Raw genomic sequence first — 54,021 nt, forward strand, 5'->3', positions numbered from 1 at the left:
TGGATCGGCGTACGCCTACCTTGTGGGAGCGGCCTTGCGTCGCGAAAGGGCCGCAAAGCGGCCCCGGGGATGTTGGATCAGAACGCCGGAACCACAGCGCCTTTGTACTTCTCGATGATGAACTGCTTCACCGCAGGCGAGTGCAGTGCAGCCGCCAGTTTCTTCATGTCGTCCGAGTCCTTGTTGTCCGGGCGGGCAACCAGGATGTTCACGTAAGGCGAGTCGCTGCCCTCGATGGCCAGCGCGTCTTTTTCCGGGTTCAGCTTGGCTTCCAGCGCGTAGTTGGTGTTGATCAGGGCAGCATCTACCTGGGTCAGCACGCGCGGGATGGTGGCGGCTTCCAGCTCACGGAACTTCACGTTTTTCGGGTTTTCGGCCACATCCTTCACGGTCGACAGGATGTTCTTGTTGTCCTTGAGCTTGATCACGCCAGCCTTGTCCAGCAGCAGCAAGGCGCGGCCGCCGTTGGTGGCGTCGTTGGGGATGACCACGGTGGCGCCGGAGGACAGCTCGTCCAGTTTCTTGATCTTGGTCGAATACACGCCCAGTGGCTCGATGTGCACGCCGGCCACGCTCACCAGGCTGGTGCCCTTGGCCTTGTTGAATTCATCCAGGTAAGGCTGGTGCTGGAAGAAGTTGGCGTCCAGGCGCTTTTCCGCCACCTGCACGTTCGGCTGGATGTAGTCGGTGAATTCCTTGACCTTCAGCTCTACGCCTTCTTTCGCCAGCTGTGGTTTGACGAAGTTGAGGATCTCGGCGTGCGGCACCGGGGTGGCGGCGACGGTAAGGGTATCGGCCTGGGCCGAGAAGGCCGCGACAGCGGCAGCGACAGCAAGCAGCTTCTTCATTGATCACTCCTTGTGAGGGCCGCGACGGCCCCCGAACGGGTCGGCCAGGCCGACCCCATTGGGGTTATTTACGGGAAAAATGCACGACCAGTTTGTCGCCCACGCTCTGCAGGACTTGAACCAGTACCAGCAGCAGTACCACGGTCACTACCATCACATCGGTCTGGAAACGCTGGTAACCGAAGCGGATAGCCAGGTCACCAAGGCCCCCGGCACCCACCACACCGGCCATGGCAGTGTAAGAAACCAGGGTGATGGCGGTTACCGTTATGGCCGCGAAGATGCCCGGACGGGCCTCCGGCAGCAGCGCACTGGTGATGATCTGGCGGGTGGTGGCGCCCATCGACTGGGTGGCTTCGATGATGCCGCGGTCCACTTCACGCAAGGCGGTTTCAACCAGGCGCGCAAAGAACGGCGTGGCACCCACCACCAGCGGCGGGATGGCGCCTGCAACGCCCAGCGAGGTACCGGTGATCAGCACGGTGAACGGGATCATCACGATCAGCAAAATGATGAATGGCAGCGAGCGCAGGATGTTGACCACCAGCGACAGCAGCGCATAGACGCCCTTCTGTTCGAACATCTGCTTTGGCCCGCAGAGGAACAGCAGCACGCCCAGTGGCAGGCCCAGCAGCACGGTGAAGAACAGCGAGCCGAACAGCATGATCATGGTATCGACGGTGGCCAGCCAGATTTCGGCCCAGTCGACGTTGGCAAAGAAATTCAGGGCGTCCATCAACGCAGTACCTCCATATGTACGTCAGCTGCCTTGAAGCGGGCGAACGCCGCTTCCATGTCTCCGCCGATCAGGGCGAGAGTGAGCTGGCCATAGGGGACATCCTTGATGCGGTCGATACGCCCGGCGAGGATGCTGTAGTCCACACCGGTTTCGCGGGCCACGGTGCCCAGCAGCGGCGCGTAGGTGGCGTCGCCCTGGAAGGTCAGGCGTACGATGCGGCCTGGCACGTGGGCAAAGTCGTCGCGCTGCTCGCCTTCGTCGACCTGCTCGTCTTCCTGGACGAAGCGCTTGGTGGTGGGGTGCTGCGGGTGCAGAAACACCTCAGCCACCGAGCCTTGCTCGACGATCTGACCGGCGTCCATCACTGCCACGCGGTCGCAGACACGGCGGATCACGTCCATCTCGTGAGTGATCAGCACGATGGTCAGCTTCAGTTCACGGTTGATCTCGGCCAGCAGTTGCAGGACCGAGGCCGTGGTTTGCGGGTCGAGGGCACTGGTGGCCTCGTCGCATAGCAGGATCTTCGGGTTGGTGGACAGGGCGCGGGCGATGCCGACGCGCTGCTTCTGGCCGCCGGACAGCTGCGCCGGGTACTTTTTGGCGTGGTCCGACAGGCCAACGCGAGCCAGTAGCTCGGTGACGCGCTTGTCGATTTCGCTGCGCGACAGCTCACCGGCCAGGGCCAGTGGCAGGGCGACGTTGTCGGCGACGGTCTTGGAGGCCAGCAGGTTGAAGTGCTGGAAAATCATCCCGACCTGCTGGCGGAAGCCGCGCAACTGGCTGGCATTGAACGCGGTGACGTCTTCGCCGTCGACGATGATCGTGCCGCCGGAAGGTTCTTCCAGGCGGTTGATCAGGCGCAGCATGGTGCTTTTGCCAGCGCCGGAATGGCCGATCAGGCCGAACACCTGGCCATCTTCGATGGTCAGGCTGGTCGGATTCAGTGCGGGGATTTCCCTACCGGCAACGCGGTAGGTTTTATGTACCTGTTGGAACTCGATCACGTAGCGAACCTTGTGGGGCGCATTGAAATTTGGGTCAGCGGTTAGCTGGGGTCGCGCATTTTAGCCTTTTCCCATAGCTGTTCTTAGCATTTATTTCGTCATGCACCAATCCATCGGGCATATCGCGACAACCGGTAATCCTGATTGAACGCTCGGCAACGCCCTCCAGTCACTACTTGGACAAGCCCTGAACGGGCACGCCTTAAGACTGATGAGGAGAGCCGATCATGCCCAGCAAGAAAACGGATGCGCCCAAGCACAGCGAGGCCGCCGGTACCCAGACCCCTGACAGGGCCAACACCAATGCCAAGCTGCAGAGCCTGGAGGCCGACCGCAGCGATGCGACCGGGCAGGCGCTGCGGACCAACCAAGGCGTGCGCATTGCTGACAACCAGAACTCCCTCAAGGCGGGTGATCGCGGACCTTCGCTGCTTGAAGACTTCATCATGCGCGAGAAAATCACCCACTTCGACCATGAGCGTATCCCCGAGCGCATCGTGCACGCCCGCGGTACCGGGGCACACGGGTTCTTCCAGAGCTATGGCAACCACGCCGAGCTGACCAAGGCCGGCTTCCTGCAAGATCCGGAAAAGATCACCCCGGTTTTTGTCCGCTTCTCGACGGTTCAGGGCCCACGCGGTTCGGGCGATACGGTGCGAGATGTGCGGGGCTTTGCTGTCAAGTTCTATACAGATGAAGGCAATTTCGACTTGGTCGGCAACAACATGCCGGTGTTCTTCATCCAGGATGCCATCAAGTTCCCCGACTTTGTCCACGCGGTGAAGCCAGAGCCCCACAACGAGATACCGACCGGCGGTTCGGCTCATGACACTTTCTGGGATTTCGTCTCGCTGGTGCCGGAGTCGGCTCATATGGTCATGTGGGCCATGTCTGACCGCGCCATCCCGCGCAGCCTTCGAATGATGGAAGGCTTTGGCGTGCATACCTTCCGCCTGATCAATGCCGAGGGCGTGGCCAGCTTCGTCAAGTTTCATTGGAAACCACGCCAGGGCGTGCATTCCCTGCTGTGGGACGAAGCCCAGAAACTGGCGGGCAAGGACACCGACTTCCAGCGCCGTGACCTATGGGAAGCCATCGAAACCGGTGACTACCCGGAATGGGAGCTGGGCGTGCAGATTGTGCCTGAGGCTGACGAACACAAATTCGACTTCGACCTGTTGGACCCGACCAAGATCATCCCGGAGGAACTGGTACCCGTCACGCCGCTGGGCAAGATGGTGCTCAACCGCAACCCGGACAATTTCTTTGCCGAGGTCGAACAGGTGGCGTTCTGCCCAGGCCATATCGTGCCAGGTATCGACTTTACCAACGACCCGCTGCTGCAGGGCCGGCTGTTCTCGTATACCGATACCCAGATCAGCCGCCTGGGTGGGCCGAACTTCCACCAGATCCCGATCAACCGGCCGGTAGCGCCGAACCATAACAACCAGCGTGATGCGCTGCACCAGCACGTCGTGCACAAGGGCCGGGCTTCCTATGAGCCCAACTCGATTGACGGCGGCTGGCCGAAGGAAACCCCGCCTGCGGCGCAAGACGGCGGCTTCGAGAGCTATCAGGAGCGTATCGATGCGCACAAGATTCGCCAGCGCAGTGAGTCGTTCGGCGATCACTTCTCGCAGGCTCGGCTGTTCTTCCAGAGCATGAGCCCGACCGAGCAACAGCACATCATCAAGGCTTACAGCTTCGAGTTGGGCAAAGTGGAGCGTGAACATATCCGCGCCCGGGAAGTGAATGAAATTCTCGCCAACATCGACCTGAAGCTGGCAGCGGCAGTTGCGGCCAACCTGGGCCTTCCTGCGCCGAAAGCGGGTACGGTGAAGGTGAAGGGTAGCCAGCTGGCGCAATCGCCTGCGTTGAGCCAGATGAACCACCCAGGTTCGGTGGGTATCAAGGGGCGCAAGATTGCTGTGCTGGTGGCAGATGGCGTGGACGCTGCCAGCGTGGACAAACTGGTCAAGGCCCTGGAAGCGCACAGTGCCCGGCCGATGCTTTTGGGGCCGACCTCGGCGCCGGTGAAGGCGGCGGATGGCAAGCAACTGCCGGTAGCGGCGTCGATGGAGGGGATGCCTTCGATCATGTTCGACGGGATTGTCGTGCCAGCGGGCAAGGCCTCTACGGATGCGCTGGCGGCTAGCGGATTGGCCAAGCACTTCGTGCTGGAGGGTTACAAGCACCTGAAGGCGCTGGTGCTGACCAAGGAATTGGCGAAAGCGTTGGGGCTCAAGGAGGACAAGGGGCTGTTGCTCGGGGATGAGCAGAAGGCAGTGGATGCCTTTGTCAAAGCGGTAGAAGGCCACCGGGTGTGGGAGCGGGAGGCGGCGGCTGAAGCTGTTCCTGCCTGATAACGCCGCTTCGCGGGTAAACCCGCTCCTGCATCGGCCGTGTAGGAGCGGGTTTACCGGCGAAGCTTTTACTGCTGATGCGGGACCAGCACCACCTGCGCCGGCAGCGAGCGCTGGATCTGATGCTTCTGCTTCAGCTCAAACCCACTGTCAATCTTGCGCACGCGCTTTTCCAGCAAAGTCTTCAGCCAAGGCGCATCCTCGGTGCGCGGTACCTGGAATACCACCTCACACTGGTAACTCACCACATCGGCGGCAATGTCGTCCAGTTGGCGGCGCAGCGCACGGCTGTCAGTGGTCTTCAAGGCCACCACGGTACTTGGCGCTGTCGGGTCGATGATGCGTGCCTCGGGCTTGGCCTCGGCGGCTTTCAGCGCCGCTTCAGCCTTTTCCAGCTCGGCCTTGCGGGCCTGGGTCACGGCATCCCCGCCGGTCACCGCTGGCGCCTGCGGCATCAGGGCCCGGGCACGGGCCAGCGCGGTAGCTGCCGCGTTCACATCGCCCTTCTGCAGGACGATCTGGCTACGTTGCAGGTAAGCTTCGGCCAGTTGGCGCTGGTATTGCTCCAGGCGTGCATCATCCGGCGACTGGGCCTGCAGTGCTGCAAGCTGGTCTTCGGCGGTAGCCAGCTCGTTGCTGGCGATGTTCTGTTGCAACTGCTGCCAGGCATCTGCTTGAGCAGGTGCGGTGGCCTGTTCGACCGGCGCATTGGAACAGGCAGCCAGGATCAGGGAAAACGCGGCAACAAGCAGATAACGGGAGGCGAACGGCTTCATTCCTGCGACTCTCTATTTGCGCAAAAAGCGAGCAAGTCTACACCCAGGTGCGCACGCTCGAAAATAGGCCTTACAGACCCTTTACGGGCCGAAGGTTGCAAGGCGTGCCTGCACACGCCTTGCTTTTCAGCGTTTTGGCAGGGCCAGGCTCAGCAAGAATAGCACTGCGGCGCAGACCACGATCGAGGGCCCGGCGGGGGTGTCTTTGAACCAGGACATGGCCAGGCCGCCGCACACCGCGGTGACACCCAGCAGGCTGGCACCCAGGGCCATCTGCTCTGGTGAGCGGGCGTGGCGCTGTGCCGCAGCGGCAGGAATGATCAGCAGTGAGGTAATCAGCAACACGCCAACGATTTTCATGGCAACCGCAATCACCACCGCGATCAGCAGCATCAGCGCCATGCGCAAGCCGGCCACGGGCAGGCCTTCAACCATGGCCAGTTCTTCGTGCACGGTAACCGCCAGCAGCGGCCGCCACAGCGCAGCGAGCAGCAGCAGGACCAGTGCACTGCCACCGAGGATCCAGGCCAGGTCGGTGGTGCTGATGGCCAGCAGATCGCCGAACAGGTAAGCCATCAGGTCGATGCGCACATCGTGCATGAAGCTCAGCACCACCAGGCCCAGCGACAAGGTGCTGGGGGCCAGGATACCCAGGAGGGTGTCTGAGGCCAGCGGCTGGCGTTGCTGCAATGTCACCAGCAGGATCGCCAGCAACAGGCAGCCCACGGTTACCGCCAGTGCTGGGCTGACATCCAGGGCAAAGCCCAAGGCCACACCGAGCAGCGCGGCGTGAGACAGGGTGTCGCCAAAATAGGCCATGCGCCGCCATACCACGAAAGAGCCCAGTGGGCCTGCAACCAGTGCCAGGGACAAGCCGGCAAGCAAGGCGTAGAGAAGAAAATCAGCCATGCTTGCAGTGCTCTCCGTGAACATGGGTGCCAGGGGCGACCACCGAGCCATGCAGGTCATGGCTGTGGTCGTGATGGTGGTGGTAGATGGCCAGGCTCGGTGCGGTCTTGCCGAACAGCTCGACGAACGCCGGGTCACCGCTGACTTGCTCAGGGTGGCCCGAGCAGCACACGTGGCGGTTCAGGCACACCACCTGGTCGGTGGCGCTCATGACCAGGTGCAGGTCGTGGGATACCATCAGCACGCCGCAGCCGTGGCGGTCGCGCAGGCGGGTGATGAGGTTGTAAAGCTCGGTCTGGCCGACCACGTCCACACCTTGTACCGGTTCGTCGAGCACCAGCAACTGGGGTTCGCGCAGCAAGGCGCGGGCCAGCAGCACGCGTTGCATTTCGCCGCCGGAAATAGTCTGGATCGGGCTGTCGATGACCTGCTCGGCGCCCACTTCCTGCAGCGCCGACAAGGCTGCCGCGCGGTCTACGCCGGGCACCAGGCGCAGGAAGCGCAGCACCGACAGCGGCAGTGTGGCATCAACTTGAATCTTCTGCGGCATGTAGCCAATGCGCAGCTTGGGCTTGCGCCATACCTTGCCGCGATGTGGCTTGAGCAGGCCAAGTACGGCGCGCACCAGGGTCGTCTTGCCCGCCCCGTTGGGGCCAATCAGGGTGACGATCTGGCCTGGGGCGACCGACAGGTCGATGCTGTCGAGCACCGCCTCGCCGCCAAAGGTGACGCCGACCTGGTCCAGGCGAATCAGGGCGTCGCTCATGCCGCGCTCCGGCAGTTACCGCACAGGCCGACCACTTCCACGGTCTGGGTCTCGACCGTGAAACCCACGCCTTTGGCGCTGTTGATGATGGCCTCGCTGATGCTGCTCTGCTCGAGCTCGATGGCCACATGGCAAGCCCGGCAGATCAGGAACTGGCCTTGGTGCACGTGCTCGGGGTGGCTGCAGCCGATGAAGGCGTTCAGCGATGCGATGCGATGTACCAGGCCGTTTTCCAGCAGGAAGTCCAGCGCGCGGTACACCGTGGGCGGCGCGGCGCGGCGGCCGTCCTGCTCACTGAGCACAGCGAGGATGTCGTAGGCGCCCAGTGGCTTGTGGCTCTGCCACACCAGCTCCAGCACACGGCGGCGCAGGGCTGTCAGGCGCAGGCCCTGGCGGGTGCACAAGGTGTCGGCTTCAGCCAGTGCGCTGTGTACGCAATGGGAGTGGTCGTGAGGACGGTTGGCCAGCGGTGTGATGGACATGGGCAGCGACGGTTCTGGACAGAGACGTTATTATGTTACCTGTTTCTGAAGATTCGAGTATCCACCGTGTCCCGATTCCTGGCTCTGTTTGTCGCTTTCATCGCATTATCCGCGCAGGCCGACGTGCGTGTGCTCACCAGCATCAAGCCCCTGCAGCAGATTGCCGCTGCCGTGCAGGAGGGTGTTGGCAGCCCTGACGTGCTGCTGCCGCCCGGCGCTTCACCCCACCACTATGCGCTGCGTCCCTCCGACGTGCGGCGGGTAGGCGATGCCGACCTGCTGTACTGGATCGGCCCGGACATGGAGAACTTCCTTGCGCGTGTGCTGGGAAGCCGCAGCAAGGCCACAGTGGCTGTGCAGTCGTTGCCGGGCATGAAGCTGCGCCACTTTGGCGAGGACAGCCATTCCCATGAGGAAGCAGACCACGACGATCATGACCACGATCACCGCCCAGGCAGCCTGGATGCGCATTTGTGGCTATCGTCGGTCAATGCGCGAGTAATCGCGGCAAAAATGGCAGCTGACCTGGCCCAGGTCGACCCGGCCAATGCGGCTCGCTATCAGAGCAACCTGAAGGCCTTCGATGAACGCCTGGATGCGTTGGATGGGCGTATCAAGGCGCGCGTGACCGGTATTGCCGGCAAGCCGTACTTCGTCTTCCACGAAGCCTTCGACTATTTTGAAGCTGAATATGGCTTTAAGCACGCGGGCGTGTTCAGCGTGGCATCCGAGGTGCAGCCTGGGGCGCAACATGTGGCGGCCATGCGCAAGCGTCTTCAGGAAGTGGGCAAGACCTGCGTGTTCAGCGAGCCGCCACTGCGGCCGCGATTGGCCGAGACCCTGACTGCCGGGTTGCCGGTACGCCTTGCCGAGCTGGATGCCTTGGGTGGCACCGATCCGGTGGATGGCAAAGGGTATGAGCGCTTGCTGGAGAAGCTGGGCGGTGACCTGGCAGGCTGCCTGGAGCAGTTGTAAGCCTGTACCGGCCCCTTCGCGGGCACGCCCGCTCCCACAGGGATAAACTCAAACCTTGAGTTTGTCATTGTACCTGTGGGAGCGGGCGTGCCCGCGAAGAAGCAGACGCGGTCTACAGCGCGAACGGCAGGTGCAAAGCCACCTGCTGGCGCTGCGCCAGACGCACTTCGAACTCGCTCGGATCGTGGATCATCACATCCATCCCGGCGAACGACTCGGCCGCAATCAGGCGCGACAGCCAGAAACGCACGCAGCCTACCCGCAACATTTCCGGCCACAGCTCGGCTTCGGCTGCAGTGAACGGCCGTAGCGCCGCATAAGCTGCCAGCAGCGCCTGGGCGCGTGGTACATCCACCGCGCCCTGCTCATCCAGGCACCAGTCGTTCACGGTGATGGCGATGTCATACAGCATCGGCCCGGAGCAGGCATTGTAGAAGTCGATCACACCGGTCAGGTGGGTGCCTTCGAACATCACGTTGTCGCGGAACAGGTCGGCATGCAGGTTGGCCCGCGGCAAGGCCAGGATCTGCGCCTTGTGTGCGCTGATTTCGTCCAGCGCTGGCTGCAGCAATGCGGCTTGCTCCGCAGTCAGGCGTGGCAGTAGCTCGGCACCCGAGGCCAGCATCCAGTCCAGGCCGCGGTCGGTGCGGCGCTCGATGATGTGCTCGCGGGTGGCCAGGTGAATGTGTGCCAGTAGTTCGCCGACCTGGGCGCAGTGCTGGTTGTTGGGTGCCTTGATGTGTTTGCCCGACAGCCTGGGCTGCAGCAATGCCGGCTTGCCGCACAGCTCGCGCAGGCCGTTGCCGTCGCGATCACGAATGGCATAGGGCACCGGCATGTCGGCACCGTGCAGGGTATCGAGCAGCTCGATGAAGAACGGCATGTCCTCGCTGGGCCCGCGCTCGATCAGCGTCAGGACGAACTCCCCCTGTTCGAGGCTGACGAAGAAATTGCTGTTCTCGGTACCGGCGGCAATGCCCTGGAAGTCGAGCAGACGGCCCAGCTCGTACGGCGCCAGAAAGGTTTCCAGCTCAGGCCGGGTCACGGGGGTGAAGACTGACATGATGAAAAATTGCCCATACGGGCACTTCCGCCGGGAAGTGCCGGGTTGATGTGAACGGTGCGCGTCAGCTTACCACTCGAAGATCTTCCAGGACGGAATCAGCATGTCCGGCTGGTCGGATCGAATGAAATTGGCATCAGTGCCATCAGCGCGTACCAGAAAATAAGGCTTGCCGTTTTTCGGCGTGATCTTGATCGCATACAGGAAGCCGTTCTGCCGGTATTCCTGGATGGTTTTATCGCCTTCCGTGCGAATGGTCACCTCGGGATCGGCCGAGGGGGCGTCGTCCGCCGCCAGGGTGACGACAGGCATGGTTGCCAACAGGCCGAGCAGTAACAGGCGATTGAGTGTGCGCATGATAACCTAGTCCCTTTGTCGTCAATGATTCTGGCTATTCTAGCGCCGGACCCGTCGAAAAGGTTGATTCTGCTCATGAGCCAAGCGCCCCTCGTCCTGGTGGACGGTTCCTCCTACCTTTATCGCGCCTTCCACGCGCTGCCACCGCTGACCACCTCCAAGGGCATGCCGACCGGCGCGGTGAAGGGTGTGCTGAACATGCTCAAGAGCCTGCGCAAGCAATACCCCGACAGCCTCTTCGCCGTGGTGTTCGACGCCAAGGGCGGCACTTTCCGCGATGCCATGTTCGCCGAGTACAAGGCCAACCGCCCCAGCATGCCGGACGACCTGCGGGTACAGATCGAGCCGCTGCACGCCAGCGTCAAGGCGCTGGGCTACCCGCTGCTGTGCGTGGAGGGCGTCGAGGCTGACGACGTGATCGGCACCCTGGCGCGCAGCAGCGCCGCCCTGGGTCGCCCGGTGATCATCTCGACCGGTGACAAGGACATGGCGCAGCTGGTGGACGGGCACATTACCTTGGTCAACACCATGACCGGAAGCGTGCTGGACGTGGCTGGCGTGCACGAGAAATTCGGCGTCGGCCCGGAACACATCATCGACTTCCTGGCCCTGATGGGTGACAAGGTCGACAACATCCCCGGCGTGCCGGGTGTGGGCGAAAAAACGGCGGTGGGGCTGCTGACCGGCATCGGCGGCGGTCTCAGCGACCTTTACGCCAACCTGGACAAGGTGCCAGCGCTGGCCATTCGCGGCGCCAAGACCTTGCCGGCCAAGCTGGAGGAGCACCGCGACGCGGCATTCCTGTCCTACGAGCTGGCCACCATCAAAGTTGACGTACCGCTGGATGTGGAGGTCGAAGCGCTGGTGTGCGGTGAACCTGACCGCGAGGCGTTGCTGGCGTTGTACACCGAGATGGAGTTCAAGAGCTGGGTCGCCGAAGTGCAGCGCGATGCGGCCAAGGCTGGTGATGATGTCGCCCCGGCCGTGGAGCCTGCGGCCAAGGTCGAGCCCAAATACGAAACCATTCTCGACCAGGCCCGTTTCGACGCCTGGCTGGAGAAGCTGCGCAAGGCACCGCTGTTTGCCTTCGACACCGAGACCACCGGCCTGGACGCCCAGCAGGCGCAGTTGGTCGGCCTGTCCTTCGCAGTCGAGCCGCATGAAGCGGCCTATGTGCCGCTGGCCCACGATTACGAAGGCGCGCCGACCCAGCTGGACCGCGAGGCCGTGCTGCTGGCGCTGAAGCCACTGCTGGAGGACCCGGCCAAGGCCAAGGTCGGGCAGAACGCCAAGTACGACATCAACATCCTCGCCAATGGCTCCCCTGCCATCGAGATGCGCGGCGTGGCCTACGACACCATGCTCGAATCGTACGTGCTGAACTCCACCGCCACCCGTCATGACATGGACAGCCTGGCGCAGAAGTACCTCGACCACACCACGATCGCCTTCGAGGACATCGCCGGCAAGGGTGCCAAGCAGCTTACCTTCAACCAGATCAACCTGGACAAGGCCGGCCCCTACGCCGCCGAAGACGCCGACATCACCCTGCGCCTGCACCATGCATTGCAGGCCCGCCTGGCACAGACGCCGAGCGTGCAACCGGTGCTGATGGATATCGAGATGCCGCTGGTGCCGGTGCTGGCCAGGATCGAGCGCCAGGGTGCGTTGGTCGATGCCGAGCTGTTGAAAGTACAGAGCGGTGAGCTGGGCGTGAAGATGGCTGAGCTGGAGCTGCGTGCCTACGAGCTCGCCGGTGAGACGTTCAACCTCGGCTCGCCCAAGCAGCTGGGCACGATCCTTTACGACAAGCTGGGCATGCCGGTGTTGAGCAAGACCGCCAAGGGCCAGCCATCCACCGCCGAAGCAGTGCTCGACGAACTGGCCTTGCAAGGCTACCCGCTGCCAGAGGTGCTGATGCAGTACCGCAGCCTGAGCAAGCTCAAGAGCACCTACACCGACAAGTTACCGGGGCAGATCAACCCGCGCACCGGGCGTATCCACACGTCCTACCAGCAGGCCGTGGCGGCCACCGGCCGGTTGTCGTCGAGCGACCCGAACTTGCAGAACATCCCGATCCGCACCGCTGAAGGGCGGCGTATCCGCCAGGCGTTCATCGCCAGTCCGGGCTACAAGCTTCTGGCGGCGGACTATTCACAGATCGAGCTGCGCATCATGGCCCACCTGGCCAAGGACGAAGGCTTGCTGCATGCCTTCCGCAATGACCTGGACGTGCACCGCGCCACAGCAGCCGAAGTGTTCGGTGTGGCCCTGGAAGACGTGACCACCGACCAGCGCCGCAGCGCCAAGGCCATCAACTTCGGCTTGATCTACGGCATGAGCGCCTTTGGCCTGGCCAAGCAGATCGGCGTCGACCGCAAGCAGTCACAGGACTACATCGACCGCTACTTTGCCCGCTACCCAGGCGTGCTGGCCTATATGGAGCGCACTCGCGCCCAGGCGGCCGAGCAAGGCTTTGTCGAAACCCTGTTTGGCCGCCGGCTGTACTTGCCAGACATCAATGCCAAGAACCCTGCCCTGCGCAAGGGCGCCGAGCGCACGGCGATCAACGCCCCGATGCAGGGTACTGCTGCCGACATCATCAAGCGGGCCATGGTCAAGGTAGATAACTGGTTGAGCGAGAGCGGGCTGGATGCCCGGGTGATCCTGCAGGTGCACGACGAACTGGTGCTTGAAGTACGCGAGGACCTGGTGCAGCAGGTGAAAGATGAAATTCGCCAGCACATGAGCCAGGCCGCGCAGCTGGATGTGCCGCTGCTTGTCGAAGCAGGCGTTGGTGCGAATTGGGACGAAGCTCACTGATTGAGCAGGTAAAACTGTGTAGGATCTGCGACGTAGTGACGCGGATCCGAGCACCGCTCAGTGCCGGGGGTGCTTAAGTTTCATGAAACTATCGCAAATAGTTTTATGGGCTTCGGAACTAAACCGGTGAAGCGGAACTCAGAGTAACTGAATGGCTGGTGAAGCCCTTCGATGCTCCTATGTTGTGTTAAGTGTTGGCAGATATCTGGACCCCGCCCTAGCGGTCCGGACTTGGACCCCGAACTTCCCCCTCCCCATACGAAGTCCGGGGTTTTTTTTGCCCGGAATTTGCCGGATGGCTTGTACTGAGCCCCCCGTAGGAGCGGGTTTACCCGCGAATGCAGCGGTGAATTCGACATCGCATTCGCGGGTAAACCCGCTCCTACAACGGCCTGCGCCCAATCACCAAAGCGTGTCCAACCCCGATCAGGTGTAGGAGCGGGTTTACCCGCGAATACGGTAGAGGCGGCAACTGTGAACGGCGGGTGGAGAGCAGGCCCGGCCCTTTCGCGGGTAAACCCGGGTCAGGCGCAAACCACTAAACGACCGGCTTGTCTTCCAGTTCCATCCAGTCCGCCAGCACTCGGTAGGCGTCTTCCACGCCCAGGCGCTTGGGTGCCGAGAACAGCTGGATGGTCACGCCATCCCCCCAGCCCTTGCGGATTTCCGACTGCACTTTCAGCAATGTGTTCTTGCCCGCGCCGTGGGTCAGCTTGTCGGCCTTGGTCAGCAGGATGTGCATCGGCATGCTGCTGGCCTTGGCCCAGTCGAGCATCATCTTGTCGAAGTCGGTCATCGGGTGACGCACGTCCATCATCAGGATCACGCCACGCAGGCACTCACGGCTGCCCAGGTAGGCTTCCAGGTGTTTCTGCCAGTGCTGCTTGAGCGGAATCGGGACTTTTGCATAACCATAGCCCGGCAGGTCGACCAAACGCCGTTCATCGTCCAGACTGAAGAAATTCAACAGCTGGGTGCGCCCGGGAGTCTTCGAGGTACGCGCCAGGCTGGCATGGGTCAGGGTATTGAGGGCGCTGGATTTGCCGGCGTTGGAACGGCCGGCAAAAGCCACCTCGTAACCCTGGTCGTCCGGGCATTGTTCGACCTTGGCTGCGCTGAGGGCGAATTTGGCTTTCTGGCAGAGGCCGAGGATGGGGTTCTTGACTTGCATGGGATATCCGATGTGGGTGTTGCCTGACTTTGTAGAGCCAAGCCTGGCAAGCGGTGTCGTTTCCGTTTGGATGGCGGAAGTATATAATGCCCCAGTTTTTGTGTGCTCATTCTCCCAGCGAAGGAGAACGGGCATGGGGTGTCGAACAATAGCTCGCGCAACAGAACGCAGCGCGGCCCCCAACCCTGAAGGTCGTTCCGCATGGCGAAATGGCTGCTTGCTGTCGGTATGTTCCTGCCGTTTTTCAGCGCACAGGCTACACAGGATCCCGAGGTGTTGTACAACCGCACGTGTGCGGCCTGTCACACCGGGCAGTTGCCACAGGCACCCAGACGGGGTGACCGGGCAGCATGGGAGCCAAGGCTGGCGCAAGGCATGGATGTACTGGTGAAGCACGTGACCCAGGGTTTCAAGGCTATGCCGCCGCGTGGATTGTGCATGGACTGCAGTGCCGAGGACTACCGTTTGGTCATCCTTTGGATGAGCGGCAGTCCCGATACATAACATTTCACCCTTAGCCGTGTTGGATTAGCTGATGAACAAACTAGTCGTGAGTCTGCTGTTGACCTTGGGTGTCGCTGGTGCGGCCACTGCTGCGCAACCTATCAAAGGCGATGCCGCCGCTGGCCAGGCCAAGACCGCCGTGTGTGGCGCCTGCCACAACCCCGACGGCAACAGCCTGGCACCGAACTTCCCGAAACTGGCCGGCCAAGGCCAGCGCTATCTCGAAAAACAACTTCACGATATCAAGTCGGGCAAGCGTACCGTGCTGGAAATGACCGGCATGCTGGCCGCATTCAGCGACCAGGATCTGGCCGATATCGCCGCCTACTTCTCCAGCCAGAAAGGCAGCGTGGGTGCCGCCGATCCCAAGCTGGTCGAGCGCGGCCGCGCGTTGTTCAATGGCGGCGACCTGGAAAAGGGCATGCCGGCCTGCACTGGCTGCCACTCGCCCAACGGCGCGGGTATCGCCCTGGCCGGCTTCCCGCACCTGGGCGGGCAGCACTCGCAGTACGTGGCCAAGCAGCTCACTGACTTCCGCGAAGGCAACCGCACCAACGATGGCGATGCCATGACCATGCGCACCATCGCTGGCAAGCTGAGCAACCGTGACATCGAAGCGTTGGCCAGCTACATCCAGGGCCTGCATTAACTTTCGGTTAATGTTGTAGGTCAATGATGAAAGGGCGGCCGGGCTGCCCTTTTTTCCGTCCGCAGCCGTTACACTACAGAACTCGAGCCCTTCCCGGCCTGTCTCAGTGCAGGTCGCGTCGTGGCGACCCATGACTGCTCAGGAGTAAAGCATGCGTAAACTGATTCTCAGCGCTGCGCTGGTCGCCGCCAGCGTATTCGGTATGACTGCCGTTCAGGCCGCCGAGCCTGTCGCCGGCAAGGAATACATCGAGCTGAGCAACCCTGTTCCGGTTTCCGTGCCTGGCAAGATCGAAGTCGTCGAGCTGTTCTGGTACGGCTGCCCACATTGCTACCACTTCGAGCCGACCATCAACCCTTGGGCTGAAAAGCTGCCCAAGGACGTCAACTTCAAGCGCGTACCGGCCATGTTCGGTGGCCCGTGGGATGCACACGGCCAGATGTTCCTGACCCTCGAAGCCATGGGCGTCGAGCACAAGGTTCATGCCGCGGTGTTCGATGCCATCCAGAACCAGCACAAGCGCCTGACCGACAAGAACGACATGGCCGACTTCCTCGCCACTCAAGGTGTGGACAAGGACAAGTTCCTCGCCACCTTCGACTCGTTCGCCATCAAGGGCCAGGTCAAACAGGCCAAGGAATTGGCGAAGAAGTATGAAATCACCGGCGTACCGAGCATGGTCGTCAACGGCAAGTACCGCTTCGACCTGGGGACTGCCGGCGGACCGGAAGGCGTGCTGAATGTCGCCGACCAGCTGATCGACAAGGAGCGCGCTGCCAAGTAGGCGGCGTCACCCATGCCCCGCTTCAGAGCTACGCGTGGCATTGGCCTGCACGAGCCGCAGGTCAACGAGCATCACCTGCAGGCCCCGGGCCTGCCCGAGGATGGCCGGCTGCGGCTGCTCAGTTTCAACATCCAGGTGGGCATCAGCACCGAGCGCTACCGCCATTACCTGACGCGTAGCTGGCAGCACCTGCTGCCGCATAACGGGCGTGCCGGTAACCTGCAGAAGATCGGCAGGCTGCTGGGCGACTTCGACCTGGTGGCCCTGCAGGAAGCCGATGGTGGCAGCCTGCGCTCGGGCTACGTCAACCAGGTCGAACACCTGGCCCACTTGGGGGCCTTCCCCTACTGGTACCAGCAGCTCAACCGCAACCTTGGGCGTTTTGCCCAGCACAGCAACGGTGTGCTCAGCCGCCTGAAGCCGCAACTGCTCGAAGACCATCCGTTGCCTGGCCCGGCCGGGCGTGGTGCGATTCTGGTGCGGTTTGGCGAAGGCGAAGATGCGCTGATAGTGGTGATGATGCACCTGGCATTGGGGGCCAAAACCCGCGCCCTGCAGCTGGGTTATATCCGCGAGCTGATAGGCGGTTACCGTCACCAGGTGCTGATGGGTGACATGAACACCCATGCCACTGACCTGCTGGAGCATTCGCCGCTGCGCGATTTGGGCCTGGTCGCCCCACAAGTCGAGGCCACCTTCCCCAGCTGGCGACCGCAGCGTTGCCTCGATCATATTCTGCTCAGTTCAAGCCTCACGCTGGAGCGTGTCGAGGTGCTGGCGCAGCCAATTTCGGACCACCTTCCCGTTGCTGTCGAGATTCGATTGCCTGATGCATTGACTGTGGATACGCTGCCGGTTTTGAGCTAATTGCCATCACCGTTTGCGGACCCGGGCATGACTGAAGACGCTGAGCGCTGGAAAGAAAAATACCTTAAAAGCATCGAGCAGCAAGAAAAGCTCGAGCGCCGTTGGGATGCCCGTCTTGACCTGCTGCGCCGAGGCCTGGTGCGCAGCACCCTGGCTGCTGAAGGCAGTGACAAGGTGGTAGACGAGTGCATGAAGGAAATGCGCGATGTCATTCGCAGCGACAATATGGACGCCGGCCTCGCTGGCTTGATTCCGCGCCTTGAGAAAGCGGTACTGGATTCCGAACAGCGTCGCGAAACCCGCATGAACCAGGTCAGCGATGCGCTGACCGCACTGGTTGGCCAACTGCAAGGCCTGCCCCTGCCCAGCGATATCTCGCGGCCATTGAAAAAACTGGCGAAGAAGCTCGAGGGCGGGGTTGCCCAGTCACGCGAGCTGCCGCCGCTGTTGGGCGAGTTGAGCGGCTTGCAGGGGCGCGCGCTGTCGGCCCTTGGCAAGCCGAGTGAAGAAGCCCGACCCGGTTTTCTGCAGCGGTTGTTTGGAAGCCGCGAGGAAGATGCACAGGCAGGAGCAGAGCTTGCGCCGGTAGCGTTACCTGCTGCCGAGGTTGTACCCCAGGCAGCCGGCAGTGCCGAGCCCTCGCGGCACGATGACGTCGATGCGCTACAACCGTTGCCGGCTCCTGCTGCTCCGACTGCCGAGGTGGCCGAAGCGCCCGAGCTTGAGCTGGAGGCATTTGGCCCGGCGCTGATCGAAACGGCCGAAATGCCGCCAGCCCCGTTGCCAAGGGACAAGGCGCCATTGCCGGAAGCTGAAGTTTCCGCCAGCGAGCCGTTGGCTGAGGCAGAACCCTTACAAGCCCTTGAAGAAACCTTTGGTGAAGACGGCCCCTATGCCCTGCCCTACGCAGTGGAGCCGCCTTACAGCCAGGTTGCCGCGCACATCGAGCAGACCCTGATCGGTCTGCTCGATGACCTCAGCCTGCCCGAGCGACACAAGGCTCAGGCGCAGGAAATGCGCGAGCGGGTTGCTCGCGGCTTGAACTGGTACGAACTGATCCCGGTGCTGGATGACTTGGCAGTACTCATGCTGGCGATCACCGACAGCGGTCAGCACGAATTCGAAACCTACCTGCAGCAGCTCAATGAACGCCTGGAAGGTTTCCAGAGCCACCTGCACGAGGCCAGCGCCGGCCACGCGGACAACAGCACCGCTGCCCGCGAGCTGGATAGCCAACTGCGTGAGCACGTCGACGGCCTGCAGAGCAGCGTGCAAGGTGCCGCCGATGTAGACAGCCTCAAGCACATTCTGGAAAACCGCCTGGAAGGCTTGCTGGTGACGATGGACGAGCACAAGCACGAGCGTGATCGCCGCGAGCAGGAACTGGCCGGTCGCCTGCAAGGCTTGTCGGAGCGGGTGGCGAGCATGGAGCATGAGGCGCTTGGCTATCGCGAGCACCTGGAAGAACAGCGCCAGAAAGCCCTGCTGGACCCGCTCACCGGCCTGCCCAACCGTGCGGCCTGGAGCGAGCGAGTCGAACGCGAAATGCTTGACTGGCAGGAAAACGGCGGCCATCTGGCGATGGCGATTCTTGACCTGGACCATTTCAAACGCATCAACGACAACTATGGTCATCTGGCTGGGGACAAGGTCCTCAAGATCGTGGCCGACCAGTTGCGCAAGCGTCTGCGGGGCCGGGATTTCATCGCCCGTTTTGGCGGCGAGGAATTCGTCTTGCTGCTGCCGCAGACTACGCCCGCAGTCGCTGCGCAAGTGGCCGAGGTGTTGCGTGCCACAGTCGAAGCCTGCCCATTCCACTTCAAGGGAGAACGGGTGGTGATCACCACCTCCATCGGCCTGGGTGCATTCCGTTCTGGCGAACGCAGCGACCAGGTGCTCAAACGGGCCGATGCAGCGCTGTACCGGGCAAAGGAGCTGGGGCGTAATCGCGTCGAGCATGGTTAGCCAGCCGCTGTCCGGCAGGCACAGCGCATGTGAGCACGTTATACTGTAGCGCTCATACGCTGAGGCCACTGACGTGCTTTCCACGCTTAAAAAAACCCTGATTTCCTTTTTGCTGTTGTCTGTCGCCGGTTGCTCGACGGGCCTGCGCATCGACCGCAGTCACCCTTCGGCCAATCAGGACAACCGCATCCAGTTCGTTGTCCTGCATTACACCAATGCTTCGCTGGAGCGCTCCCTGGCGCTGCTTACCCATGGTGAAGTCAGCAGCCATTACCTGATCGGCGATGGCCCGGCTACGGTGTATCAGCTGGTAGATGAAAACCGTCGCGCCTGGCATGCCGGTGAGAGCCAGTGGCAGGGGCGTACCTGGCTGAACTCCTCGTCCATTGGTATCGAGATCGTCAACCCAGGCTTCACCGACACCCCGAACGGCCGGGTCTGGCACCCTTACAGCGAGGCGCAGATCCAGTCGCTGATCGCGCTGCTCAAGGACATTGTCAAACGCAACAACATCGAACCACGCCATATCATCGGCCACAGTGACATCGCCCCGCTGCGCAAGCTGGACCCGGGGCCATTGTTCCCGTGGAAGCGCCTGGCCGACGCCGGGCTGGGTATCTGGCCGGATGCCAACGCCGTGGCACGGCAGCAAGCCTACTTCAGCGTCAACCCGCCAAGCGTTGGCTGGTACCAGCAGGAGCTGGCACGGTTTGGCTATCAGATCGAGCAGACCGGCGTGCTGGATGTCGCCACACGTCATGTGATCGCCGCCTTCCAGATGCGCTTCCGCCCGCAGCGCTTCGACGGTATGCCGGATGCGCAGACAGCAGCGATGCTGCAGGTACTTAACCGCATGCGTTGAGTCACGGCGGGCGGGGTCCTTGTTGCAAGCCTTGCGCTGCGAATAGGCGAGTTGGGTCGACGCAGTTGTATCGACTTAACGGTCTCATCGCAGCCACAAGGCTGTTTCTACAAAGCGCGTGGGTGGATTGCAGCGAAGCGCCAAACGGTGAGGGTGATTATTGATTCCGTTGCTATACCTTGGTTATCAACTGGATGCCTTCGATGTCAGCCTTCATCGCCTTGCTGCGCCAAATTTTTTACCGTCCCTGGATGCTGGCCACTTTGGCAGCGCTGGCCAGCGCCGCGGTGTTGCTCTCTGCCAGCATCGGCATTGCCCTGCAACAAATGAAACAAAGCGAAAGCGAACAGATGAATGCCCAGGGCGAGCGTTTTCTGGAACGGCTCGAACAGGTGTTCGGCCAATTGCGCGAAGGGGTCGACCTGCTGCAGGCCCAACCCTTGCGCGGCTGCAGCCCGGCAATGCTGGCAGCCTTGCAGCAGGTTGGCCTGAACTCGCGGTTCATCTATGAAGCGGCTTATGTAGATGGCAATGTTGCCTGCTCCAACCGCGGTGATGAGCGAGCGTTCGTTCCCTTGCGGGCGCCAGATATCCAGGGGCCAACGTACAGCTACTGGCTTAACACCACCACCGAGCCGAACGAGAACCTGGCAGCACTGATGCTGGGCCGGGGCAAGTTTCTGGTTTCCACCTCCCGTGGGCATTTGACCGATGTGGTGGACCTGCCCCCAGGTGGCAGCCTGGTGGTGGTGCTGGACAACGGCGCCCGGGCCATTCCGGTGCTTGGCCCGCCACAGGTATGGCCACCACCCTCGGCCTGGTCGACCAGCCACAAGTCGCTGCTGGAACTCAGTGATCGGCTGATCTACCGAATGCCGACCAAGTCGCCGGATTACCAGTTGGTGCTGATTGCCCCGAGGGCCAGTCTGCCGTTGAAGATGAACGGCATGCTCTGGTTGCTGTTCCCCGGTAGCGTGCTGGCGGCCTGCTGCATCGGTTGGTTGGTTCTGCAGTTGATTCTGCAACGACGGTCGATGAGTTCAGAGTTACAGAATGCCTTGCGTCGTGGAGAGCTGCAGGTGCTCTACCAGCCAATCATCGAGCTCGACAGCCGGCGCTGTGTGGGCGCCGAGGCCTTGGTGCGCTGGCGCCGCCCGGACGGCACCCTGACCAGCCCGGACCTTTTCATTCCGCTGGCGGAGAATACCGGGCAGATTCGCCAGATCACCGACTTTGTCCTGCAGCGTGTGCTTGAACAGCTAGGACAGCTACTGCGCTCGCACCCCAAGCTATACATATCGATAAACCTGGCGGCCTGCGATGTGATGGTGCCACGTATTGGCCGGGTGGCGGCGCGCTTGCTGGCCTTGCATCGAGTGGCGCCCAGCCAGATTGCCTTCGAGGTGACCGAGCGCGGCCTGATCGACGTGGTGGTCGCCCGTGACAATCTGCAGGCGCTACGCGCCGTGGGGCACCAGGTGCTGATCGACGACTTTGGTACCGGTTATTGCAGCCTGGCCTACCTGCAAACCCTGCCGGTGGACTGCCTGAAGATCGACAAGGCATTCATCGACGCTCTGGGCCACGATGCCGCCAGTAGCGGCGTGGCCCCGCATATCATCCGCATGGCCCATGACTTGCACCTGCGGGTAATTGCCGAAGGAATCGAGTTCGAGGACCAGGCGGTGCTGCTGAACAGCGAGGGGGTCAATTATGGCCAGGGCTGGTTGTTTGCCCGGCCGCTGAACGCCCGGCAGTTTGCCGAGTTGGTGACTCGTGGGCACCTGCCGCGGCGGGTGTAGGCGCGTTGAAGCAATCAGACCGGTAACGCCATGTAGAACTGGGTCCCCTGCCCCGGCCGCGAAAACACGCCCATGCGCCCTCCGTGCAGCTGCACAATTTCCTTGCACAGCGCGAGCCCCAGCCCAGCGCCGCCTTTCTTGCGACCTACCTGCACGAAAGGCTCGAAGATGCGCGCTTGTTGCCCATAGGAAATGCCCTCTCCGTTGTCCTCGACGCTGATGATCACCCGTTCTGCATGCCGTCTGGCATGCAGGCGGATGCGCCCGCCGTTGGCGGTATGGCGGATGGCGTTGTGCAGCAGGTTGTCCAGCACCCGGTCCAACTGGGCGACGTCGGCCTGGATGCGCGGTAGCGGCGGGTCCAGTTCCTTGATCAACTCGATCTGCTTGTGCGCGGCCTGTTCGGCAAAGCGCGATTGCGCGTGGTCCAGCAGGTCGTCGATGGCACAGGGGGCCAGCTCGAGCTTTTGCAAACCGCTCTGATAACGGGAGAAGTTGAGCAGGTCGTTGATCAGTTGGGTTAGACGCTGCATTTCTTCGCCGATGGTTTCCAGCAGGTCGTTCTCGCGGGCTTCGGGCGGGAACTTGATCCGCTCGCGCAGCAGGCCAAAGGCCATGTGCATGCCGGTCACCGGGGTACGCAGTTCGTGGGAGGCGCGCAGCACGAATTCGCTGCGCACCCGCTCGAAGGCCCTTTGCTCGGTCACATCGTGCAGCACCATCACCGCGCCGAGGATTGGTCCCTGCGGGTGGCTGACCGGGGTCAGGCTGTAGGTGAGCAGACGTGATTCTTCATCGACCTCCATGTTCAGGTCGTCCGGTGGGCGGTCGAGGCTGCCCCCGCGCAGAACCTGGCGCAGTTGTTGCTCAAGCTCGGGTCGCTGCAGGGCTTCGACCAGGCTGCTGCCCACGCGGCTGTCGTTCCAGCCCAGCTGGCGCTGCGCCACCGGGTTGAGGTGCTCGAGGCGGCCCTGGCGGTCGATGATCAGCAGGCCGTCGTCGATGCTGTCGAGTACCGCCTGTAAACGCTGCTGGCCGGCCAGCAGCTCGTCGACGTTGGTGGCCTGGTGCTTGCGCAAGGCATCGGCCATCAGCCCAAAACGGCGGGTCAGCTGGTTGAGCTCGGCGGCCTGGGCGACCGGCAAGGTCACATCGAAATTGCCCTTGCCCAACTGGTCGGCCGCCTTGGCCAAGGCTTCGATCGGCTGGCCGAAACGCCGGGCGATGTTGTGCGCGGTGATAAAGCCCAGTATCAACACCACCAACCCCATCAGGCCGAGTACACCACTGACCAGCAATGCGCGGTCACGGGTGCGTTCCTCGCTACGGGTAATCAGGTCCAATGCCTGCTTGTGGGAATCGATGAGGTCGGTGCGCACCTGATTGAACGCGGCCCCAAGCGGCTGATCGACACCCATGCTGCGAGCGGGTGTGGCGCTGTCGCGATAGGTCTGGAGGAAGGCCTGGTAATTGCTGCTCGCCTTGCTGAAACCGGTGCGCTCACCGCCTTGTTCCAGCCCTTGGTTGAGCAGGTCCTGGAAGTTGTCCTGCAGCAGCCGCAGGCTTTCTGGGGCGGTGTCTTCATCGAGAATCAGAATCATCTGTTCGCCCAGGTTCTGGCGCAACTTCAGCCCCACTTCCAGGGCATGGGTGGTGTCGCGCACCAGTCGCTGTTGCACTGTAGCCATCTGCAGCATGCTGACCAGACCCAGCAGCAGCCCTAGCAACGCCACGGTGACGAGCGTCGAGATGCTGAGGAAAAGCCGCGTACGCAGCTTCATGGGCGGCCATTTCATAGGTTGTACTGCTTGCGCTTGCGGTACAGGGTAGAAGCATCGATGCCCAAGGTCTTGGCTGCTTGGTCGAGGGTATCGCTGGCGGCCAGTACGGCACCGATATGGGCACGCTCCAGCTCATCCAGGCTAAGTGCGGCACCTACGCGCGGGGCACTGCCGGCGGGTTGTTCACCCATGCCCAGGTGGCTGATCTCCACGCGTTCCTGCGGGCAGATGATGCTGGCCCGTTCCACTACGTTGCGCAGTTCGCGAATGTTGCCAGGCCAGCGGTAGTTGAGCAGGGCGGTTCGCGCCTCGTCACTGAAACCGCGGGCGGGCCGGGAGTATTCCTTGACGAAACGGGCGAGGAAGCGGTCGGCCAGGATGAGGATGTCTTCACTGCGCTCGCGCAGCGGGGGCAGGTGCAGGGTAATCACGTTCAAGCGATACAGCAGGTCTTCGCGAAAGCGGCTTTCGCGCACCATCTCTTCAAGGTTGAGGTTGGTGGCAGCCAGGATACGTACATCGGCACGCCGGGTAACCGGGTCGCCGACGCGTTCGTATTCCTTGTCCTGGATGAAACGCAACAGTTTGGGCTGCAAGGTCAGCGGGAAATCGCCGATCTCGTCGAGGAATAGCGTGCCCCCGTCAGCCTGGCTGACCCGCCCGAGGGTGCTTTCGCTGGCGCCGGTGAAGGCGCCGCGGGTATGGCCGAATAGCTCGCTTTCCATCAGCTCGGCGTTAAGCGACGGGCAGTTGATGGTCACGCAGGCTTTGCGTGCACGCTTGCTCCAACCATGGATGGCCCGTGCCAGCTCGCCCTTGCCGGTACCCGATTCGCCAAGGATGAGGATGTTGGCGTCAGTGATGGCGACTTGGCGGGCGGTTTCAAGCACCGCCATCATGGCCGGGCTATGGGAGTCGAGGCCGTCCTTGGGTTTGCGTATTTCACCTTCCAGCGCTTCCAGGCGTGCAGAAAGCTGGCGCACCTCCAGTTGCTTGGCAGTGGCCAGGCGCAACTGGTCGGGGCTGCATGGCTTGACCAAGTAGTCGGCAGCGCCGGCCTGGATGGCATCTACTGCGGTGTCGATCGCCGAGTGCGCGGTGACGATCACCACCCGCATCCACGGGGCCTGGATACGCATCTGTGCCAGCACGTCGAGGCCGTTGTCTTCCCCCAGGCGCAAATCGAGGAAGCATAGGTCGAACACCTGGCGCTGCAGCAGGGTTTCTGCCTGGGCGGCGCTGTTGGCCGTGGCCACGCTGTAGCCCTCGTCTTCCAGGCAGTAACGGAACGTGCGCAGGATCGCGGACTCGTCATCCACCAGCAGAATTCGGCCTTGGTTGTCCTGGGCTGATTCCATTTCCTGTGCTCCTTAGGGAAAGATCTTTATTTAGTGTGGGAAAAATCGGGCAAGTTGCATGGTCAATTCTGAAGGATTCTGTCCTTTGCATGCTAGCCAGTGGCCAAACGATGTCTACAAGCCGTGATTCTTCAATGATTTGCTTAGAGACACGCGCTGGCACATTGGTTGCGATGATTTTCAGATTTTGCCCACGAAGGAGGCGCTTTCATGCCCTTTTCCCTGCGTACAGCCGTTTTGGCCGCCACGCTGCTGCCAATCCTTACCCCCGCATTCGCCGACCCTGTGCAGGACGCGCGCCTGGAAGGCGCCCTGCAAACCGCCTTGTCACTGAACCGCATGCTTGATTCATTTCGCATCAAGGTTGAAGTGGACGGCAAGCAGGCGCGGCTTTCCGGTGAGGTGGAGAACGAGGTCGAGCGGCAGCTGGCCGAGGACGTGGCCCGTGCTACCCGGGGCATCGAACAGGTAGAGAACCTGCTGCAACTCAATGCCCAACTGGTGGAGCGTCCGCAGGAGCTGCGTGCCTACGCCCAGCGCCTGGAGGACGTGACCCTGGCGGCGGTGATCCGTGCTCGGCTGTTGTGGAGCCGTACCACCGAAAAGGCACCTATAGAGGTACAGAGCAGCGAGGGTGTGGTGACGTTGCGTGGCAAGGTCGACAGTGCCGAAGCCAAGGAGCTGGCGGGCGTGGTAGCGCGTACCACCGACGGCGTGTACCTGGTCAACAACCTGGTCAGCCTCGATACCGCCGCCATGGCCAAGGCGCGGGAAACACCGGCGGGCGCGCCAATCGGGCCGCAACCAAGCGACAGCTGGATCGTCGACAAGATCCAAAGTAGCTATCGCTTCAGCCGCAACCTCGATGGCCTGAACCTGAAGGTGGCCAGCGAAGCAGGCATGGTGCGGCTCTCGGGCGAGGTGGTCAGCGCGGAGCAGAAAACCATCGCCGTGGAGATCGCCCGGCAGATCATCGGCGTACGGGGCGTGGATGCTGACCTGCTGAAAGTCGCGACCAAGGTGGAAGGCTGATCGTGCAATTCGCACGACCACACAGGCGTCATCGTGCAGGATACGTCCTCACGGTGTTTTTTAATAATCACTAACTAGTTGATTTATAAGGATTTTATTTAAATCAAAAGGCTGGCATGCAGGCTGCAATTACCTGTTCAGGTTTGAACAAAAAATACAGCAGGAGGAGCCAGCATGAACCGCCAATCCGTCAACCGCTCGCAGAGCGCTGCACTGCCTTTGCGCCAGATGCTGACACTCGGCATGGCGATGCTGCTGACCTTGGCCGCTGGCCTCTTCTATTACAGCTTGCAGACGGCGCGTCTGGCTGAGCAGGTGGCGGCTCAGACTGCCCTGTTGACGCAAATTCAGGCAACTCGTGCCAACACCTTGGTCAAGGCCGCTGACTGGCAACCAGCTGGCCAGGCCATTGCCTCACCGGCCACTGTGGAAAAAGTTGTTCCCCAGGAACGCTGGGTTTTCTGACCAGGCGGCCGGATCGATTCCGCAAAAAGAAAGGAGAACTACCATGCTGAGTTGGGCTATCACTTTCCTCATCATCGCCATTGTCGCCGCCGTATTGGGCTTCGGTGGTATCGCGGGCGCTGCTACAGGTATCGCCAAGATCCTGTTCATTGTCTTCCTGGTGTTGTTTGTAGCCTCCTTCTTCTTTGGACGCGGACGAGGTTGAAGATGAGCAGGAAGCTTCGTTCAGCCGTGGTCGCCGCCCTGTTGCTGGGCGGCAGCGCGGCGGCCATGGCGGCCAATGACGGCCAGGTTCGGGTCGACCAACTGCTCGGCTCGGACCCGGAGTACCGGGAAACCTGGCAGGACACCCTCGAAGGCGAGGAACGCCTGCCCGATTGGGTGGTCAATCTGACCGGCAGTTCTCAGCAGCAGATGTCTGCCGTTACTGAGGACGGCGACAAGTACCTAGTCGGCCCGCTGTGCGAAAAACAGGACAATTGCACCTACAAGCGGCTGATCGTGGCGTTCAGCTGGGACAAGGATGATGCCTACGGGATGCTCGTCGAGGTGCCCGAAGGTTTGCCGAGCGACAAGTCGCCCACCCGTCATGCGCAGTACCGCTGGCTGGGCGAACCTGACGACGGCATGAAGGCAATGCTGCAGGAGCAGCTCAAGCGTGACCCGAACTGGTACTGAGCATTGTTGCCGGTACGGATGAAAGGTCACTCACTGTCACGTAATAGAAGCTGAAGCTTTCTATAGTTCAGCCTTCTATGATGCGCCGCCCCGAGGAGGGGTAGCACATGACCAAGGGGTCGGGCTGCTCTGATTGTTACAGGACCGGAGTGGCCTAGGGGTACAGGGAGTGCCTCCAGTAATGGGCCGGGTCAGGAAAGGCGGAATCGGAAGTCTCAGGTCGGCGGTGTCACAGGGATACCTTGCCAGACCTGACTTCCGAGGAGCCATGTAGGAAACGTCGCCTCCCTTGCGCGTTTTTTCCCCTGGGACACATTTTGTCTCGACCGTACATCAATTTTTTTTCGACCTTCCTAGTGCTGCTACAAGTGGCATTTCCGCCATTCGGATTGTCGAACAGGCCATCTTTCGTGTTCTATCTGTCCCGCCAAATCTGCCGAAATATGGCGGTTTGGTCTTGTTCGGGATTCCGAATGTTATAAATCAAGCACTTGCGAAGCTGCCGGCTAGGTCGAAAACAGTATGCATAAACGGCATGGGCTATGCGTTTCAGGCATTAGCTTTCGCCCCTTGCCGTCGCAATAGTTGCCGCCTTTTTCGCTGGCCAGAGCGCCCTGTCGCTCGCCTGCGGTGTCCTTACATGACGTCGCCTGACGGAAGCCTTTATTGCCCGTGACCTTGCCCATGGCTCTGTTACGCGTGTTTCCGCCAGGTGCCATGACCACTAAAACAAAGGGTAAAGACATGAAGAAGGCAAAACTGAGCCTCGCCTGGCAGATCGTCATCGGTCTGGTCCTGGGTGTTGCAATCGGCGCGCTACTGAATCATTTCAGTGCAGAAAAGGCATGGTGGATCAGCAACGTCCTTCAGCCCGCTGGTGACATCTTCATCCGCCTGATCAAGATGATCGTCGTCCCGATCGTGATTTCGTCGCTGATCGTGGGCATCGCCGGTGTTGGCGACGCGAAGAAACTGGGCAGTATCGGCCTGAAGACCATCATCTACTTCGAAGTGGTGACCACGATCGCCATCGTCGTAGGCCTGGTGCTGGCCAACCTGTTCCATCCGGGTGCCGGCATCGACATGAGCACCCTGGGCACTGTGGATATCTCCAAGTACCAGGCGACAGCGGCCGAAGTGCAACATGAGCACGCGTTCATCGAAACCCTGCTCAACCTGATTCCGTCGAACATCTTCGCAGCGCTGATGCGTGGCGAAATGCTGCCGATCATCTTCTTCTCGGTGATGTTCGGCCTGGGTCTGTCGAGCCTGCAGGCAGAGCTGCGTGACCCGCTGGTGCGTACCTTCCAGGCTGTTTCGGAGACCATGTTCAAGGTCACCCACATGATCATGAACTACGCCCCGATCGGCGTGTTCGCCCTGATTGCGGTGACCGTGGCCAACTTCGGTTTCAGCTCGCTGCTGCCGCTGGCCAAGCTGGTTGTGCTGGTGTACTTCGCCATCGCCTTCTTCGCCTTCATGGTACTGGGCCTGGTTGCCCGCCTGTTCGGCTTCTCGGTGATCAAGATCATGCGCATCATGAAAGATGAGCTGATCCTGGCCTACTCCACCTCCAGTTCGGAAACCGTGCTGCCGCGGGTGATCGAGAAGATGGAGAAGTACGGCGCGCCGAAGTCGATCTGCTCGTTCGTGGTACCGACCGGCTATTCGTTCAACCTCGACGGTTCGACCCTGTACCAGAGCATCGCGGCGATCTTCATTGCCCAGTTGTACGGTATCGACCTGTCGTGGAGCCAGCAGCTGCTGCTGGTGCTGACCCTGATGGTCACTTCCAAAGGTATCGCGGGTGTGCCGGGCGTATCGTTCGTGGTACTGCTGGCCACCTTGGGCAGCGTGGGCATTCCGCTGGAAGGCCTGGCCTTCATCGCGGGCGTGGACCGCATCATGGACATGGCCCGTACTGCACTGAACGTTGTGGGCAACGCCTTGGCTGCATTGGTCATTGCTCGCTGGGAAGGCATGTACGACGCGGTCAAGGGCGAGCAGTACTACGCCTCGCTGATGGCCGAGAAGCAGGGAGCTGCAGTGGTTGGCGAAACCGCCAAGCGCTGAGCCTGATGGCTGTTTGACCAAGAGCCCCGACTTGTCGGGGCTTTTTGTTATCTGCGAGATCTTGAGCCGCGCCTACAAAGGCTCGCGATCGCCAGTCACAGGCTGCGATACGCTATTATTCGGGCACTTTTCAGGGGGAACATACGGATGCTCAACGGCCTTTGGCTCGGCTTTTTCCTGGTGGCGGCGGTGTCCGCCATGGCCCAATGGCTGGTGGGTGGCAACGCAGGCATCTTCGCGGCAATGGTCGAAAGCATATTCGCCATGGCCAAGCTGTCGGTCGAGGTGATGGTGCTGCTGTTCGGCACACTGACCCTTTGGCTGGGCTTTCTGAAGATCGCCGAGAAGGCCGGTATCGTCGAATGGTTGGCCAGGGTGCTGGGCCCGTTGTTCGCCCGCCTGATGCCGGAGGTGCCGCCCGGCCACCCAGCCCTGGGCCTGATCACCATGAACTTCGCTGCCAACGGCCTGGGGCTGGACAACGCTGCTACGCCGATTGGCCTGAAGGCCATGCGCGCGCTGCAGGAGCTGAACCCCGGCAGCACCACCGCGAGCAACGCGCAGATCCTGTTTCTGGTGCTCAACGCCTCGTCGCTGACCCTGCTGCCGGTAACTGTCTTCATGTACCGGGCCCAGCAAGGCGCGCCAGACCCGACCATGGTGTTTCTGCCAATCCTGCTAGCGACCAGCGTCTCGACCCTGGTTGGTCTGCTGTCGGTGGCAGTGATGCAGCGTTTGCGTCTGTGGGACCCGGTGGTGCTTGCCTACTTCATCCCCGGCGCTTTGCTGCTGGGAGGCTTCATGGCTTTTCTTGGCACCCTGTCGGCCGCCGCGCTGGCCAGCCTGTCGTCGCTCCTGGGCAACCTCACGCTGTTTGGCGTGATCATGCTGTTCCTGGTGGTGGGCGCCCTGAAACGGGTGAAGGTGTATGAAGCCTTTGTCGAAGGCGCCACGGAAGGCTTCGATGTGGCCAAGAGCCTGCTGCCCTACCTGGTGGCGATGCTGGTGGCGGTGGGTGTGCTGCGCGCCTCTGGTGCCCTGGAGCTGGCCCTGGACGGTATCCGCCATGCGGTGAGCTGGATGGGCCTGGACACGCGCTTCGTCGAGGGCCTGCCCACCGCGCTGGTCAAGCCGTTCTCTGGCAGCGCAGCGCGGGCAATGCTGATCGAGACCATGCAGACCCAAGGCGTGGACAGTTTCCCTGCCTTGGTGGCAGCGACGATTCAGGGCAGCACCGAAACCACCTTCTACGTACTGGCCGTGTACTTTGGTGCCGTGGGCATCCAGCGCGTGCGCCATGCGGTCGGTTGCGCACTTCTGGCCGAGTTTTCAGGGGTAGTCGCGGCGATCTTCGTCTGCTACTGGTTCTTTGCCTGAAGCTTCAGTTGTGCCTGGTTGGCCTGGGTGATGGTCCAGTTCACGACTTGCCCCACCAGCTGGTCGCTGGCCTGGCCGAAGCCGGCGACCACTGCTGATACCTGTTTGTCGTCCAGCGGTTGGCGGATTTCGAAGCGCTTGCTGGCCAGGATGCGTTGGTTGCGGCCCTGGACCAAGCGAGCGTCATAGCGGATCACCACCTCCACTGCCCCATCCGTGCGGTATTCACTCTGAAATGCCTGCAGCTCGCCGGCCAGCTCGTAGTCTGCCTGCAGGTTACTGTCGTCAGCACTCAGGCGCTGTACCTGGCCCTCACGCTGGAACCCGTCGAGCAAGCGGTTACGCAGCAGCACCGGGGCCGCATCGCTCCAGCGCGCGCCCTTGTAGCTGCTCACCACATTGCCCTGCGGAACCACGGCAATCCTTGGCCCAGCCAACACTTCACTGGCCAGCGGCTTGTTCAGGCGCAATGACCACTCCAGCGGCGGCGCTGTGCGACTGGGCTGGTTCACCGGCAGGCGATAAAGGTCCACAGGTTCGCTCTTCGGCAGGATCGAGCAGGCACTGGCCAGGCTCAGCGAGGCCGCCAGGGTCAGCAGGCGCAGCGACGGATTCATGGCTGGAACTCCTTGTTGTTGTCGCGGCCAAGCAGGTAGCCGCTTGGGTCGGCCTCCAGTTGCCGGGAAATGCCTTTGAGCGCGTTAAGTGTTTCGCGCAGTTCACGAATGGCCGGGGCAAGCTGGTTCAGGCTCTGGGCGCCGTCACCTATAGCCTCGCTGTTGTTCTGGAGCAGGTTATTGATGGTTGCCGTGCTTTGGGCCAGTGACTGCATGGCCTGTTCGGCGCTGCCGATCGCCTGCTTGCCTTCGCTATCCAGCAGGCCGTTGGCATTGCGCATCAATGCCTGGGTTTCGGCCAGGGTGGCGCTGGCCTGCTTGCCCACCTGCACCAGCTGTGCGATGGCCTCGGCGATGCTGCCGTGCTGGCCGGCAAAGGCGCCGGTGGTCTTGTCGAGGTTGGCCAGCGTGTTGCTGAGGTGGCCTATGTTGTCCTCGGAGAACATCTGGTTGGCGTTATGGAGCAGCATGTTGATGTTGGTCACCAGGTCGCTGCTGTCGTTGAGCAGACGCGAGATTGGCGATGGCGAAGCGATGATCACCGGCAGCTTGCCATCCTTGCCTTTAAGCTCGGGGCTTTGCGGGGTGCCGCCGCTGAGCTGGATGAACGAGTTGCCGGTGACGCCGGCCAGGGTCAGCTTGGCCTGCGTGTCTTCCTTCACGGGGGTATCGGCGCTCAGGCGCACGCGTGCCAGTACCCGGCGCGGGTCTTTCGGGTCCAGACGCAGGGTGGACACGTCGCCCACCTTGATGCCGTTGTACTGGACCGTGCTGCCGGGAGAAAGGCCGGACACGGCTTCGTTGAACACCACTTCGTAATCCTTGAAGGCGTCGTCGACACTGGACTTGGCCAGCCACAGGCCGAACAGCATGGCCCCTGTCACCACCAGAACGGTGACCAGGCCGATGAGGACGTGATGGGCTCGGGTTTCCATTGCTCAGCGCTCCTGCCCGGCACGGGTGGCAGCCTGTTCGGCTGCGCGCCCGCGTGGGCCGTGAAAGTATTCTTGGATCCAGGTGTCGTTGGTCTTCTCGACCTCGGCCAGCGGGCCGGCCACCAGGACCTTCTTTTGCGACAGCACCGCAATGCGGTCGGTGATGGTGTACAGGGTGTCGAGGTCGTGGGTGATCAGGAACACCGACAGGCCCAGCGCATCGCGCAGGGTAAGGATCAACTGGTCAAATGCCGCGGCACCGATCGGGTCCAGGCCAGCCGTGGGTTCGTCGAGGAACAGGATGTCCGGGTCCAGGGCCAAGGCGCGGGCCAGCGCTGCGCGCTTGATCATGCCCCCCGACAACGAGGCCGGGTACTTGTCGGCAGCCGAGATCGGCAACCCGGCAAGGGCCAGTTTCACCCCGGCCAGGTGCTCGGCATCGCTACGGGACAGCCCGGCGTGCTCGATCAGCGGCAAGGCCACGTTTTCGGTCACCGTCAGCGAAGAGAACAGCGCCCCCTTCTGGAACAGCACGCCAAAGCGCCGCTCGACCAGTGAACGCTGTTCTTCGCGCAGGCCGGTCAGGTCCTGGCCGAGCACCTTGATCTGCCCTTCATTGGGCCGGCGCAGCCCAATGATGCTGCGCAGAAGCACCGATTTGCCGCTGCCTGAACCGCCTACCACGGCGAGGATTTCGCCGCGGTACAGGTCAAGGTCAAGGTTTTCATGCACCACCTGGCGGCCGAAGCGGTTGCAGATGCCGCGGGCTTCGATTACGCAATTCTGGCCACTCACCAGCCCATCTCCATGAAGAACAGCGCTGCCACCGCATCCAGCACGATGACCACAAAAATCGACTGCACCACTGCCGAGGTGGTGTGTGCCCCCACCGACTCGGCGCTGCCGCTGACCTTGAAGCCTTCCAGGCAGCCGATGGCGGCGATCAGGAAGGCGAAGAACGGTGCCTTGGCCAGGCCTACCAGGAAGTGCTGCACGCCAATGTCGGTTTGCAGCAGCGACAGGAACATGGCCGGTGAAATATCCAGTGTCAGGGCGCATACCACCGCCCCGCCAACGATGCCGCAGATCATGGCGACAAAGGTGAGCAACGGCAGCGAAATCAGCAGAGCCAGTACCCGCGGCACCACCAGCAGCTCCATGGGGTTGAGGCCCAGCGTGCGGATGGCGTCAATTTCTTCGTTGGCCTTCATCGAGCCGATCTGCGCGGTGAACGCGCTGGCAGTGCGGCCGGCCATGAGAATGGCTGTCAGCAGCACGGCGAACTCGCGCAGGAACGAGAACGCGACCAGGTCGACGGTGAAAATGGTCGCGCCGAAGTCGGCCAGCACCGTGGCCCCGAGAAAAGCGACTACGGCGCCTACCAGAAAGGTCAGCAACGCAACGATGGGCGCGGCGTCCAGCCCGGTCTGCTCAATATGTGCCACCACAGGAGTGAAGCGCCAGCGATGTGGCTGGAAGGCGCGGCGCAGCAAGGTTTCCAGAATCACACCGACGAAACCAAGCAGCTGCATGCTGTCCTGCCACAGCGTGCCGACGGCGCGGCCGATACGCTCCAGCAGCAGCAACAGCACATTGCGCTCGGGCTCCTTGACCGGGATGCAGTAATCCTGGACCGAACAGTAGACGTTTTTCAGCAGCGCCTGGCTGGCTTCAGGCAGCGCGTGGGTGCAGTGCGACAGGCGCTCGGAGCCTAGCAGTTCGGCCAGCAGCGAAGCGCCGGCAGTGTCCAGGCGGCCCAGCTGGCTGAGGTCGGCGACGGTGTCGGCAGGGCACTGCGAGCGCAGGCGCTCGCTCTCGCGCTTGAGGTTGGCGTAGTGTGCCAGGGTCCAGTCACCGGTAATACGCAGGCAGGCCGGTTGGCTGCTGGTGTCCAGGGTGGCGCTGGGGTTGGTCATAGGCTCCATGCAATTGACTCGGCGCTAAGGCTTAGGGGCTGATCATAGCGCAGGGGGCATGGGCTGTTTGGTGATTATGTGCTGTGTGTACGCTTGGCAACAGTGACCTGGAGCCGCCTTGTGCTGCGCAAGGCAGGGGGTCAACTACTCGCGGGTGCATCATTGACCACCTTGAAGCGCAGCACGCCGATCACTTGCCCATCCTCGGTCAGCACCCTCACCTGCCACTTGCCTACCGGGTTGGGCGGGAAGTTCTGCTTGTGGGTCCAGGCACGATAGCCTTCCTTGCGCCCGCCGTGGATGTCCAGGGCAATGCGGTCGACCTCTTGGCCGTCCTTCTGCCACACGTGGTAGATCCGCTCGTTCAGGCCGCGTGGCGCGTTGATGGCGGTGTAGGCATACAGGCCACTGCTGCGGATGCGGCTGGCGGCAATTTCGTCCAGCGAGTCGCCCGGTTGGCGGTTCATTACTTCGGTACTCACCGCCACCTCGGTCATCCACAGGGTTGCCGGCGGTACCCAGGAGCGCAGCAGCCAGCCACCGGCACCGACCGACAGGGTAACCAGCACCAGTGCCACGGCGCGGCGCCAGTTGTTGATCGGGAAGCTGCTGGCCAGGCTGGGGAATGACAGGGCCATGGCCGCGATCAGGGCCAGCTTGAAGCTTTGTGCGGTGGTCAGGTGCAGGATGATCGGTAGCGCGGTCAGCAGAGCGGCGAACAACGTCAGGGTATGCAGCGCCAGGAACAGCCAGCGCCGTGGTGCCAGCCACTTGTAGTACAGCGGGTCGGTGATCGAAACCAGGCCGGCGGCGCCGAGCAAGCCGGTGAAGACCAGCTGACCGCTGTTCCAGGTGGTGGTGATGAAAAAGAACGGCAGCACGAAGAACAGCGTTTCCTGGTGGATCATCTGCGTTGCGTAGCGCAGCAGCGGCTGAGGGATCTCGCGGTTGAAAGTGCGCGCGAACAGCCCGGTGAGGGTGTTCTCCAGCATCAGCCAGACCCAGCTGACCAGCATGAGCACGGCGACCCAGCTGGCCAGGCCAGCCTGGCGGTCGACCAGGATGAAGCTGCCGATACCGGAGAGGAAACCGCCGAGCGCAATGATGCCGGGGTAGCGCTTGAGTAGTTCGATGATGCGCTGGACGATATGGGGGATTTGGGGCATTGGGGGCTACGACAGAAAAGTGAGGTGGCTGTGCCAGCCTCTTCGCGGGCAAGCCCGCGAAAGGGTCGGTACTGGCAAAAGGATACCGCCGATTTACCGCTGCCGTGTAGCACCACTGGGCCGTTCAGGTCCATGCCGCCGCCAGCGCAACAGCCCCGCCGCCAGGCCCAGCCCCACAAGCAAGGCCATCAGCCCGTAAAGCTCGTCATAGCCTAGCAACGGCTTTTCGATGCGCACATAGCCATCTTCCTTGAGCAGATCCTTCAGTGCCTCGTCGGCCTGTTCCAGGCTGACCTGGCGCAGCTTGCGCATCGGGTTGGCAAAGCGCCCGTCGGTATAGTCGTTCAGCGCCCCCCAGTAGTAGTCGGCCAAGGCGCTGTTGCCTTGGGTGCTCCAGCTTTCCTTGGCGATGCTGGCTTCCTTGATGCGGGCGAAGGTGTCCGGGTCCAGGCCTTCCTTGCGCAGGTGGTCGAACAGGGCCTGCATCACCTTGACAGCCTTGTCGATGTCATCGCGCTCAAGGTCCGCATTGAGGCTGAGCAAGCCGGTGTCGCCAAAGCTCTCACGCTGCACGGAGGGGCCGTAGGACAGCTCGTTGCGCAGGCGCAGCTGGTCGTACAGCGCCCAGTCCAGGTAGCGCGACAGCAGGTCGAGGGTGGCTTGGTGGTCATTGTCCAGCACCGGCTCGATGAACAGCCAGTGCAATTTGACGCCATCACCCAGCCAGCCGCGGGTCAGGTTGCGACGCTGCTCGGCCTGTCGGGTGATGCTTTCAAGGTTGCGGCGCTCTTCGGGTTCAGTGGCGGGCAGTTCGCCAAACGACCGCTCCAGATAGGCCGGAAGCAGGCGGTCGAGGCCACCGACCATGATCAGGGTCATGTTGTTGGCGGCGTACCAGCGTTCACGCAGCGCCTGAACTTGCGCCAAGGTCATGTCGTCGAGGTTGGAGCGCTCCGGGCATTTCAGCCCCAGCTCGGTGGCCAGTTGGTCGCTGGCGGGGTGGCCGATATCCTGGCGGTCGAGCCAGCGCTGCAGATGGCCATAGTGGCCGCCGTCCTCGCGCTCTATGATGCGCTTGGCGGTGGCCAAGGCCTTGGCGTCGATGGTGGTATCGCGGATGACTGCCAACAGCAGGTCGAGGACCTTGCGCTGGTTGCGTGCCGGGGCCTCGATGACAAAGGTGGTGTCGGCACTGCTGGTATAGGCGTTCCACTCTCCGCCGAGCGCTTGCAGGCGCTCTTCCAGCCCGCCTTCGCCTGTCTCGTCGATGCCACTGAACAGCAGGTGCTCAAGCAGGTGTGGCAGCTCTTTCTGCTCGCAGTCGAAATCATCCAGGCCCACGCCGACCACCAGGCGAATCGCCACATGGTCACGTTCGTAGCCGTCTTTCAGGATGACCTGCAGACCATTGGGCAACAGGTAGCCTTCAACCCGCGAGCGGTCGAGGGCGAACGAGGGCAGGCTGCAGATCAGCAGGCAAACGAACATCAGGCAACGCATGGGCGAGCGAGGGTCCTCAGCTAGGAGAAATCACGGCAGGCGGGCTTCATCGGGCACACTGTCGAGCATCAGCCCTCCGGTGTCCGAGCCGCCCAGTACCACATAGGCACTGCTACAGAACAAAGAGTTCAACCGCTTCATGTCGGCGATCAGCTCCAAGTGTAGCGAACTGGTCTCGATACTTTGCACGACCTTGCGCTGCAGGCGGCTGACATGGGCGTGGGCGAGGCGCCGTTCCTGGGCACGGAACCGGCGTTTTTCCCGCAGCAGCAAGCGGGCGCTTTCCGGGTCGGCACTGAGGAACACCGACAGGCCCAGGCGCAGGTTGGCCAGCAATTGCTCCTGCAGGCCGGTCAGCTCTTCCAGGCCTACCTGGGAAAACTCCCGTCGCTGGCTGGTTTTCTGCTGCTGGACCTTGCGCAGCATGCGTTCGATCAGGTCACAGGCGAGTTTGAGGTTAATCGACAGCTCGATGATTTCGGCCCAGCGGCGGTTGTCCTGTTCGCTGAGGTCTTCCCGTGACATCTGCGCCAGGTACAGCTTGATTGCGCTGTACAGGGCTTCGGCGTCTTCGCCCAAGGCGCGAACTTGCTGTGGCAAGGCGGTCTGGGTGCCACGCAGGGCTCCAAGCATGGCTTCGAGCAGGCTGTCGACGATGTCCCCCAGGCGCAAGGTCTCGCGGGCGGCGTTGGCCAGGGCCAGGCTGGGCGTTTCCAGGGCCGAGGCGTCAAGGTGGCGCGGGCGCACCTGACCATTGCCGATTTCCCGTTCAGGTAGCAGGGCGTTGCACAGCCGACCCATCGGTTTGACCGTGGGCAGCATGATCAGACAGCGCAGCGTGTTGTAGAGCAGGTGAAAGCCGATGACCAGTTCCTGAGGGCTGAAACTCAGCGAGTCCATCCATGCCACCAGCGGGTGCAGCACAGGGATGATCAGCACCAGGCCGATCAGCTTGTATAGCAGGCTGCCCAAGGCCACCCGACGCCCGGCGGCGTTCTGCATGCTGGTACTGATGAAGGCCAGCAGCCCGCTGCCGATGTTGGCGCCGACCACCAGCCCGATGGCGACCGGCAGGCTGATCAGTTCGGCGCCGGCCAGTGTCGCTGTGAGCAGAACCGCAGCCAGGCTGGAGTAGGAAATCATGGCGAACATTGCCCCGACCAGAGCGTCGAGCATGATGTCGCCGGTCAGTGAGGCAAACAGCACTTTCACGCCTTGGGCTTGGGTGATCGGCGCAGCTGCCTGCACGATAAGTTCGAGTGCCAGGATGATCAGGCCAAGCCCGATGCCCACCCGGCCCAGTTGGCCGGCCCGTGTCTGCTTGCGCGAAAGGAAGAAGATCACGCCAAGGAAGATCAGCAGCGGCGACAGCCAGGACAGGTCGAAGGTCAGTACCCGGGCCATCAGTGCGGTACCCACGTCGGCACCCAGCATGATCGCCAAGGCCGGGGTCATGGCCATCAGGCCTTGGCCGACGAACGAGGTGACCAGCATGGCCGTAGCGTTGCTGCTTTGAACCATGGCCGTGACCAGAATACCGGCGATGAATGCCAGCGGGCGCTTGTCCATGTTCTGGCTGATGATGCGTCGCAGGTTCGAGCCGAATACCCGGAGGATGCCGGTGCGCACAATGTGGGTACCCCAGACCAGAAGCGTCACGGCCGAGAGCAGGTTGAGCAGGGTCAGCATGGCGAAGGCCCCCTGTTGCATAGGCCCATCGGGCCAAGAAAAGAAACGTGAGCATTTGAAGAATTTTCGGTGCTCACTCAAAGCTTTAGTTGTTTTGCCCAGCTGTCGCCAGCTTCGCATGGCAGTCATTTATTTGAAACAGATCTTGAAACGAATGACTGCCCGTGAGGGCTGCTTCGCGGGCAAGCCTCCACAGTGACAACGCGCAGGAAAAAACGCACAGAAAAAAGGCATTAAAAAGGGCCCTGCGAAGGGCCCTTGTTGTGCTGCACTTCCTTGGCCTTATTGACCCGGAATGTCCTTGCGCAGTTTCACCGGTTCATGATCCTTGCCATCCTTGCGGGCCATGGCGGTGCGCATGCGGATGTTGATGGCCTCCACCGCCAGCGAGAAGGCCATGGCGAAGTAGACATAGCCCTTCGGCACATGCACTTCGAACGCTTCAGCGATCAGTACAGTACCGACCACGATCAGGAACGACAGCGCGAGCATCTTCAGCGACGGGTGCTTGTCGATGAAATTGCTGATGGCGCCGGCGCACAGCATCATCACCAGCACGGCCACAACGATGGCGGCGATCATCACCGGTACGTGGGAAACCATGCCCACAGCGGTGATCACCGAGTCCAGCGAGAACACGATGTCGATGATGGCGATCTGGATGATGGTGTAGAAGAACTTGCCACCTGCGCCTTTGGGCTCCTCTGCGTTCTCGTCCTCGCCTTCCAGGCCGTGGTAGATCTCTTGCGAGCTCTTCCACAGCAGGAACAGGCCACCGAAGAACAGGATCAGGTCACGCCCGGAGATGCCTTGGCCAAAGACCACGAACAGGTCGGCGGTGAGGCGCATGACCCAGGTAATCGACAGCAGCAGCATGATACGGGTGACCATGGCCAGGGCCAGGCCGAAGATCCGGGTGCGTGGCTGCATGTGCTTGGGCATGCGGCTGACCAGAATCGAGATCATGATGATGTTGTCGATACCGAGGACGATCTCAAGCGCGGTAAGGGTGAAAAAGGCAACCCAGATTTCCGGGCTGGTCAGCCATTCCATGTATTTTCCTTCGAGCGGTAATGGCAACGCGCCCCGGTCAGGGCGCGTCGCGTACGTGATACGGATGTATTAAAGACTACTGAACAGCGGGAAAATCCCCATCAGCAGTGCGCCGAGCATTATGCACAGGCATACCAGCACTGCCCACTTGAGCGTGAAGCGCTGATGATCGCCGAACTCGATACCGGCCAGGGCTACCAGCAGGTAGGTGGAGGGTACCAGCGGGCTGAGCAGGTGTACCGGCTGCCCGACGATCGACGCACGGGCCATTTCCACCGGGGTGATGCCATAGTGGCTGGCGGCTTCGGCCAGCACCGGCAGCACGCCGTAGTAGAACGCATCGTTGGACATGAAGAACGTGAACGGCATGCTCACGATCGCGGTGATCACGGCCAAGTATGGGCCCAGCGCCTCGGGGATGACCGCCAGCAGGCTCTTGGACATGGCGTCGACCATGCCGGTGCCGGACAGGATGCCGGTGAAGATGCCGGCGGCGAAGATCAGCCCGGTCACGGCCAGTACGCTGCCGGCGTGGGCGGCGATGCGGTCCTTCTGCTGTTGCAGGCACGGGTAGTTGACGATCATGGCGATACTGAAGGCAATCATGAACAGCACTGGCAGCGGCAGCAGGCCGGCGATCAGCGCGACCATCAGGGCGGCGGTCAGGGCACCGTTGAAGTACAGCAGCTTGGGCCGGCGTGCGTCCGGGTACTGCGAGACGGTGATTTCGCTGTGGTCGATGTCGTCGGTAGGCAGATGCAGTTCGCCCAGGCGGGCACGCTCACGCTTGCCATACATGTAGGCAATGGCCAGGATCGCCAGTACACCGAACAGCATGGCCGGGATCATCGGTACGAAGATGTCTGACGGGTCTACGTGCAGGGCGCTGGCAGCACGCGCGGTCGGTCCACCCCATGGGGTCATGTTCATCACGCCGCCGGCGAGGATGATCAGGCCGGCCATGATCCGCGGGCTCATGCCCAGGCGGCTGTACATCGGCAGCATGGCGGCGCAGCAGATCATGTAGGTGGTGGCACCGTCACCGTCGAGCGAGACCACCAGGGCCAGTACAGCGGTGCCGACCGAGACTTTCAGCGGATCGCCCTTGACCAGCTTGAGGATCTTGCGAACGGCCGGGTCGAACAGGCCGGAATCGATCATCAGGGCGAAATAGAGGATGGCGAACATCAGCATCACGCCGGTAGGTGCGAGCTTGCTGATGCCCTCTAGCATCATGGGGCCGATCTTGGCGGAAAAACCACCGAACAGGGCGAACAGGATCGGTACCAGAATCAGCGCGATCAAGGCCGAAAGGCGCTTGGTCATGATCAGGTACATGAACGTGATGACCATGGCAAAGCCGAGGAAGGTCAGCATGGCAATACTCCAGGCGTGGCGCGGCGAAAGGACAGTCGATTCGGGCGTATCAGCGCGTAGGGCGCTGTGCGGGGAGCATGCGGAGGGGGACTACGAAAAGGCGGGCACAGGAATACATCAGAATCACCATTGTTGTTGTTGATTGGGCCGGGCGCGGTATTGACCGGGTGCCCTGGCTGACCGGTCTTGTGCCGGTAGTGGGCGCTATCCTAAAAGGGCAAGCTTTCAGCCAGCTTTCGCTGAAGCAAAGGTGACGAGAGGTAGGTGATGCAGGATGTAACCGAAGGTGGCTGCCATTGTGGAGCCCTGCGTTATCGGCTGGAGGGCAACCTGACGGACATTGCCCACTGTCATTGTTCGATCTGCAGGCGGGTCAGCGGTGGACTGGTGGTCACCTGGCTTACCCTGCCCCGTTCTGGGTTCCAGTGGTTAACGGGCGAGCCGAGCTGCTATGTGGCGCCTGCCAGTTGCAGCCGCTACTTCTGTGGGCAGTGTGGGGCGCATGTGGCGCTGGTGACCACGCATAGCCCGCAGACGATCGATGTAACGGTGGCGACGCTGGATCACCCTGAGCGGGTACGAGCCAACCGACATATCTGGGCAGGCAGCCGGTTGCCTTGGCTGCATCTGGATGAGGATTTGCCCTCGGAAGATGAGGAGCGCCTGTAGGCGCGGGCTCGCCCGCGAAAGGGCCAGCCCTTCATACATCACAACTGCAGGCCACCAGCAGCCTTGTGCAACGCCCGCAAGTGCTCGCCGATCTGCTTCACGTTTGCCTCGACCGCTGCAATTTCCTTGGCTCGCGACGGCTCCAGCAGCGCCCTCACCTCTTTATCCAGGCTGGTGCTCAAGCGCAACAGCTGTGCCTGGCGCTCTCTGCTCACCTGCTCCAGGTGCTTGCGCTCTTCTGGCTGCGGCAGCCCATAGCCTTTGGAATCGAGCAACTCTGCCGGGCGGCTGAGAAAACCGCTGTTGGCAAGCATTTGCTTGAGCGTGGCATCGGCTTTGTTGATGCTGCCATCCTTCAAGGCTGCGGCATTCAGGTAACGCTGCTTGACTTCGTCCTGGGCCAGCAGAAGCTGCCGGCGCAGGCTGGCCTGCTCAAGCAGAAGCAGTGCCGCACTGGTGCGCAGGTCAGCCTTGGCAAACCAGCTACGGCGCTGCTCGGCATTGAGGGCCAGCCAGTCTTCAACCAGAGCTTGCTTGATTGGCAACTGCTTTCTCAGCACCTCGAACATGGCCTGGTACCGGTCGCGGTAAGAATCGAAGCGGTAGCCCAGGCGTAACGCTTCGCGCGGGTTATCAAGCACGCTGGTATCTGCCAGCCCCCTGCCCTTGAGCACTGCCAGCAAACCGTTGGGCATGATGCTGTCTAGGTCGTTGAGGCGTGGATTGGCGGTGCCGCTGCGCAGCAGCTTCAACGACTCCACGGCACAGTTGTTGGACAGGAACCAGTAGTTGCCGTCATAGCTCCAGTGCATCTCGGCGGCCTGGCGCACCAGGTTCTCGATTTCGTCGCGGCTGAGCTTCAAGGGCACCGAGGCCAGGCTGCGCAGCTCGGTCTTGGTGTATTCGTCGATCACCTGGCCCAGCGGCAGCACGAATAGCCTCGATGGATAGTTGCCGACCAGGCCGTCCCAGCTGGACAGTTGCACGTCGTTGACGAAGGCGCGGTACGACAGCACCAGGCTTTGATCGAGGTCCAGGCGGCAGTCTGGTCCGCGTGGGCGGCCCGGCTTGCAGATCACCAGGCGCAGCATGCTGTGCCCCCAGCGGCTGACCAGGTTCTGATTGGCTTCAGCCAGCAGATAGTCCACTTCGTAGACCCGCTCTGGGTCGATTTCACCTAGCGGCTGGCGGGCGAAGTCGCTGCCGGCATTGATGAATGGCAGGCCCTTGGCACAGGTGTCCTGTTGGGGTGCCCAGCCGAAGTGTTCGCGAAGGTACTGATACAGCGCCGGGCGACGGCAGCTGTAGCTCGGGTCGAGGAGGAAATACTCCATGTTGACCGCGATGTATTCCTTGGGGCTGCTCAACTCATAGCTGTCGGGGCTGCGCACGAATTGGCCATTGTGCTGTTCGCGCTCGCCTCGTCGGCCCACGTACTGCTGCCACCCGGCCAGGTCGAGCAGGCGTGGGTCGTCGCTCAGGGTGAAGCGGCGCTCGGCCTGCCCGCGGCATTCTTCCGGCAGGCCGACCTTGCCCAGCGTACCTTGCTGGCGTTTGCAGCGTGCAATCAGCGCATTTTCGGCGCTGGGCCACAGGCGGGCACGGTCGTAGAGATGGGTGAGCTCGTGCAGCACGGTGGCCAGCAGCTCTTCATGCACCGTGCCATGTGGGCGGTCGGTGCGCTCGGCGGCGGCGCTGCCATCGGCGAGGCTGGGCAGCAAGCGGCGGTTGAGCTCGAGGGTGGATATCAGTGATGCCTGCCCATAGGCGTCGGCAGGCATGTTGTCGCTCCAGCTGACCCGCACGCGGCGGTCCAGCTGCTGCTTGAAGCGCGGTGGCAGCTTGCCCATGGCCTCGTCGAGCAGGGCTTGGGAGGCTTTTGTTTGTTGTGGGTCGAGGCCGGACGCCTGCAGCTCAAGCTGCAGGTCGGCCAAGGCGGGCGTGCCGAGCAGCGTCAGGGCGCAGCCAAGCAGCCAGGCACGCACGCGCTTCACAGTGCGAGTATGGCTTCAGCCAATACCTGGTCGCTGGCGCCGCGCGCTTCCGGTACTCGCTCGCGCAGGGTATTGAAGGCCGCCTCGAGTTGGACGCCGCGGATGTCACCGTTGCTGGCGACGAAGCTTGCAGCGTCGTCGTGGGCTTCGCGCACCACTTTGGAGTCGCGGATCGAGGTGGTGGTGTCTGAGGTGAAGTCGATCGAACGGCCAAAGGCACGCACGATGATGTTGCTGGTGGCCACCAGGGTCTGTGCCTGGGCCAGGTCGGCCAGCAGCAGCATGCCGAGGGAAGCGGCAATCAGCGGTTTGCGCATGGAGCATCTCCGAAAAATACAGGGAGTCAGATGTAGTTATTGGACGAGAATTGCCTGCGCCAGTTCCAGATCGCCGACGGCGTGCCGTGCGCAATTGTGGCGTAATGATTCCAGGGCGGCTTCCAGGCGTGCACCACGGATCAGCCCGTCGCTGGCAACGAATGCGGCGGCATCGTCGCGGGCCTGTGTAAGCAGTTTGCGATCGAATGGTGCGACTGTGAACTGGCTGGTGACATAGCCGGTGATGACCAGGCTTTGTGTGGTGGTATCCATGGCATGGGCGCTGGCCATGCCTGCGGCGGCGAACAGCAATGGCAACAGATAACGCATGAGCTTTCTTGAAGGCTGGAAAAATGAACGGCGAAGCCTACCTCAGGTGCGAGGGCCGAAGCCAACGCACCTGTTGTGCATGGCGCGTATCAGAGTGCCAGGATGGCCTGGGCCAGCTGTGCATCGCTGGCTTGCAGGGCCGGCATGTTCGAACGGATGTGCACAAAGGCGCTTTCCAGTCGGGCGCCGCGGATAGCGCCCTGAGTGCCGACGAAGCTGGCTGCGTCATCGCGGGCTGCCTGGACAATCTTGTCGTCGCGGAAGGAAGAGCTCACGTCGGATGTGGCGTCGGTGGAGGCAGCAACGGCGCCCACTACCGCGTCGGTGGTGACAACGAAACTGGTGGCATTGGCAGTGCCAGCCAGGCCAAGCAGCAGGGCGGCGCCAAGCAGGTGTTTACGGTTCATGATGTGGACTCCTGGGTAGGTCAGGTTGGTTCTGCTGTATCGGACGTTTGCAGGGCTCGTCACGGTACGTTTTCTTCAACGGGTTCCAGCAGACGGTTAGGCCAAGCGTATCACGCAGTGCTGTGTAGAGATGACAACGACTGCTGTGTCAGACAACTGTTAAGGCGAATTTTCGTTTTTGTAAAACTGTACTGGTCTCAATCTGAAGCACGCGACTGCGCGTCTCTCGGGCAATAAAAAACCCGCTGCAGTCACCTGCAACGGGTTTGAGGAATTCACGGTGCCGGCGAAGCCGGCAAGCCGGGAGCTTAGCGCCAGAAAGGCTTGCTCAGCTCTTCGTAACGCTGCGACTCGCTGATACCGGCGTCTGCCAGCAGGCGGGAGTCCAGGCGAGCCAGTTGACGACGGCTGGTCATACGGCGCTGCCACAGCAGCAGGGTCGACAATGCGCGCAGTGGCAGCGAAGTGTTGGATTGCTGGGCGTTGCTTTCAAAAACCAGACCGGAACTGAGGGTACGTTCCATGATGCTTCATCCTTCCGCTTATGGCGGCATTAGGTAGTGATTTAACTGATGCCAATGATCCTCCTCTGTCGTCCATAACAGTAGATACAGTTCGGTGGAAAGACGATGGCTCAGTTAACTGTGTAACCCTACTGTTGCACTCGAAATAGGCGTAACTGTACTGGTCCGCACTTATTTGGTGCGTTCTGATTCGAAGAAGGGGATTTGTCAGTCGGGAAGGTCTGAAAGAACCAGTACAGTAGTACAGATTATGCTGCTAGTAGAGGCGTGGCGTAGTGATAGAAGGGTTTGACTGTTATGCCCCATTCGCGGGCAAGCCCGCGAAGAGGCCGGAACAGCGGAAGCAGGGCCGCCGTTCCGTACCACATCTGGATCAGCTGGCCAGCATGCGCCCGGTTTCTTCCAGGTTTTCGTGCCAGCTCAGGGCTTCACGCAGGATGTGCGGGGTATGGCCGCCACGCTGGCAGGCGCGGTCGAAGTAGTCGTTCAGCGCAGCGCGGTAGTCTGGGTGCACACAGTTGTCGATGATCGCTCGCGCCCGTTCGCGCGGCGCCAGGCCGCGCAGGTCCGCCAGGCCCTGCTCGGTGACCAGGATGTCCACGTCGTGCTCGGTGTGGTCGACATGGCTGACCATTGGCACCACGCTGGAAATCGCCCCGCCTTTGGCAATCGACTTGGTGACGAATACCGCCAGGTGGGCGTTACGGGCGAAGTCGCCGGAGCCACCGATGCCGTTCATCATCCTGGTGCCACAGACGTGGGTGGAGTTGACGTTGCCGTAGATATCGAACTCCAGTGCGGTGTTGATACCGATGATGCCCAGGCGACGCACTACTTCCGGGTGGTTGGAGATTTCCTGCGGGCGTAGCACCAGCTTGTCCTTGTAGCGCTCCAGGTTGCCGAACACATCGGCATTGCGGCGCGTCGACAGGGTGATCGAGCTGCCGGATGCGAAGCTAAGCTTGCCGGCATCGATCAGGTCGAAGGTGGAGTCCTGCAGCACTTCGGAGTACATGGTCAGGTCTTCGAACGGCGACTCGATCAGGCCGCACATCACCGCATTGGCAATGCTGCCAATGCCGGCTTGCAGCGGGCCGAGCTTGTTGGTCATACGGCCTGCATCCACTTCCTTCTTGAAGAAGTTGATCAGGTGGTCGGCGATGCCCTGTGTTTCATCATCTGGCGGCAGCACAGTGGACGGCGAGTCCGGCTGGTCGCTGATGACGATACCGACGATCTTGGCCGGATCGATCGGGATCGCGGTGCTGCCGATACGGTCGTCCACCTTTACCAGCGGGATTGGCGTGCGAGTCGGGCGGTAGGTTGGGATATAGATGTCGTGCAGGCCTTCGAGGTTGGTGTTGTGCGAGAGGTTGATCTCCACAATCACCTGCTTGGCGAAGATTGCGAAGCTGGCCGAGTTGCCCACCGAAGTGGTTGGCACGATGTGGCCTTGCTCGGTGATGGCCACGGCTTCGATGACCGCGATGTCCGGCAGCTTCAGCTGCTGGTTGCGCAGTTGCTCGACGGTTTCCGACAGGTGCTGGTCAATGAACATCACCTGGCCGTCATTGATGGCTTTGCGCAGGGTGCTGTCGACCTGGAACGGCATGCGGCGGGCCAACACACCGGCCTCGGTCAGTTGTTTGTCCAGGTCATTGCCCAGGCTGGCGCCGGTCATCAGGCTGATTTTCAGTGGCGATTGCTTGGCACGTTCGGCCAATGCATGCGGTACGGCCTTGGCTTCGCCGGCGCGGGTGAAGCCGCTCATGCCGACAGTCATGCCGTCCTCGATCAGACCAGCGGCATCAGCCGCACTCATTACCTTGCTGTGCAGGGAGGACAAGCGGATACGATCACGGTACATGGATTGTTATCTCGGGCTACTGAAACTACTGCAGCGCAGTCTAGAGATTTCGCCCATTGCCGTCCCACGACCATGGTCGTATGAGAAGCCTTGTATTTGAGCCGTTGATCCGGATCAATAAAAGAAAAGCCCCGGCAGATTCTGACCGGGGCTTCCTTTATATCAGCTGGTTTGCAGCGGCTGGTGTCACTCCACCGCCTTGACCATGTCCTCGATGACCTTCTTGGCGTCACCGAACACCATCATGGTCTTGTCCAGATAGAACAGTTCGTTGTCCAGGCCGGCATAGCCGCTGGCCATCGAGCGCTTGTTGACGATGATGGTCTTGGCCTTGAACGCTTCGAGGATCGGCATGCCGGCGATTGGCGACTTGGGATCGTTCTTCGCCGCCGGGTTGACCACGTCGTTGGCGCCCAGCACCAGCACCACGTCGGCCTGTCCGAACTCGGCGTTGATGTCTTCCATCTCGAATACCTGATCGTACGGCACTTCAGCCTCGGCCAGCAGTACGTTCATGTGCCCGGGCATACGGCCCGCCACCGGGTGAATCGCATACTTCACGGTCACGCCGTTGTGGGTCAGCTTCTCGGTCAGCTCTTTCAGCGCGTGTTGTGCGCGGGCTACCGCCAGGCCGTAGCCCGGAACGATGATCACGCTGTCGGCGTTGCTGAGCAGGAAGGTGGCATCGTCAGCCGAACCGGACTTCACCGGCCGCTGTTCTTGCGAACCTTGCGCCGCGCCAGTGTCGGTATCGCCACCGAAACCGCCAAGGATGACGTTGAAGAACGAACGGTTCATCGCCTTGCACATGATGTACGAGAGGATGGCACCGGACGAACCTACCAGGGAACCGGCGATGATCAGCATCGAGTTGTTCAGCGAGAAGCCGATGCCGGCCGCTGCCCACCCCGAGTAGCTGTTGAGCATCGACACCACCACTGGCATGTCGGCGCCGCCGATCGGAATAATGATCAGCACACCCATGATGAAGGCCAGGACCAGCATCAGGGTGAAGGCACTGTAGTGGCCAGTGAAAGTGAACAGCAGGCCCAGGGCGATGGTGGTCAGGCCAAGGATCAGGTTCAGTTTGTGCTGGCCAGCGAACTGTACCGGTGCGCCCTGGAACAAGCGGAACTTGTACTTGCCCGACAGCTTGCCAAAGGCGATCACCGAACCGGAGAAGGTAATGGCACCAATGGCGGCGCCGAGGAACAGTTCCAGGCGGTTACCGGTGGGGATCGGGTCGCTGATGGCAGCCACAATGCCCATCGACTGCGGCTCTAGTACGGCGGCGATGGCGATGAATACCGCGGCCAGGCCGATCATGCTGTGCATGAAGGCGACCAGTTCGGGCATCTTGGTCATTTCGACGCGCTTGGCCATGATCGAACCGGCGGTGCCACCGACCAGCAGGCCGACGATGACATAGCCGATACCGGCAGTGGCAAGTTCAGCCCCGAGCTTATAAATGAGGCCAACCGTAGTGAGGATGGCGAGCCCCATGCCGATCATGCCGAACAGATTGCCGCGCCGCGAGGTGGTCGGGTGCGACAGGCCCTTGAGCGCCTGGATGAAGCACACCGAGGCGACGAGGTAGAGGAGCGTTACCAGATTCATGCTCATGCTTACTTCTTCGCCTCGTTCTTGGTTTTCTTCTTGAACATCTCAAGCATGCGGCGGGTGACCAGGAAGCCACCGAACACGTTGACTGCGGCAAGGGCCACGGCCAGGGTGCCCATCAGCTTGCCAGCCGGGGTCACGGTCAGGGCCGCGGCTAGCATGGCGCCGACGATGACGATTGCCGAGATGGCATTGGTGACCGCCATCAGTGGGGTGTGCAGCGCCGGGGTGACGTTCCACACCACGTGGTAGCCCACATAGATGGCCAGCACGAAAATGATCAGGTTATAGATGCCGTGGGAAATCAGCATGTCTTCCATTGTCGTGCTCCTTAGCCGTTTTTGCGGACGACCTGACCATCACGGCACATCAGGCAGGCCGCGACGATGTCGTCTTCGAGGTTGATGATCAGCGCGCCATCCTTGTCGAACAGCAGCTTCATGAAGTCCAGCAGGTTGCGTGCATACAGTGCCGAGGCATCGGCACTCACCTGGGCCGGCAGGTTGGTCGGGCCGACGATGATCACGCCGTTCTCCTGCACCACCTGGTCTGCGACGGTCAGCGGGCAGTTGCCGCCTTGGGCTGCAGCCAGGTCGATGACCACCGAACCAGGCTTCATCTGCGCCACGGTTTCGGCGCTTAGCAGGGTCGGCGCCTTGCGCCCGGGGATCAGCGCGGTGGTGATGACGATATCCGCCTGCTTGGCGCGCTCGTGCACGGCCTGTGCCTGGCGCTGCATCCAACTGGCCGGCATTGGTCGGGCATAGCCGCCAACACCTTCGGCGCATTCTCGCTCCTCGTCGGTCTCGTATGGCACGTCGATGAATTTTGCACCCAGTGATTCGATCTGCTCTTTCACTGCCGGGCGAACGTCGGATGCTTCGATCACCGCACCCAGGCGCTTGGCTGTGGCGATGGCCTGCAAGCCGGCAACGCCGGCGCCCAGTACCAGCACGCGTGCGGCCTTAACGGTACCGGCAGCGGTCATCAGCATTGGCATGAAGCGTGGGTAGTGATGGGCTGCCAGCAACACGGCCTTGTAGCCGGCGATGTTGGCCTGCGACGACAGCACGTCCAGGCTCTGCGCCCGCGAGGTTCGCGGTGCGGCTTCCAGGGCGAAGGCGGTAATGCCGCGTTCGGCCATCTTGCCGATCAGTTCACCGTTGAAGGGGTTGAGCATGCCCACCAGAAGGCTGCCGCTGTTGATCAGGGCCAGTTCCTGGTCGTTGGGGGCGACCACTTTGAGTACCAATTGGGCGCCGTAGGCATCGGCGGCGCTCCCAAGGGAAGCACCCACGGCTTCATAGGCACTGTCCGGAATGGCGGCGTTGAGCCCTGCCCCCCGTTGAACGGTGACCTGATGGCCCTGGCCAATCAGTTTCTTGATGGTTTCGGGGGTCGCAGCGACCCTTGTCTCACCGGTCTGCGTCTCGAGAGGAACACCAATGTGCACGACTATTTCTCCTGCGGTGACCTTTTGTCTTTGTAGAAGCCAGCACACTTCGGATGGTGCGCTGGGGCGGCTGTGGAGCGCCAACCCGCCGGATCCCGGGCGGGGCGAAGCATTTTGCAGACGAACCCGAAGGCCTTCAACCGGTTCTGGAGCGAAACGAAGTCAAAACTACAAGTCACCCTGTGACCGCTTGTCGCAGCAATAGGGTTGCAGCCCGTCAAACATGCGCCATTGGCAGATTAGGAGAAAAAATCAAAAAAAAAGCGGCCAATTCGCTTACGACTAGTTGGATGTCGCAAAATAACCCGCAAAGCCGCGTACTGAGCACGGTTAAAGGGTGTTTTTATGCTTGCGTTACAGTTTGCGAATATGCGACATATACATATATCTGTAGGTGTTTAAAATAATTGACTACAGGGTCAATTTGTCGCGTTTGTCCCTGGGCTATTTATGTAGGCCTGAGCCTGACTTACCAGCCAGTCGCGAAAGGCGCGTAGCGACGCCGACTCCACCTTGCGCTCTGGAATCATCAGATAGTAGGCCTTGTCGCTACTCAGGGCATGCCTGTTAGCGACCACCAGCCTTCCCTCCTCCAGCTCCCGCTGGATCAGGAACGGTGGTATCAGGGCAATGCCCATATCGTGCATGGCCGCCTGGGCGAGCATCGAGAATAGTTCATAGCGCGGGCCTGTCATGTCGCGCTCCACATTCATGCCCACACTGCCGAACCATTGCCGCCAGGCATACGGGCGTGTGCTCTGCTGCAGCAGTGGTAGCTGCGCGATGTGGTGTGCCTCGAGCATGCCTTGGCCGTTCAGCAGCGCCGGACTGCACACAGGTACCGGGTTTTCACCCATCAATTGGTGCGATTGGGTGCCTGACCAGTCCGCATCACCAAAATAGATGGCGGCATCGAAGGTCGTGTCGGCAAACAGGAATGGCCGGGTGCGGTTGGTGAGGTTGACTGTGACCTCCGGGTGGCGCTGCTGGAAGTCCTTGAGTCGTGGTAGCAGCCATTGAGTGCCAAAAGTCGGCACTACCGCCAGTTCGATCACATTGGCGCCTTGCTGGCGCATTACCGACAAGGTATCGCGCTCCACGGCGTCCAGTTGGGCCGCCACCTGGCGACTGTAGGACAGGCCGGCTTCGGTCAGCCTCACGCCGCGGCGCGAGCGACGGAACAGTTCCACATTAAGGAAGGCTTCCAGGCCACCGATCTGCCGACAGACGGCACCCTGGGTCAGCGCGAGTTCCTGGGCAGCCTTGGTAAAGCTCTCGTTACGGGCTGCCGCCTCGAAGCAAATCAGGGCGGCGGTACTGGGGATCTTACGACGCATGTACGTCAACCTCACTTGTAAGGCTGTCAATAAGGCGTTTTGCCGATTTACGGAGTGACAAAATATCACTAATCGGTGCGCAATCCTCGTTTGTCCCCGCAGCCGATCAGGCCTAGGCTCAAAGGCACAAGAAACTGACCCCTATTTCGAGGATTCGCTCATGGCCGGTAAAGCAAGCTTCAACTGGATCGACCCGTTGCTGCTGGATCAGCAGCTCACTGAAGAAGAGCGCATGGTGCGTGACAGCGCTTATCAGTTCGCCCAGGACAAGCTGGCGCCGCGTGTGCTCGAGGCCTTCCGCCACGAGCAGACCGATCCGGCGATCTTCCGCGAGATGGGTGAAGTCGGCCTGTTGGGTGCAACCATCCCCGAGCAATACGGTGGCAGCGGCCTGAACTATGTGTGCTACGGCCTTATTGCTCGCGAAGTGGAACGCATCGACTCGGGTTACCGCTCGATGATGAGTGTGCAGTCGTCGTTGGTGATGGTGCCGATCAACGAATTTGGCACCGAAGCTCAAAAGCAGAAATATCTCCCCAAGCTGGCCAGTGGCGAGTGGATCGGTTGCTTCGGTTTGACCGAGCCTAACCATGGCTCCGACCCTGGCTCGATGATTACGCGGGCGAGAAAGGTCGACGGTGGCTACCGGCTGACCGGCAGCAAGATGTGGATCACCAACAGCCCCATCGCCGATGTGTTCGTGGTGTGGGCCAAGGATGATGCGGGCGATATCCGTGGCTTCGTACTGGAAAAAGGCTGGCAAGGCCTCAGTGCCCCGGCAATTCATGGCAAGGTTGGCCTGCGCGCCTCGATCACTGGCGAAATCGTCATGGACAATGTGTTCGTGCCAGAAGAGAACATCTTCCCGGACGTGCGTGGCCTCAAGGGCCCGTTCACCTGCCTGAATTCGGCTCGCTATGGTATTTCGTGGGGTGCGCTGGGTGCCGCTGAAGCCTGCTGGCACACCGCCCGCCAATACACCCTGGATCGTCAGCAGTTTGGTCGTCCACTGGCCGCCAACCAGTTGATACAGAAGAAGCTGGCCGACATGCAGACCGAAATCACCCTGGCGCTGCAGGGCTGCCTGCGTCTGGGGCGCATGAAGGATGAAGGGACGGCTGCGGTGGAAATCACCTCCATCATGAAGCGCAATTCCTGCGGCAAGGCGCTGGATATCGCCCGTATGGCGCGTGACATGCTGGGCGGCAATGGCATCTCCGACGAGTTTGGTGTGGCCCGCCACCTGGTTAACCTGGAGGTGGTCAACACCTATGAAGGTACCCACGACGTGCATGCACTTATCCTGGGGCGTGCGCAGACTGGTATCCAGGCGTTCTATTAATAAGGAGCAAGCCATGGGCGCGCTATCACATCTGCGGGTGCTAGACCTTTCGCGCGTGTTGGCCGGCCCGTGGTCTGGTCAGATTCTGGCTGACCTTGGTGCCGACGTGATCAAGGTCGAGCGCCCAGGCAGTGGCGACGATACCCGCTCATGGGGGCCGCCTTTCCTCAAGGATGTCGAAGGTGAGGACACCAGTGAGGCGGCCTATTACCTGTCGGCCAACCGCAACAAGCGCTCGGTGACCATCGACTTTACCCAGTCGGAGGGGCAGCGGCTGGTGCGGGAGCTGGCGGCACAGTGCGATATCGTCATAGAGAACTTCAAGGTAGGTGGGCTGGCTGCCTATGGCCTGGACTACCAGAGCCTGAAGGCGATCAACCCGCAGCTTATCTATTGCTCCATTACCGGCTTCGGTCAGACCGGGCCCTATGCCAAGCGTGCTGGCTATGACTTCATGATCCAGGGGTTGGGTGGGCTGATGAGCCTGACCGGTCGTCCGGAGGGTGAAGAAGGCGCAGGGCCGGTCAAGGTGGGTGTGGCGCTTACCGATATTCTGACCGGGTTGTATTCCACGGTCGCCATGCTGGCTGCCCTCGCCCACCGGGATCAGACAGGGGTCGGCCAGCATGTCGACATGGCATTGCTCGATGTGCAGGTGGCCTGCCTTGCGAACCAGGCGATGAACTACCTGACCACGGGCACCCCTCCCCGTCGGCTGGGTAATGCGCATCCTAATATAGTCCCTTACCAGGACTTTCCGACGGCAGATGGCGATTTCATTCTTACCGTCGGTAATGACAGCCAGTTCCGCAAGTTCGCTGAGGTGGCCGGGCAGCCGCAATGGGCGGAGGACCCTCGGTTCGTTACCAATAAGCTGCGGGTGGCCAACCGGGCTGAGCTGATACCATTGATTCGCCAGGCTACGGTGTTCAAGACCACGGCTGAGTGGGTGGCCCAGTTGGAGGCTGCAGGAGTGCCATGTGGACCTATCAATAACCTGGCGCAGATGTTCCAGGACCCCCAGGTGCTGGCGCGCGGGTTGGCGTTGAATATCCCGCATCCATTGGCGGGTAGTGTGCCGCAAGTTGCGAGCCCGATACGGTTGTCGGAGACGCCAGTGGAGTATCGCCGGGCGCCACCACTGCTGGGCGAGCATACCGAAGTGGTGCTGGGGGAAGTGTTGGGGCTGGATGCTGGCGAGGTACAGCGTCTGCGTGATGCTGGAGTGCTCTAGATGAAAAGCGGGGAGGCCGTCAGGCCTCCCCGCTTTGTTTTTCAGCGCTATCAAAGTTTATTGAAATTAAAGGTTGACGCCCTCTCGAATCCCCTTATAATGCGCCCCACTTCCAGCGACATCGGAACGAAAAACTCCTTGAGATTCAATGAGTTAAGTAGTTAAGGCAAAAGCTGAAAGTGCTACGATCAAATGATCGAA

Annotated in this window: 50 protein-coding genes; 19 read left to right on the top strand and 31 right to left on the bottom strand. The window is 61.5% G+C overall.

Going from position 1 to position 54,021, the window contains the following annotated elements; genetic code table 11:
- Positions 1-77 precede the first annotated feature (77 nt).
- From V7787_RS33370 to V7787_RS33380, 3 genes are all read right to left on the bottom strand, one after another.
- The gene (locus V7787_RS33370) at positions 78-848 is read right to left on the bottom strand and encodes a MetQ/NlpA family ABC transporter substrate-binding protein (protein WP_064490889.1); all 771 of its coding nucleotides are present in this window, start codon (positions 846-848) and stop codon (positions 78-80) included.
- Positions 849-912: 64 nt separating this feature from the next.
- On the bottom strand, positions 913-1,584 hold the full coding sequence (locus tag V7787_RS33375; protein ID WP_010951513.1) for a methionine ABC transporter permease: 672 nt from the start codon (positions 1,582-1,584) through the stop codon (positions 913-915).
- Entirely contained in the window at positions 1,584-2,591 is a 1,008-nt protein-coding gene (locus V7787_RS33380) for a methionine ABC transporter ATP-binding protein (RefSeq protein WP_003253013.1), read from the bottom strand. Before V7787_RS33380 ends, V7787_RS33375 begins: the two co-directional genes overlap by 1 nt.
- Before the next feature lie 227 nt (positions 2,592-2,818).
- On the opposite strand from V7787_RS33380, the gene katE reads away from it, so the two are divergent.
- A complete protein-coding gene (gene katE, locus V7787_RS33385; protein ID WP_064490888.1) occupies positions 2,819-4,954 on the top strand; it encodes a catalase HPII in 2,136 nt (711 codons plus the stop codon).
- A gap of 68 nt (positions 4,955-5,022) precedes the next feature.
- Here the strand turns inward: katE and V7787_RS33390 are convergent, their stop codons facing one another.
- The 4 genes from V7787_RS33390 to zur all read right to left on the bottom strand — a co-directional run bounded on the left by V7787_RS33390 (position 5,023) and on the right by zur (position 7,887).
- A complete protein-coding gene (locus V7787_RS33390; RefSeq protein WP_010951515.1) occupies positions 5,023-5,730 on the bottom strand; it encodes a PA5502 family lipoprotein in 708 nt (235 codons plus the stop codon).
- Between the two features lie 126 nt (positions 5,731-5,856).
- Positions 5,857-6,639, bottom strand: coding sequence for a zinc ABC transporter permease subunit ZnuB (gene znuB, locus V7787_RS33395; protein ID WP_003253007.1), 783 nt, complete (start codon positions 6,637-6,639; stop codon positions 5,857-5,859).
- A complete protein-coding gene (gene znuC / locus V7787_RS33400) occupies positions 6,632-7,405 on the bottom strand; it encodes a zinc ABC transporter ATP-binding protein ZnuC (RefSeq protein ID WP_010951517.1) in 774 nt (257 codons plus the stop codon). Before znuC ends, znuB begins: the two co-directional genes overlap by 8 nt.
- Positions 7,402-7,887, bottom strand: coding sequence for a zinc uptake transcriptional repressor Zur (gene zur / locus V7787_RS33405; protein WP_020191160.1), 486 nt, complete (start codon positions 7,885-7,887; stop codon positions 7,402-7,404). The genes znuC and zur overlap by 4 nt, the downstream gene beginning before the upstream one ends.
- A gap of 66 nt (positions 7,888-7,953) precedes the next feature.
- Between zur and V7787_RS33410 the strand changes: the two genes are divergently transcribed.
- Positions 7,954-8,862 (top strand): zinc ABC transporter substrate-binding protein, encoded by a 909-nt coding sequence (locus V7787_RS33410; protein ID WP_064490887.1) that lies wholly within the window; start codon positions 7,954-7,956, stop codon positions 8,860-8,862.
- 112 nt (positions 8,863-8,974) lie between these two features.
- On the opposite strand, the gene V7787_RS33415 is transcribed toward V7787_RS33410, so the two are convergent.
- Together V7787_RS33415 and V7787_RS33420 are read right to left on the bottom strand one after the other, a co-directional pair.
- The gene (locus tag V7787_RS33415) at positions 8,975-9,925 is read right to left on the bottom strand and encodes a homoserine kinase (RefSeq protein WP_003252998.1); all 951 of its coding nucleotides are present in this window, start codon (positions 9,923-9,925) and stop codon (positions 8,975-8,977) included.
- 69 nt (positions 9,926-9,994) lie between these two features.
- The gene (locus tag V7787_RS33420; RefSeq protein WP_010951520.1) at positions 9,995-10,282 is read right to left on the bottom strand and encodes a DUF2782 domain-containing protein; all 288 of its coding nucleotides are present in this window, start codon (positions 10,280-10,282) and stop codon (positions 9,995-9,997) included.
- Positions 10,283-10,357: 75 nt separating this feature from the next.
- Between V7787_RS33420 and polA the strand changes: the two genes are divergently transcribed.
- A complete protein-coding gene (gene polA / locus V7787_RS33425) occupies positions 10,358-13,105 on the top strand; it encodes a DNA polymerase I (protein ID WP_064490886.1) in 2,748 nt (915 codons plus the stop codon).
- Positions 13,106-13,643: 538 nt separating this feature from the next.
- On the opposite strand, the gene yihA is transcribed toward polA, so the two are convergent.
- Positions 13,644-14,276 carry a ribosome biogenesis GTP-binding protein YihA/YsxC gene (yihA, locus tag V7787_RS33430; RefSeq protein WP_010951522.1) on the bottom strand — a complete coding sequence of 211 codons (633 nt, stop codon included), beginning with the start codon at positions 14,274-14,276 and terminating at the stop codon, positions 13,644-13,646.
- A 201-nt stretch (positions 14,277-14,477) separates the two neighbouring features.
- Here yihA and V7787_RS33435 point away from each other — a divergent pair, with 201 nt between their 5' ends.
- The 7 genes from V7787_RS33435 (at position 14,478) to V7787_RS33465 (ending at position 21,709) form a co-directional block, all read left to right on the top strand.
- The gene (locus V7787_RS33435; protein ID WP_003252992.1) at positions 14,478-14,780 is read left to right on the top strand and encodes a c-type cytochrome; all 303 of its coding nucleotides are present in this window, start codon (positions 14,478-14,480) and stop codon (positions 14,778-14,780) included.
- Positions 14,781-14,811: 31 nt separating this feature from the next.
- On the top strand, positions 14,812-15,429 hold the full coding sequence (locus V7787_RS33440) for a c-type cytochrome (RefSeq protein WP_020191157.1): 618 nt from the start codon (positions 14,812-14,814) through the stop codon (positions 15,427-15,429).
- A 151-nt stretch (positions 15,430-15,580) separates the two neighbouring features.
- A complete protein-coding gene (dsbA, locus tag V7787_RS33445; protein WP_003252987.1) occupies positions 15,581-16,213 on the top strand; it encodes a thiol:disulfide interchange protein DsbA in 633 nt (210 codons plus the stop codon).
- 12 nt (positions 16,214-16,225) lie between these two features.
- Positions 16,226-17,080 carry an endonuclease/exonuclease/phosphatase family protein gene (locus tag V7787_RS33450; RefSeq protein WP_003252985.1) on the top strand — a complete coding sequence of 285 codons (855 nt, stop codon included), beginning with the start codon at positions 16,226-16,228 and terminating at the stop codon, positions 17,078-17,080.
- Between the two features lie 27 nt (positions 17,081-17,107).
- A complete protein-coding gene (locus V7787_RS33455; protein ID WP_064490885.1) occupies positions 17,108-19,045 on the top strand; it encodes a GGDEF domain-containing protein in 1,938 nt (645 codons plus the stop codon).
- Positions 19,046-19,118: 73 nt separating this feature from the next.
- Positions 19,119-19,907, top strand: a complete 789-nt coding sequence (locus V7787_RS33460; protein WP_020191154.1) for an N-acetylmuramoyl-L-alanine amidase — start codon at positions 19,119-19,121, stop codon at positions 19,905-19,907.
- Between the two features lie 203 nt (positions 19,908-20,110).
- Complete coding sequence (locus V7787_RS33465; protein WP_019437393.1) at positions 20,111-21,709, top strand: EAL domain-containing protein; 1,599 nt, start codon at positions 20,111-20,113, stop codon at positions 21,707-21,709.
- A 14-nt stretch (positions 21,710-21,723) separates the two neighbouring features.
- Here the strand turns inward: V7787_RS33465 and V7787_RS33470 are convergent, their stop codons facing one another.
- On the bottom strand, positions 21,724-23,505 hold the full coding sequence (locus V7787_RS33470; protein WP_064490884.1) for a KinB sensor domain-containing domain: 1,782 nt from the start codon (positions 23,503-23,505) through the stop codon (positions 21,724-21,726).
- Positions 23,502-24,848, bottom strand: coding sequence for a sigma-54-dependent response regulator transcription factor AlgB (gene algB / locus V7787_RS33475; RefSeq protein WP_010951528.1), 1,347 nt, complete (start codon positions 24,846-24,848; stop codon positions 23,502-23,504). Before algB ends, V7787_RS33470 begins: the two co-directional genes overlap by 4 nt.
- 210 nt (positions 24,849-25,058) lie before the next feature.
- Between algB and V7787_RS33480 the strand changes: the two genes are divergently transcribed.
- The 6 genes from V7787_RS33480 (at position 25,059) to V7787_RS33505 (ending at position 30,473) form a co-directional block, all read left to right on the top strand.
- Positions 25,059-25,880, top strand: coding sequence for a BON domain-containing protein (locus V7787_RS33480; protein WP_064490883.1), 822 nt, complete (start codon positions 25,059-25,061; stop codon positions 25,878-25,880).
- A 174-nt stretch (positions 25,881-26,054) separates the two neighbouring features.
- Complete coding sequence (locus V7787_RS33485) at positions 26,055-26,345, top strand: hypothetical protein (RefSeq protein ID WP_003252968.1); 291 nt, start codon at positions 26,055-26,057, stop codon at positions 26,343-26,345.
- A 43-nt stretch (positions 26,346-26,388) separates the two neighbouring features.
- The gene (locus V7787_RS33490) at positions 26,389-26,550 is read left to right on the top strand and encodes a DUF1328 domain-containing protein (RefSeq protein WP_003252966.1); all 162 of its coding nucleotides are present in this window, start codon (positions 26,389-26,391) and stop codon (positions 26,548-26,550) included.
- A 2-nt stretch (positions 26,551-26,552) separates the two neighbouring features.
- The gene (locus tag V7787_RS33495; protein ID WP_010951530.1) at positions 26,553-27,023 is read left to right on the top strand and encodes an inhibitor of vertebrate lysozyme family protein; all 471 of its coding nucleotides are present in this window, start codon (positions 26,553-26,555) and stop codon (positions 27,021-27,023) included.
- 744 nt (positions 27,024-27,767) lie between these two features.
- Positions 27,768-29,096, top strand: coding sequence for a glutamate/aspartate:proton symporter GltP (gene gltP, locus V7787_RS33500; RefSeq protein WP_064490882.1), 1,329 nt, complete (start codon positions 27,768-27,770; stop codon positions 29,094-29,096).
- 147 nt (positions 29,097-29,243) lie between these two features.
- Positions 29,244-30,473 (top strand): nucleoside recognition domain-containing protein, encoded by a 1,230-nt coding sequence (locus tag V7787_RS33505; RefSeq protein ID WP_020191151.1) that lies wholly within the window; start codon positions 29,244-29,246, stop codon positions 30,471-30,473.
- Here V7787_RS33505 and V7787_RS33510 read toward each other — a convergent pair.
- The 9 genes from V7787_RS33510 to V7787_RS33550 form a co-directional block, all read right to left on the bottom strand.
- Positions 30,455-31,090: an ABC-type transport auxiliary lipoprotein family protein gene (locus V7787_RS33510; protein ID WP_064490881.1), complete on the bottom strand. Its 636-nt coding sequence runs from the start codon at positions 31,088-31,090 to the stop codon at positions 30,455-30,457. The genes V7787_RS33505 and V7787_RS33510 overlap by 19 nt on opposite strands.
- On the bottom strand, positions 31,087-32,025 hold the full coding sequence (locus V7787_RS33515) for an MlaD family protein (protein ID WP_010951534.1): 939 nt from the start codon (positions 32,023-32,025) through the stop codon (positions 31,087-31,089). Before V7787_RS33515 ends, V7787_RS33510 begins: the two co-directional genes overlap by 4 nt.
- Before the next feature lie 3 nt (positions 32,026-32,028).
- Positions 32,029-32,820, bottom strand: coding sequence for an ABC transporter ATP-binding protein (locus V7787_RS33520; protein ID WP_010951535.1), 792 nt, complete (start codon positions 32,818-32,820; stop codon positions 32,029-32,031).
- Positions 32,817-33,950 (bottom strand): ABC transporter permease, encoded by a 1,134-nt coding sequence (locus V7787_RS33525; protein WP_064490880.1) that lies wholly within the window; start codon positions 33,948-33,950, stop codon positions 32,817-32,819. The genes V7787_RS33520 and V7787_RS33525 overlap by 4 nt, the downstream gene beginning before the upstream one ends.
- Positions 33,951-34,081: 131 nt before the next feature.
- Entirely contained in the window at positions 34,082-35,107 is a 1,026-nt protein-coding gene (locus V7787_RS33530; RefSeq protein WP_064490879.1) for a DUF5924 family protein, read from the bottom strand.
- A gap of 93 nt (positions 35,108-35,200) precedes the next feature.
- Positions 35,201-36,607, bottom strand: a complete 1,407-nt coding sequence (locus tag V7787_RS33535; RefSeq protein ID WP_064490878.1) for a M16 family metallopeptidase — start codon at positions 36,605-36,607, stop codon at positions 35,201-35,203.
- 30 nt (positions 36,608-36,637) lie between these two features.
- A complete protein-coding gene (locus V7787_RS33540) occupies positions 36,638-38,296 on the bottom strand; it encodes a Na/Pi cotransporter family protein (RefSeq protein WP_010951539.1) in 1,659 nt (552 codons plus the stop codon).
- A 282-nt stretch (positions 38,297-38,578) separates the two neighbouring features.
- Positions 38,579-39,349: a TerC family protein gene (locus V7787_RS33545; protein ID WP_020192918.1), complete on the bottom strand. Its 771-nt coding sequence runs from the start codon at positions 39,347-39,349 to the stop codon at positions 38,579-38,581.
- Between the two features lie 69 nt (positions 39,350-39,418).
- Positions 39,419-40,726, bottom strand: coding sequence for a CitMHS family transporter (locus V7787_RS33550; RefSeq protein WP_010951541.1), 1,308 nt, complete (start codon positions 40,724-40,726; stop codon positions 39,419-39,421).
- Between the two features lie 267 nt (positions 40,727-40,993).
- On the opposite strand from V7787_RS33550, the gene V7787_RS33555 reads away from it, so the two are divergent.
- Complete coding sequence (locus tag V7787_RS33555; RefSeq protein WP_049588409.1) at positions 40,994-41,395, top strand: GFA family protein; 402 nt, start codon at positions 40,994-40,996, stop codon at positions 41,393-41,395.
- Between the two features lie 38 nt (positions 41,396-41,433).
- Here V7787_RS33555 and V7787_RS33560 read toward each other — a convergent pair whose 3' ends face one another.
- The 10 genes from V7787_RS33560 to V7787_RS33605 form a co-directional block, all read right to left on the bottom strand.
- Positions 41,434-43,389, bottom strand: coding sequence for a DUF7844 domain-containing protein (locus tag V7787_RS33560; protein WP_064490877.1), 1,956 nt, complete (start codon positions 43,387-43,389; stop codon positions 41,434-41,436).
- Positions 43,386-43,706, bottom strand: coding sequence for a DUF2388 domain-containing protein (locus V7787_RS33565; RefSeq protein WP_003252932.1), 321 nt, complete (start codon positions 43,704-43,706; stop codon positions 43,386-43,388). The genes V7787_RS33560 and V7787_RS33565 overlap by 4 nt, the downstream gene beginning before the upstream one ends.
- A gap of 36 nt (positions 43,707-43,742) precedes the next feature.
- Positions 43,743-44,036 (bottom strand): DUF2388 domain-containing protein, encoded by a 294-nt coding sequence (locus V7787_RS33570; RefSeq protein WP_064490876.1) that lies wholly within the window; start codon positions 44,034-44,036, stop codon positions 43,743-43,745.
- 89 nt (positions 44,037-44,125) lie between these two features.
- Positions 44,126-44,443 carry a DUF2388 domain-containing protein gene (locus V7787_RS33575; protein ID WP_014589278.1) on the bottom strand — a complete coding sequence of 106 codons (318 nt, stop codon included), beginning with the start codon at positions 44,441-44,443 and terminating at the stop codon, positions 44,126-44,128.
- A gap of 308 nt (positions 44,444-44,751) precedes the next feature.
- A complete protein-coding gene (locus tag V7787_RS33580) occupies positions 44,752-44,967 on the bottom strand; it encodes a DUF1127 domain-containing protein (protein ID WP_003252924.1) in 216 nt (71 codons plus the stop codon).
- A gap of 373 nt (positions 44,968-45,340) precedes the next feature.
- Positions 45,341-46,834: an acetyl-CoA hydrolase/transferase family protein gene (locus tag V7787_RS33585; protein WP_064490875.1), complete on the bottom strand. Its 1,494-nt coding sequence runs from the start codon at positions 46,832-46,834 to the stop codon at positions 45,341-45,343.
- A 186-nt stretch (positions 46,835-47,020) separates the two neighbouring features.
- Positions 47,021-48,457 (bottom strand): NAD(P)(+) transhydrogenase (Re/Si-specific) subunit beta, encoded by a 1,437-nt coding sequence (locus tag V7787_RS33590; RefSeq protein ID WP_003252919.1) that lies wholly within the window; start codon positions 48,455-48,457, stop codon positions 47,021-47,023.
- Positions 48,458-48,459: 2 nt separating this feature from the next.
- Positions 48,460-48,774 (bottom strand): NAD(P) transhydrogenase subunit alpha, encoded by a 315-nt coding sequence (locus V7787_RS33595; RefSeq protein ID WP_003252914.1) that lies wholly within the window; start codon positions 48,772-48,774, stop codon positions 48,460-48,462.
- Positions 48,775-48,785: 11 nt separating this feature from the next.
- Complete coding sequence (locus tag V7787_RS33600) at positions 48,786-49,907, bottom strand: Re/Si-specific NAD(P)(+) transhydrogenase subunit alpha (RefSeq protein ID WP_020191551.1); 1,122 nt, start codon at positions 49,905-49,907, stop codon at positions 48,786-48,788.
- A gap of 419 nt (positions 49,908-50,326) precedes the next feature.
- Positions 50,327-51,244, bottom strand: coding sequence for a LysR family transcriptional regulator (locus V7787_RS33605; protein WP_064490874.1), 918 nt, complete (start codon positions 51,242-51,244; stop codon positions 50,327-50,329).
- Between the two features lie 160 nt (positions 51,245-51,404).
- On the opposite strand from V7787_RS33605, the gene V7787_RS33610 reads away from it, so the two are divergent.
- Complete coding sequence (locus tag V7787_RS33610) at positions 51,405-52,586, top strand: acyl-CoA dehydrogenase (protein WP_003252907.1); 1,182 nt, start codon at positions 51,405-51,407, stop codon at positions 52,584-52,586.
- A 13-nt stretch (positions 52,587-52,599) separates the two neighbouring features.
- Entirely contained in the window at positions 52,600-53,820 is a 1,221-nt protein-coding gene (locus tag V7787_RS33615; protein WP_064490873.1) for a CaiB/BaiF CoA transferase family protein, read from the top strand.
- Positions 53,821-54,021: the final 201 nt, after the last annotated feature.

It is taken from the genome of Pseudomonas sp. CGJS7 (genome assembly GCF_036961695.1).

Excerpts from the sequence above, each read along its gene's own strand:
- V7787_RS33610 (WP_003252907.1), top strand. The coding sequence starts at position 51,405 with ATGGCCGGTAAAGCAAGCTTCAACTGGATCGACCCGTTGCTGCTGGAT.
- V7787_RS33515 (WP_010951534.1), bottom strand. The coding sequence starts at position 32,025 with ATGGAAACCCGAGCCCATCACGTCCTCATCGGCCTGGTCACCGTTCTG.
- V7787_RS33375 (WP_010951513.1), bottom strand. The coding sequence starts at position 1,584 with ATGGACGCCCTGAATTTCTTTGCCAACGTCGACTGGGCCGAAATCTGG.
- V7787_RS33455 (WP_064490885.1), top strand. The coding sequence starts at position 17,108 with ATGACTGAAGACGCTGAGCGCTGGAAAGAAAAATACCTTAAAAGCATC.
- V7787_RS33525 (WP_064490880.1), bottom strand. The coding sequence starts at position 33,950 with ATGGAGCCTATGACCAACCCCAGCGCCACCCTGGACACCAGCAGCCAA.
- V7787_RS33420 (WP_010951520.1), bottom strand. The coding sequence starts at position 10,282 with ATGCGCACACTCAATCGCCTGTTACTGCTCGGCCTGTTGGCAACCATG.
- V7787_RS33555 (WP_049588409.1), top strand. The coding sequence starts at position 40,994 with ATGCAGGATGTAACCGAAGGTGGCTGCCATTGTGGAGCCCTGCGTTAT.
- znuC (WP_010951517.1), bottom strand. The coding sequence starts at position 7,405 with ATGAGCGACGCCCTGATTCGCCTGGACCAGGTCGGCGTCACCTTTGGC.
- V7787_RS33530 (WP_064490879.1), bottom strand. The coding sequence starts at position 35,107 with ATGCCCCAAATCCCCCATATCGTCCAGCGCATCATCGAACTACTCAAG.
- V7787_RS33565 (WP_003252932.1), bottom strand. The coding sequence starts at position 43,706 with ATGCGCAAACCGCTGATTGCCGCTTCCCTCGGCATGCTGCTGCTGGCC.
- V7787_RS33450 (WP_003252985.1), top strand. The coding sequence starts at position 16,226 with ATGCCCCGCTTCAGAGCTACGCGTGGCATTGGCCTGCACGAGCCGCAG.
- V7787_RS33570 (WP_064490876.1), bottom strand. The coding sequence starts at position 44,036 with ATGCGTTATCTGTTGCCATTGCTGTTCGCCGCCGCAGGCATGGCCAGC.
- V7787_RS33605 (WP_064490874.1), bottom strand. The coding sequence starts at position 51,244 with ATGCGTCGTAAGATCCCCAGTACCGCCGCCCTGATTTGCTTCGAGGCG.
- V7787_RS33480 (WP_064490883.1), top strand. The coding sequence starts at position 25,059 with ATGCCCTTTTCCCTGCGTACAGCCGTTTTGGCCGCCACGCTGCTGCCA.
- V7787_RS33615 (WP_064490873.1), top strand. The coding sequence starts at position 52,600 with ATGGGCGCGCTATCACATCTGCGGGTGCTAGACCTTTCGCGCGTGTTG.
- V7787_RS33490 (WP_003252966.1), top strand. The coding sequence starts at position 26,389 with ATGCTGAGTTGGGCTATCACTTTCCTCATCATCGCCATTGTCGCCGCC.
- V7787_RS33495 (WP_010951530.1), top strand. The coding sequence starts at position 26,553 with ATGAGCAGGAAGCTTCGTTCAGCCGTGGTCGCCGCCCTGTTGCTGGGC.
- V7787_RS33575 (WP_014589278.1), bottom strand. The coding sequence starts at position 44,443 with ATGAACCGTAAACACCTGCTTGGCGCCGCCCTGCTGCTTGGCCTGGCT.
- V7787_RS33545 (WP_020192918.1), bottom strand. The coding sequence starts at position 39,349 with ATGGAATGGCTGACCAGCCCGGAAATCTGGGTTGCCTTTTTCACCCTT.
- V7787_RS33585 (WP_064490875.1), bottom strand. The coding sequence starts at position 46,834 with ATGTACCGTGATCGTATCCGCTTGTCCTCCCTGCACAGCAAGGTAATG.
- V7787_RS33535 (WP_064490878.1), bottom strand. The coding sequence starts at position 36,607 with ATGCGTTGCCTGATGTTCGTTTGCCTGCTGATCTGCAGCCTGCCCTCG.
- V7787_RS33390 (WP_010951515.1), bottom strand. The coding sequence starts at position 5,730 with ATGAAGCCGTTCGCCTCCCGTTATCTGCTTGTTGCCGCGTTTTCCCTG.
- V7787_RS33465 (WP_019437393.1), top strand. The coding sequence starts at position 20,111 with ATGTCAGCCTTCATCGCCTTGCTGCGCCAAATTTTTTACCGTCCCTGG.
- algB (WP_010951528.1), bottom strand. The coding sequence starts at position 24,848 with ATGGAATCAGCCCAGGACAACCAAGGCCGAATTCTGCTGGTGGATGAC.
- yihA (WP_010951522.1), bottom strand. The coding sequence starts at position 14,276 with ATGCAAGTCAAGAACCCCATCCTCGGCCTCTGCCAGAAAGCCAAATTC.
- V7787_RS33435 (WP_003252992.1), top strand. The coding sequence starts at position 14,478 with ATGGCGAAATGGCTGCTTGCTGTCGGTATGTTCCTGCCGTTTTTCAGC.
- V7787_RS33415 (WP_003252998.1), bottom strand. The coding sequence starts at position 9,925 with ATGTCAGTCTTCACCCCCGTGACCCGGCCTGAGCTGGAAACCTTTCTG.
- V7787_RS33370 (WP_064490889.1), bottom strand. The coding sequence starts at position 848 with ATGAAGAAGCTGCTTGCTGTCGCTGCCGCTGTCGCGGCCTTCTCGGCC.
- V7787_RS33440 (WP_020191157.1), top strand. The coding sequence starts at position 14,812 with ATGAACAAACTAGTCGTGAGTCTGCTGTTGACCTTGGGTGTCGCTGGT.
- gltP (WP_064490882.1), top strand. The coding sequence starts at position 27,768 with ATGAAGAAGGCAAAACTGAGCCTCGCCTGGCAGATCGTCATCGGTCTG.
- V7787_RS33470 (WP_064490884.1), bottom strand. The coding sequence starts at position 23,505 with ATGAAATGGCCGCCCATGAAGCTGCGTACGCGGCTTTTCCTCAGCATC.
- V7787_RS33505 (WP_020191151.1), top strand. The coding sequence starts at position 29,244 with ATGCTCAACGGCCTTTGGCTCGGCTTTTTCCTGGTGGCGGCGGTGTCC.
- V7787_RS33580 (WP_003252924.1), bottom strand. The coding sequence starts at position 44,967 with ATGGAACGTACCCTCAGTTCCGGTCTGGTTTTTGAAAGCAACGCCCAG.
- V7787_RS33540 (WP_010951539.1), bottom strand. The coding sequence starts at position 38,296 with ATGCTGACCCTGCTCAACCTGCTCTCGGCCGTGACGCTTCTGGTCTGG.
- V7787_RS33550 (WP_010951541.1), bottom strand. The coding sequence starts at position 40,726 with ATGCTGACCTTCCTCGGCTTTGCCATGGTCATCACGTTCATGTACCTG.
- zur (WP_020191160.1), bottom strand. The coding sequence starts at position 7,887 with ATGTCCATCACACCGCTGGCCAACCGTCCTCACGACCACTCCCATTGC.
- V7787_RS33590 (WP_003252919.1), bottom strand. The coding sequence starts at position 48,457 with ATGAGCATGAATCTGGTAACGCTCCTCTACCTCGTCGCCTCGGTGTGC.
- polA (WP_064490886.1), top strand. The coding sequence starts at position 10,358 with ATGAGCCAAGCGCCCCTCGTCCTGGTGGACGGTTCCTCCTACCTTTAT.
- dsbA (WP_003252987.1), top strand. The coding sequence starts at position 15,581 with ATGCGTAAACTGATTCTCAGCGCTGCGCTGGTCGCCGCCAGCGTATTC.
- znuB (WP_003253007.1), bottom strand. The coding sequence starts at position 6,639 with ATGGCTGATTTTCTTCTCTACGCCTTGCTTGCCGGCTTGTCCCTGGCA.
- V7787_RS33595 (WP_003252914.1), bottom strand. The coding sequence starts at position 48,774 with ATGGAAGACATGCTGATTTCCCACGGCATCTATAACCTGATCATTTTC.
- V7787_RS33485 (WP_003252968.1), top strand. The coding sequence starts at position 26,055 with ATGAACCGCCAATCCGTCAACCGCTCGCAGAGCGCTGCACTGCCTTTG.
- katE (WP_064490888.1), top strand. The coding sequence starts at position 2,819 with ATGCCCAGCAAGAAAACGGATGCGCCCAAGCACAGCGAGGCCGCCGGT.
- V7787_RS33510 (WP_064490881.1), bottom strand. The coding sequence starts at position 31,090 with ATGAATCCGTCGCTGCGCCTGCTGACCCTGGCGGCCTCGCTGAGCCTG.